Source organism: Halomonas alimentaria, assembly GCF_009902005.1.
Taxonomy (GTDB): Bacteria; Pseudomonadota; Gammaproteobacteria; order Pseudomonadales; family Halomonadaceae; genus Halomonas; species Halomonas alimentaria.
In genome coordinates, this window is the sequence record NZ_WUTT01000001.1 from 2,750,105 (window position 1) to 2,800,704 (window position 50,600).

Sequence of the window (50,600 nt, forward strand, 5' to 3'; positions counted from 1 at the left end):
CCGCGACCTGCTCGGCTATGAGCCGGATGAGCTGATCGGGGTCTCCGCCTACGACCTCTTCCACCCCGCCGACCTGGCCGACCTGCTCAACAAGTCGCCGCGGGTCTACTACCACGATGGCTTCTACCAGCAGACCTACCGCTTCCGCGCCCGGGACGGCCACTACGTCTGGTTCGAGACCACCAGCCGCACCCGGCGCGACCCGCAGAGCGGCGAACTGCTCGACATCCTCTGCGTCTCCCGGGACGTGGGCCGCCGCATCCATGCCGAGGCCAACCGCGAGCGCCTGGCGCGGGTGGTGGAGTCGACCACCGAGTTCGTGCTGTTCATGGATGACGACGAGCGGCTCTTCTACGCCAACCAGGCCGCACGCCACCTCCTGCAGCTGCCGCGCACGGGCGGTACCGCGCACCTGGCCGATGCCTACGTCGAGGGCTCACTGACCGACCTGCGCGATATCGTGTTGCCTGCCGTGGCCCGCTACGGCTCCTGGAGCGGGGAGCTGGAGATGCGCGGCCCCGAGGGGCCGGTACCGGTACTCAGTGTGGTCATGGCGCACTCGGGGCCCGGCTCCGAGCCTGGCCATGTGTCGTTGCTCAATCGCGATATCCGCCTGCGCCAGGCCGCCGAGGAGCAGGCGCGCCAGCATCAGGCGCAGATCGCCCATGCCAATCGGCTGGCGACCACCGGCGAGCTGGCCTCCAATATCGCCCACGAGCTCAACCAGCCACTGGGCACCATCGCCAACTACGCCAGCGGCGCCCTGCTCAAGCTCGATGCAGGCCAGCCCGCCGAGGCATTGCGCCTGCCTCTCGAGCGGATCCAGGCACAGGTAGAGCGCCTCGCGGAGCGCCTGCGCCATATCCGCAGTTTCGTGCGCAAGGGACAGGTCCGGTCGCGCCCCGTGACGCTGGCCGAGGTGGTGGACGCCGCCTGCCGGCTCTGTGAATGGCAGTACCAGCAAGCCCGGGTCGACCTCGAACTGATCCTCGCGGACCCATTGCCACGGGTGGTCGCCGACCCGGTGGCGCTGGAACAGGTACTGGTCAACCTGCTGCTCAACGCCCTGGAGGCGTGTCGCGAGCAGCCCCGCGCCGGGCGGGTCGAAATCAGGGCCCGGCGCAGTGGGCGCCGCGAGGTGACCCTGACGGTCAACGACCAGGGCCCCGGGGTACCGGTCGACCAGGCAGAGAGCATCTTCGCCCCCTTCCATTCGGGCCGGGCCGAGGGCCTGGGCATGGGCCTGGCCATCAGCCGCTCGCTGATGGAGGCCATGGGCGGCAACCTGCGCCTGCTCTCGCCGGATGGTTCCGGCGGCGCCACCTTTGCCGCTACACTGCTCGCCGAACCCTCCCACGCCGACGCCATGACGCGCCCATGACCGACACAGCTCCACCCTGCATCGCCATCGTCGACGACGATGAGGCCCTGCGTGACTCCCTGGCCTGGCTGCTGGATTCCGTGGGCATCGCCAGCCGCCCCTTCGCCGATGGCGAGGCCTTCCTGGCCGCCGACCCTGCCGGCTTCGACACGGTGCTGCTGGACGTGCGCATGCCCGGTCTCTCGGGCCTCCAGGTGCAGCAGCGCCTCGCCGAGCGGGAGAACACCCCGCCGGTCGTCTTCATGACCGGCCACGGCGACGTGCCCATGGCCGTCGCCGCCCTCAAGGCCGGGGCCCGCGATTTCCTCGAGAAGCCCTTCAACCACCAGCAGCTGATCGATACCGTGCAGCAGGCCCTGCTGGCCCACCAGCAGGCGCGCCAGGCCCTCGCCCGCCTGGAGGCACTGCGTGAACGCTATGCGGCGCTGCGCCCCAAGGAGCGCCAGATCCTGGTCCACGTTGCCCGGGGCCTGACCAGCCGCGAGGTGGCCGACCATCTCGGGATCAGCCCCAAGACAGTGGAAGTCTACCGGCTGCGCGCCATGAAGGCGCTGGGTGCCGCCAACCTGGCCGAGCTGGTGCGTCTGTGCGTGGCGCTGGGCCTGGTGGAAGCGCTGCCGCAACATCCCGCCGACAGCGACTGATCCATCCGTGATTAGTGACAGGCAGCCCTTGACCATGGGGTAACCCATAGGTTTTAAGCTCATGGTAACCGCCAGTCGCGTCATCCCCACTAGCCTCATGATGACGCGCCTTGCCCCCGGCTGCTTGCCATCAGGCGCCGATCGGTCGCCGCAGCGTCACTTGCGCTGGATCATATACGACCGGAAGACGCACGGTGCACAATGGGGCATCCATAAGGCCGGCCGTCGCATGACCGGCAAGCCCCGGACGCCTTTCGCCACTCAGGAGAACCCTCATATGAAACGAACCCCTTCCTCCCTGCTCTTCTCCGCGTCGCTGTTGCTGGGTGCCGGTACCGCCCACGCCGCCCTGCCCGCCGAGGCGACCCTCTACAAGAACCCGCAGTGCGGCTGCTGCGACGAGTACGCCCGCCATCTCGAGGAGCATGGCGTCGAGGTGACCATCGTCGATGATGTCGAGCTGGGCAAGGTCAAGCAGGACGCCGGCCTGCCCTATGGCCTGGGCTCCTGCCACACCATCGAGATGGGCGAGTATGTCATCGAGGGGCACGTGCCCATGGAGGCGCTGGAGAGGCTCTTCGAGGAGCGCCCTGACACCGATGGCATCGGCCTTGCAGGCATGCCCATCGGCACTCCCGGGATGCCAGGGCCCAAGCAGGAGGCATGGAACGTCTACCAGTTCCGCGACGGCGAGCCCCAGCCCTTCATGACGCTGTAGAGCGTACCCACCACTGATCACGCGCCGCCACGGCCCTGGCCGGAGGCGGCGTCGCTGTAACGGGCACATACCCATGTCGAACGTGGCTCAGTGCAACGCCTGCCCTGAGTAGACCGGCGAGGGTACACGCGGGTAAGCCCGCATCACGTGCCGGAAGACCTCGCCTGTCTTCTCCAGCACCTCTTCCTCGCTGTAATGGTCCACCGGCAAACCGGTGCGGTCGTCCCACAGGAAGTCGCGGATGATGATCTGAACCGAATCGCGGCTGGACTCGCGCTCCTGCCAATGGTCGATCTCGGTGATCCTTACCTTCAGGTTCTCCAGCAGTTCCACCGACACCCGCTTGATGCGGCGAATCTCGGCGCCGCTGAGCTCCGGCTTGCGCAGCAGATCGAAGATCGCCAGCGACTCTTCATCCAGCCCCTCCCGCTTGGCCCGGGCCGCTTCTTCATCCAGTTCAGACAGCGTATCCAGCAGTCCCTCGAAGGTTTGCTCGACAGTCGCGCGATCCTTCTCGCGGTTGTAGTCGGCCACCAGCTTCTCGTAGTGGTTCTGGAAGTCGGTACGCAGCGGATTCTGCAGCAGCAGACGCTGCAGCTTCTGCTCGACCACCTGGCTCAACTCCTGCACCAGGGTGCGCTGCTGCTTGTGCCTTTCGAACTCCTTCTTGAGGCGCTCGAAGTCGATGGCGCTGATATCGTAGACGCCGGCTTCACGCACGCGATCGTTCGGCTCGCGAACCTCGATGGCTTCATCCACCACGCCATGCAGCTCGCGGATGATATGCGAGATATCAGCCTGCTCGCGGTCCTGTTGCAGGCTCTTGTAGACGATATCGATGGCATCCCGGTCGGCACGGCGGGCGTTGACGCCTTTGGCGTTCAGGCAGGCCTTGAACTTCTTGAACACCTCGCGGCACATCACCTCGAAGCGCTTGCGGCTCTCGTCGCTCTGGTTGGCCGCCTCCTTGCAAGCGACGATGGCCGCGTTACGCTCGAAGCCGCTGGTGGTTTGCACCGCCGCCAGCGAGGCCTCGCGCTCCTCAAGAAAGGTCCTGGTCATCGCCACCGCCTCATCCAGGTCGGCCAGCAGCTCTGCCTCTGGGCGTGCAGGATCGCGGCCATCCCCCGGGTCGCCGTTCCCGGTGGTGCCGGCGAAGGTCGCCAGTGCTTTGCGCAGATGGCGCAGGATGCCGCAGTAGTCGACGATCAGGCCGTTGTTCTTGCCCTCGCTGACCCGGTTGGCGCGGGCGATGGTCTGCATCAGGGTGTGGGCCTTGAGCGGCTTGTCGAGGTAGAGGGTGGCGAGGCTCGGCACGTCGAAGCCGGTCAGCCACATGGCGCAGACGATGGCGATACGAAACGGGTGCTGTTCGGCCTTGAAGGCGTCATCCAGGGCCATGCGCTGCATGTGGCGGAACTGGGGCAGCTCGCGCATCGATTCGGGGAGCGCCATGCCCTCCTTCATCAACCGTCGGTGGGGTGTGATATCCAGGTCCCAGCGGCGAAACTTCTCCTCCTCGCCCTGCTCCTCACTGACCACCACGGCCATCCGCGTCTCGCGCATCCAGGCGAGCTGCCGACTCTGGAACAGCTCCTCCTGCTCATCGGCGCACCTGGCCAGTGACCTCTCCAGCTCGTGGATCTTCGCGTCCCAGTAGAAGCCGATCAGCTTGTGCATGCGCACGCAGGTGATCTTGTCGATGCACACCAGCATCGCCTTGCCCGTCTCCCAGGCGTTGGCGTAGTGCTCGACGAAATCCTGGGCCACCCTGTCCAGCCGCTTGCCGGCGGTGATGATGTGATAGTCCCGCTTGAGATCCCGTTCGAGGCGCTGCTCCACGTCCACATCGTCGGTCTCGAACTGCTCCAGGCGCTCGGCGATGCGTTCGTTCATATCGCCGATGGCCACACCCAGCTTGTCGCCGCGGGCGTCGTAGTAAAGCGGCACCGTGGCCTGGTCTTCCACGGCCCGCTGGAAGTCATAGGTGGAAACGTAGTCGCCGAACATCCGCCGGGTGATCTCGTCGTCCTTGAACAGCGGCGTGCCGGTGAAACCGATCACGCTGGCCTGCGGTAGGGCGTTGCGCATGTTCAGTGCCAGGCTGCCGTACTGGGTACGGTGGGCCTCGTCGGAGATGACGATGATGTCGTCGCGCCGGTTGGGCGGCATCTCCGGGCGGAACTTCTGGATCAGCGAGAACAGGTAGGCCTTGTGCTGCCCCAGCAGCGCTTCCAGGTGATCGCCGCTGCCGGCACGGCAGGGGTCCCGATCGTTGTCCACCAGCCCACAGCCGGCATAGGTCTTGTAGATCTGGGTATCGAGGTCCTCGCGGTCGGTAAGCACCACGAAGGTGAAGTTGCCGCCCAGCTTGCGGTGCACCTTGCGGGTGAACATCACCATGGAGTAGCTCTTGCCGGAGCCCTGGGTGTGCCAGAACACCCCCAGCTTGCCCTGCCGCTGGCGGCGTTCACGCACCGCCTGCAACGCCCGGTTGACGCCCAGGAACTGGTGGTTGCGGGCGATGATCTTCTTCGGCTCGCCGGTGGAATCGTCGAAGAGGATGAAGTTCTCGACCAGGTCGAGGAAATTACGCCGCTCGCAGACACCCTTGAGCAGGGTTTCCATGTCCACCGAGCCCGGATCCTCCTCGGCCAGGCGCTTCCAGTCGGTGAAGTGTTCCCAGCGGCTGGTCAGCGACCCCAGCTTGGCCTTCTCACCGTTGCCGAACACCACCAGGGCATTGTGGTGGAAGAGGTGCGGCACCTCGCCCTTGTAGCTGGAGAAGTTCTGCTCGAAGGCAGCACGCAGGTGCTTGCCGATGTTCTTGCATTCCATGAACAGCAGCGGCAGGCCATTGACGAAGCCGATGATATCGGCACGGCGGCGGTAGAGGTCGCCCTGCACCCACAGCTCGCGCACGCAGAGGAAGTCGTTGTTGTCCGGCTCGTCGAAGTCGATGAGCCGCAGGCGCTCGCGGCAGCGCTCGCCCTTGGCGTCGCGGAAGGTGACCCAGACGCCGTCGCGCAGCTGAGCGTACTTGTCGCGGTTGGTGGCCGCCAGGGACTGGGCCACCGGCGAGGCCACCACCTGGCGCACGGCATCGTCATAGGCCTCGGCCGGCAGCCCGGGGTTCAGCCGAACCAGTCGCTCGCGCAGCGTGCGAGTGAGCACCACCTCGCGCTCGGAGCTTCGCCCCAGCAGGCTATCCGGCCCGAAGTCCTCCTGGTTCCAGGCCAGCACCGAGCGCCAGCCGAGCCGCTGTTCCAGATAGTCGGCGGTGGTCTGCTGGACCAGGGTATCTTCGCTGTAGGGGCTCGGGCTCATCACGCATCCTTGTCGTTCTGCTCCGGGGCGTGTTCCTCAAGATAGCGGCGACCGCGCTCGGTCAGCCGGTAGCGCTGCTTACTGCTGCGGGGCTTGTCGGGCAGAGTCATCTCTATCAGCCCCTTTTCCAAGGCAGGCACTAAATAAGCTTTACGGAAATACTCGGCATCCTTCAAGGAAAGCTTCTCCTGAAGCGCCTGCCGCGACATTTCCCCATCCAAGACCCCACACAGGCGAACTTCCGGGGTGACTTCCGGGGTGACTTCCGGGGTGACTTCCGGGGTGACTTTCGCAGCATCGGGACCCAGTCGCTCCTGGCCCGCCTCTTCGGCAATACTCGGCCGCGGAAAACGCAGCACGAACCAGTGCGGCGACACCTCGATCTCGGGCTCGGCCACGCCATACTCGGCGCACAGCCGGCGGATGCGCCGGATGCCGGAGCCGATATGCTCCACGGCCTCCATGCGGTGCAGCATGCCGAACAGCAGCGGGTTGCGCGGAATGCTCTTGACGCCCAGGTCCGCCTCGCTCATGCCGGCGGGCAGGCCGCCGGGGCTGACCACCTCGACCCGATCCTTGAACACGTAGACATGCACGTTGGCGGTGGATCGGTAGTCGCGGTGCACCAGGGCGTTGACCACCGCCTCGCGCAGCGCCTCCTCGGGCAGCTCGGGGCGCTCCTCGCGCTTCACGTGCTGGATGATGTAGGCGACGTTGAGCTTGGAGAGCAGCCAGGCAATGACTTCGTCGATCATCGAGTAGACGTCGCCGTGGAAGCCGCGGCGGTCAAGGATATGCACCTTGTCGCTGCCCATGAACAGGGCGCAGGCCACGTCGGCGCTGATGGAGAACTTCTGGATGTCGCGGGCCAGCAGCCAGGCGCCGGCGTGGGTCATCCTGCCGTCGTCGGTGAGCAGGTGAAGGTTCCTGAGCGCGGTAAGCGGCGGCATGTCGGCGGGAATGCGCGCCCGGCGCCGGAAGGTGTCCCAGGCCGCGTCGGTCAGGTCCTCCTCCAGGGAGAAGCGCTCACAGGGGGTCTCGTCGAAGTGGATCAGCCCCTCGCGGTAGAAGAATTCGCGGATCTCCTGGCGCGACATCTGCTGAGAGGAGGCGCCCTCGCGCAGGTAGAACTTGCCGCCGAAAGAGTAGGGTTTGCTGTGCTGGGCCGGCACGGTCACGCACAGCACCTCGCCGGTGCTCTCCACCTCCACGGCGATGGGCGGCTCAGCGGAGCGCGCCGTGGCCTGCACGTAGGACTTCAACTTGTTGTGGTCGGCCACCCCGACCACCTCGCCGGCATCGGTGACGCCGATCAGGATCACCCCGCCGGTGGCGTTGGCGAAGGCGCAGATCTCCCGCCCCAGGCCGGAGGTGCCGGCCTTCTTGAACTCGGTGGTAAAGCCCTCTCCGAGCGCGAGCAGGTCATTCAGCGCCTGGCGATTCATGCGGCCAGCTCTCCGCTCATCAGCTTGGGCAGCAGCAGATCGCGGGCCTTGGCAAGGCGTTCATTAGTCTTGGTTAACACGTCGACCTGACGGTAGAGGTCCAGTGCCTGCTCTTCGAATAACGAAAGCAGCATGGAAGGCGGAAAAAGCGCTTGGATGCGATGCACATCGTTACGATTCAGAGTCGGCACTGCTGCACCACCGTTGTACTGTTCAAGGTGCAGGTTAGCCAATAGGTGGCGAGCAAAATGCGGCTTAATTTTCTTGAAATCTTTGATCCAAAGCGTGGTATTCAGTGGCCAATAGTCATCACTAACATACATCACATGCCCAAGTGATCCGGAGCGCCCGGTTACCACACCAGGCCCAGAAACTTTCGCCTCTGCGTGATACCCCGTTATACCTGTTGAAGCATAGATAGGCACTTCGCCTTCTACCCGCTTCGACACTGGAAGATCAAAACCACGCTGAAGAGTGATCAAATCCCCAAGCGGAAGTGGCTCCCACCCCTCCGGCACGCCATTGGTGACCTTGACGTGTTCATGGCCGGGAAAGCGGAGATGGACGAACCACTCCTTGTAAAGCAGGCGGGCTGACTCCTCAAGGAGCTGGATACGGCGCTGATTATTTTCTATCAGATCATCATAACCCGCCAACATCTCTCCCACTTTCACTTGAACATCAAGGTGGGGAAGGTTAACTAGTGGCAACCGCCGAATATCTTTCATGTTTACATGCTTAGCAGTTGCGCCCGTTTCACCAGCCAATAAGGCAGCCTGCTGCGATGGGGAGAGCAGGTAATAGCAAAGAAAGGCTGGATCCACTTTTTTCTTATCTAGACGTAAATGCACAGTCCGTTGGCCTAAGCATACCTCTTGTCCCGGTTGGACCAAAGCAATATTCCCTGCCGGTGCTTCACGAGCGAGTATCAGGTCGCCAGGCTCAGGGACAGCTCTTCGAGTCCATTTCTGATATGTTTCATCAGATACACGATACGCTTTTTCTAGACTAAGCCTTCCCTTTCCAATATTTGGTGTTCTGATCAGCGGATAACCTGTCTCCTGCGTCGGCGCAGTCGCATGGAGGCAATCAACTATGAACTCGCAAACCTCATCAAGAGTTGCTGTGAGATGAGTCATACCCCCAACTCCTCGAAGTTGCGGCGGATCTTCGCGGCCAACTTGCTCGCCTCGGCATCGAGGTCGGCGAGCTCCACATGGATCCCTCGCAGGGCCTCCTCGAAGTCGAAATCCTCGTCCTCCTCTTCCGGGGCGACGCCCACATAGCGCCCGGGGGTCAGGCTCCAGTCGTTGGCGGCGATCTCCTCGATGCTGACCAGCTTGACCAGCCCCTCCACGTCGCGCAGCGTCGCCTCCGGGAAGCGCTCGGTGAGCCAGTGGGCCTGCTTCCAGACGTAGCGCACGGCCTTGAGCTGCTCGACCACCTCATGGCGCGCCGCGTCGGCGGCCTTGCGGGCACGGTTGATCTCACGGCTGGGCCACAGGCGGCTCTTCTTGGCGGCGTACTCCTGCTCGCAGCTGTCGATGACCCGGCAGGCCAGCTTGTAGAGCAGGTCCGTCTGCCTGACCAGGTCGCGGCTCGCCTCGGCCAGGGGCGTCAGGCGGTCGACGGCCTGCTTGAGGGCGCCGTTGGTCAATGATTGCCCGCGCCATTCTGCCTGCTCGGCGGTCAGGGTCTCGCGGAAGGCGGCGACATCGGTGGCAAAGGCGTGGCGGGCCTGGGCCAGCTCCTCGCGGGCCTCCGCGAGCGGCGCCAGCGAGGGAGAGGCGTCGTTGAGGCTATCGAGGAAAGGTGCGGCGCTCTCGCCCAGGGCATCCAGGGTCGTGTCGAAGTCAGCCAAGGGAGCGTCGGTGCTTCCCTCCTCATCCTGCCGCTCGAAGCAGGCGGCGGCATCACACAGGGTGCGCCGGCCATAGCCCTCCACCAGCATCAGGTAGCGCTCAGTCTCGCCGCGGTAGAGCCAGACGATGGCCTGGAGGTTCTGCTGCTGTTCGGGGCTGAAGTCGTAGATCTTGCGCGTCACCTGGCGATAGATCTGGCGGGCATCGATCATCAGCACCTTGTCGCGATGCTCGGCGGGCTTGGCACGGTTCAGGAACCACAGCTCGCAGGGCACGCTGCGCGTATAGAAGAAGTTGCCGCGGATGCCGATCATGGCGTCGACGTCGCCGGTCTCCACCAGCGCCTGGCGCAGCCGCGCCTCGTCGCGCCCGGCGCTGGAGGCCTGGGAGGACATCACGAAGCCCGCCCTGCCGCGCTCGCTGAGGTAACTGTAGAAGTAGCTGATCCAGACGTAGTTGCCGTTGGAGACCTTACCCTTCTTGTTCACCCCCGGCAGGCCGAAGGGCAGGCGCGGGTCGGCCTTGATCTTTTCGGCGTCGATCTCGTCGACGTTGAACGGCGGGTTGGCCATCACGTAGTCGGCCTTGCCGACCAGCTCGTGGGGGTCCTCGTAGTAGGTGATGGCGCGCTGGATATCGCCCTCCAGGCCATGAACCGCCAGGTTCATCTTGGCCAGTCGCACGGTGGTGGCGTTCTTCTCCAGGCCGCGGAAAGTGAGCCGCTCGCTAGGGTTGTCGCCATGCTCCTCCACGGTACGCGCGCTCTGCACGAACATGCCGCCGGAGCCGCAGGCCGGATCCAGTACGGTGCCGCGTTCTGGGTCGAGCACATGGGCGATCAGTGAGACCAGCGACACCGGGGTGAAGAACTCGCCGCCGTCGTGGGCGCCCTGGTCGGCGAACTGGGTGAGGAAGTACTCGTAGATGCGGCCGAAGACGTCGCCCTTCACCCGCTTGAGCTCGTCGGGGTTGAGGGTACGCAGCAGCTGGCCCAGCACCTCGTTGTCGAGCTCCTGGTATTCGCTCTTGGGCAGCACACCCTTGAGCGAGGTGTAGTCGTTCTCGATCGCCTCCATGGCGTCGATGATGGCGCGGGCGCGATCGGCGCTGTCCGGCAGGCTCACCAGGTGGTCGAACTGCGCCTCCGGGCGCAGGTAGATGGCGCTGCGCTGGGAGAAATCCTCTTTGGTGACCTCGCGGGTCTTGCCACCCCGCGACGGCAGGCTGGCCTGGATATCGTCCTTCACCGCCAGGTAGCGGCTGTAGGCGTGGCGCAGGAAGACCAGGCCCATCACCGGCAGGAAGTATTCATTGCTGGCGTAGTTCGAGTTGGCGCGCAAGTTGTCCGCGGCGCTCCACAGGCGCTTCTCCAGCGCCTGGATATGTTCGAGTTGAGCCAAGGCCCGCTCCGTTGCTGTTCCCTGTTGCCCCGGGCGGCCTAACGCCGCCCGAGCCTGAGTTCATTCGAATGAGGGAACAGTACCACCGAACGCGCTGGGCATCAGCCGCCTACACTAAGGGCAGCCGCCTAGCCATGCTGACAGGTGCGCCAGGATCACGGGATGAGGAGACCAAAACATGAACAAGACCGCCGTTCGTACCCTCCAACGGTTCCTTTCTGACCAGAAGACCTACAATGGCAGCATCGACGGCATTCGCGGACCGAAGACCCTTGCCGCCATCAATGCCACGTTAAGGAACCATGCCAGCCAATTGCCCGACGGGGCAGAGCGCTGGAGCGACCGACGACGCGCCGTCGCGTGCCTGCAGCTGGCCTGCCAACTGAGCAAGATCGAGGCCGGCCCCATCGACGGTCTCTGGGGTCCCCAGACCGAGTATGCGGCGAGCGTTCTGGCCACGCTGCAGACAACCGGCAGCAAGCCAGATCCCTGGCGCGACCGGCAGCCAACGGATGCCAACCCCAATAACTGGTATCGAGAGGCCGAGCTTGAACAGGCGCTGGGCTCGCCGACACGCAAGCCGCCGCTGACGGTAGTACCCTGCCCCTGGAAACTCGCGCTGGCTTGGGACCTCAACACCTGCCCCAGCGGCATCGGCTGCCACGAACTGGTAGCCGACAGCCTGGCTCGCATCCTGAGTCGGGCGCATGACCACTACGGGCCGCAACGCCTCAGGGAACTGGGTCTTCACCGGTATGGCGGCTGCTACAACAAGCGTCGCAAGCGCGGCGGCACCCATTGGTCGACCCATGCCTGGGGCCTGGCCATCGACTGGGACCCGGCCCACAACAAGCTCAAGTGGGGACGCGACCGGGCACGGCTGGCCCGGTTAGAATACGACACCTGGTGGCGCCTCTGGGAAGAGGAGGGCTGGGTCAGTCTGGGACGCACGCGCAACTTCGACTGGATGCACGTGCAGGCGGTCAAGCTATGACGCCAGGCACCTCAGCCCCGCAGGATGGTCATGCGGCGTGTCTCGTCTTCGGGGAAGACACGGCCACTCTCCAGGGCAACAAACAGATGCTGGAATACCACACCGGGCTCGCCGAACACCTCGCCGGAACGGAAGTATGAGTGCCCCTTGGGGTAGTCATAGCGGGTGTTGACGTCGTCGCAGTCGACCGCAAACACATTGCGTGCCACCCGGGCCATGTCTTCCGGCCCGGTGTGGCCAAGCCGCCGGGAAGCGATGCGGTTCTTCAGGTTGGAAGCCTTGCTGGCACGCAGCGCCAGGTCATCGGAGGCAAAGTAGACGGTCACGTTGCGAGAGCTGTGCACGATGAGCTCTCCGCTGCGCCCCTCCTCCAACGACTCGTTGACGATATCCGCGGCGACCAGGAAGGTATTGCGGAACAGCAGCGGCACCCCGCCCGGTAGTGAGTACTTGCGCCAGACGCGCAGCGTCTCGCGCAGCACGCGGTTACCCATGGAGTGGGCCAGCACGTTGATGCGCTTGAGGCAGGGGGTGGGGTCTTGCTCGAACTGCTCGCCCTCGCGCCAGTCCAGGAAACGCTGCAGCACCCGGGCGAAGGAGAAGGCGCTCAAGTCGGCAGATTCCTGATCGTCCCAGTAATCCTTGACCACGCCCAGGTCGTTGTCGCAGGGCCAGACCAAAGGGACCACCAGCACCTCGCCGGGCCTGGCGGCATCACAGAGCCCCTGAAACTCCCGAACCGCAGTGAATACGTCTTCGGGCAGGTTGGAGAAGCCATGAATATAGATCAGCACCTGGCGAGCCTCGGTCTCCTTGAGCCGCTGGAGGAAAGCTGAGCTGCCGATTTCCTGATAACTCCCCTCTGCCTGGCGCTCGCAGTAGAACACCGAGTTGCTGGAGGCGTTGTTGTTGAGATCGAAGGTGAAGTTGCGGTCGATTCGGGTACGGATGCTCTGGGTAGGAAAACGGTTGGTGATGAACAGCATGACGGCCACCTCGCAGGATGGCGGCAAGACACCGCCTTAACCTTGAAGTTAGCAGTTGCTGCGGATTTGGCGGCCTTGTCCCGTTAACGACTATCAGGTACCTAGCGCGGCTTGAGCATGGCCAGATACTGGGCGAGCACCACGGCGTTGTTGTGGTGCTCATCCTTGGCGGCGAACACCAGGGTCACGGGCTCCCGGGCGGCGCGCTCGGCCAGCGGTCGCAGGGTCTCGCGGTGCGCCTTGAGCTCGCGCAGGTAGCGGCGCCGGAACTCGCCCCAGCCGAGCTCACCAGCGTGGAAGGCCTTGCGCAGGGCGTCGCTGGGAGCGACCTCCTTCGGCCAGTCATCGATACGGGCGTCGGCCTTGGCCACGCCGCGTGGCCATAGCCGGTCGACCAGCACACGGTGTCCATCCTCGGGGGCAGGCGCCTCGAAGGCGCGCTTGAGGGCCAGGCTCATGGGCGTCCTCCTGTGATGGGTGACGCCCCCAGTGTAGCCGACCGACCTCAGGCCTTGAGCACGTAGCGCAGGATCTCGACCACCTGGTCGGTGGTGGTGCACCAGGCCTGGGCCTCGGCATCGACCTCCTTGAGCGGGTGGACGATCTCCTCGCCATGCAGGGTCACGTAGGGCTTGCCGAGTGCCGCGCAGTAGCCGGCGTCGAAGGCCGCGTTCCACTGCTTGTACTTGTCGCCGAAACGCACCACCACCATGTCGCTCTGCTCGATCAGGGTGCGGGTACGGATGGCGTTGACCTTGGAGGACTGGTGGTCGCGCCAGAACTGGCTGGGGGTCTCGCCGAGGTGGTCGCCGGCGGCATCGCTGGCGTCGTGGTCTGTCACCGGAGCGGTGAACACCACGTCGAGGCCGGCCGCCTCGGCGCCACGCCGGATCTCGTCGCGCCAGTCGGTATGGATCTCGCCGGATAGATAGACGTGAAAGCTCATGCAGGGCTCCTGAATGTCGAGGCTGGAGCCCCATGATAACGCGGCGAACAGTTATTGGAAAATAGTTCCACTATACGCCATCAGACGCTCAGGAAGGAGCGATGGATCTCGCTTCCATAGCGCCGGACGATCGCCCGTTTGGTGGCGTGAAAGTCGGCGACACTGCCCTGGCGCCCCGATTTCTCCAGGGTGCGCGTGGCCAGTTCCTCGGCGATCACCTCCAGGAAGAGCTCGGCCAACAGCAGCCTGGCGGAGTCACGGAAGTGCCCACGGCCATCCACGTAGAGCTGTACCGTCGGGGCCCCGGTGTTGATCAGGATCTTGCGCTCCTCGGGGCTGTAGACGGCACGGTCCAGGGTCTCCTCGAGGTTGCGGAATTCGTAGCCCAGGAACATCGCCTCGCCGTGATCCCGCGATGGACCGCGACGCGGCGCATGGGGCACGCCGCCATGGCCGTGGTGGGAGGCGTGGCGGGCCAGCACGATCTCGCACCAGGCCCAGTAGGCGCCGGCACGCACGTTGATCTCGCCCCGGGCCCCCTCCTCCTCGCCGCTCAGGGTCCAGGTGAGGCGCCCCTCCTCGCCGAGCTCCTCCACCCTCACCTGCGTGGGAGTGGCGTCGATGGCGAGCGAGTCGGGCAGCGCATAGTCGATGGCAAGCTCCGCCCCCTGGGGAAGCTGCGCGCGGTCCACCAGCAGCGTGACATGGAAGGAGTGGCCCGGCCGGCGGTAGTAAAAGGGAGTGGTAAAGCGCAGGGCGGTGTCGAGCGCAGGCGCCTCGGCGGGCTCGCTCGCCAGCGGTGGCGTGAGCCCCAGGTCCTGCACCGCCGCGCGGCTCATGCGCTGCAGCAGGTGCTCGATCATATGGGCGGTGCGCTGCGAGGTGGTCGCCCGGGCCAGGTGCTTGAGCTTCTCCTGCTCGGCGAGCACGTGAGGCGCAACCAGACGGCTGACGGCGCGGGAGAAGGCCTTGACGAAGGCGTTGCGGGGATTGAGCCCCTCGCGCTCGTCGCTGATGATCGCCTCGCCCTCGGCGAGTTTCTCGAGCAGCGCCGGGCAGCGCACGCTGCCGAACAGGTACTCGGTGCCCACCTGGTTCTCGAACTCGAACAGCTGGCAGTCCAGGGCCGCCATGCCGGAGAACACCACCAGGCCGTTGGTGCGGTCGTCGCCATGCTGGGTCAGTTCGGCCTCGCGGGAGCGCTTGAGTGTCAGGGTGAAGGGGAACTCCTGCTGCTGGAAGACGAAACTGCTCGCCTGCTCCGGCCCGACCAGCAGCAGCGACGGCGGCTGCTGAAAGCGGATCCGTCCACTCTCCTCCACCACCCGGCCGCGCCTCAGGTGCGCCAGACTCACTTCGCGCCGCTCGAGGATATCGCGCAGGTAGACGTTGTCGGCCAGGGCCTGCACCAGGGTATGGAACTGGGTGATGGCGACCTGGGGGTTCTCCACCACGATGGTCACCCGGGTGCCGTTGCGACGGATACCGAGCCGACGCTGGTCGCCTTCGGTGGCTTCCCGGTCGCCTTCACCGTCATCGAAGAGGTAGCCGCCATTGGCGTCGCGGAACAGCTCGATGCGGGTGTGGCGGCCCTCATGGAGGGTCTCCAGCCAGCCGTGGCCGAGGCCGTAGATCGCCTGCTTGAGGCCCCGGCCGAAGAAGCCGCGCCCCTCCCCCTCGCCGCGGGAGAGCAGCTGTGGGCACCGCCGTAGGTGAGGATGCTGGCGGCACACTCGAACGACATGCCCTCCGCCTGGTCGGTGACCTTGAGCAGAGCGCCGTTCTGATGGCGCTCGTACTCGATACGGATCTCGCCGCTCGGGTCCTCTTCCCTCCCCCTCTCGCCGGCGCGCTCGAGGCGCCCGTAGCTGTCGTCGCTGTTGGTGATCAGCTCCACCAGGGCCTTCTCGATGGAGGCGAAGCGGCGCGAGTCGATGCCGATGACCCGCTGGTCGACGGGAATGGCGCCAATGGTCATGAGCGAGTCCTCATGGTGATGTCATCGCCTACCGAAAGCCTCGCCCCTTCACCCTCGAGGACGATGGCGTTCTGGCCGAAGTAGCCGCCCGGAGCGGCGCGGGTATTCATCTCCACCAGGGTGCGCAGCGGCTCGCCGGGTACGGCGATCTCGCCGCTGTGCTGGTCCACGGTGGTGATCTTGCAGCGCTGGCAGGGCTTGCGCAGCCCGAGACGCCAGGCGCCGTCGGCGGCGGCCAGGGTGTCCCAGCCATCCTCGGCGAAGGGAGTCGCGTGATCGACCACCAGGCTCGGCCGGAAGCGGCTCATGGGCACCGGATCGAGCCCCTTGGCGGCAAGGCGGCGATTCATCTCGTCAAGCGAGCCCTCGCTCACCACCAGCAGGGGGTAGCCGTCGGCGAATCCGGTATGGGCCCGCTCGCCGGGCGCCAGGTAGTGGGGCTCGACGGCGCGACGCTGTTCGGGGGCGAAGCGCACCAGGCGCAGGCCGCTGCCGCGCCAGTCGCCCAGCACGTCGCTCAACCAGTCGCGTGCCTCGACGCCCTCGTCCAGGGCCTCGCAGCGGTCCTCCCACACGTACACCGGGATCCGGGGAAGCGCCCCCACCGCCAGCGGCACGCGCAGCGGCGCCACCTCGGGGTGGCTTAGCACCAGGGCATCGGCTTCGAGATGCACGCGGATGCGTGCCATGGTCGGCAGCTGACGCTGGGTCACGAAACGCCCCACGTCGTCCACCACCATCCAGCGGCGATCCCAGGCGAGACCCTCGGCGGTCAGCTCGGCTGTGTCCAGGGCGATGCCGCCCAGCGACTTGACCGGATAGATGTTGAGCTGGGTGATCTTCACGGCGGGCTCCTGGCAGGGCGATGCCCAAAGCCTATCCCAGCCGAGGGGGGATTACAGCCGGCTGGTTTCGATCACATAACCGATGATGGGATAGCCGGCCTTGCGCGCGGCCTTCTCGGCTTCCAACTGGGCCTCGACCTTGGAGATGCTGGAGGAGACATGCTCGAACACGGTGTCCATCTCGAGCTGCTTGGTGCGTACGGCCAGCTTCACCAGATGGCCGGTCTTGGGTGCGCCTTCGGGCTTGCTGCGCGGCGCCTTGGCCTTGGGCTCTTCACCGGCTTCCCTGGGCCACTCGGGGGGCGCGGTAGCCGCCTTGCGGCGTGTTTCCTGCGCGTTGTCCATGAAGGCGTTGATGTCGCGGCGCATCTGCCGCTCGAACTCGCTCAATTCCGTTTCCATCGTGTCTCCGTCTACTTCAGGGATGGCGGGAGTGTACCAGAAGTTGCGCCGAAGCCATCACTATCGTCCGCATCCCGCATGACGCGGGGCTGGTGTCGCTGTTGACCAACATGTCGGAGGACCGGTTTCGGCCAGAAGCGGCCATTGAGATTTTCCTGATATTTAACGCCGCCTTAAGCGGTGAGCAACAGTTGGCTAAAGCGCAAAGCAAAGCGAAATTTAGCCAATTTAAGGACCCGGCCTAAAGGATTTTTTATATTTTATCTCTCTTTATTCAAATTTATACCAAACATGCTTTGCAATGCCCTAAAATATTCTTTGCTTTATTTAGTATCAGGACTTGGCACACCTGCATCCTTGGAGATTTTCTTGATCTCCTCCCCAAGCCTTGAAAGTAATTTTTTGAATTTACTTAAATTTTCTTCATCGATCATGTTGTGTCGAATACAACAATACGTAACGGCTTCCACAAAAGAGCTAGTTACAATTCTAGACATCATAACCGAGTAAGAGCATGCCTCAAATGCTATTAACTTCCGTGCTTCCAAAGGGTGTTGAAGCGTCATCATATGAAGAATTGTATCTTCTGCAGTCATATGACTAGAACCACTCAAACGGTGATAAATTGAAAAATAATCACCAGTTTTCCCCAACTGTTCAAATCGCTTAAACAATGAATTCCACCAAAGATCATTGTATTCACTAGGCTTCACTGAAAAATTGGTTTTAGCAAGCTCTACATAGTTTTCATAAAATGAAATAGCACTTATACGCTCATCGATCAAAGGCGTGACCTGGGACGCATATTCTTTTTTAGAAGCTTCTACCTTCCACTCTTTTAGCTTTCGAACATGTTCGTCATACCACTTCGCCATGTAAGCGGTAATTGTGCGTTCATCTCCATGCAAAGCCATGAACATCAGGTTGATAGAAGACTCTTGAACAACTCTAGCCAGCGCTTCCGAACTGGTAAAGCACTGAGCTGCAATACAACAAAGCATACCTTCTATTTGTTCATAGATTCTACCAATAAAATTGAGATGAGCATGTACAATAAAGCCATCTTTTTCGGTTTTATTGTCAATATTTGCTATATAGTCATAAGATATCTTATTCGCATCTGCTGCACACTCTAGGGCAACTTTAATGTTTGATAAATTTAGCTTTTCATCGAACCCTTTCTTTTTCCTAAACTCTTCCAAATGATTCACTGAAGCCTCTTAAAAATAATGACCAGAGTAACCGGAGCCCAACGTAGCGCAGAGCCAAAAAATGAGTGGGAGCCGACCGAAGGCGAGGATGACGCTTCCGGTACGACATTTAGAAACCGGCGGCACGCATTCGCTGCTCCAGTTCATTCAGAAATGGCGAGCGCCCACGATACATCGGACCATATCGCCCCTCAACGTACCCTGAATACAACATATGAACCTCGTCGCGTGCACGTGTGAGCCCCACGTAGAAGAGTCGGCGGCTCTCGCGTAACTTCTCTGGGCTCTCGTTTAGCCATGGCAAATTTCCGAGGTCGAGACCAACCATAATAACCACGTCGTACTCGCATCCCTTAGCGGAGTGGAGTGTCAGTAGATTCAAGTGATCCGGCGAGCCGTCTCGCCCACCCAGACTGGTGATGTCGAGCTTAGCCAGTACTCCGCCTTCGGCGAGCGCTTCAGTCATGCGGTCCAGTTGCTCTTTCTGATCGGCAAGCACTAACTCCGCAGCCAAGAGACGATCTACGATGCCGTCACGCAACGAAGCAACGAAATCACGTGCGGGCTGCTGGTCGTTCCTCAATCTCCATAGCAAAGCGGTCAGCTCTTGCCCCTCGCGTCGAGCCTGAGCATCATCCAGATTCGCCCGATAAAATGCGAGATAACGGTCGATCAACCCGCGCAGTTGTGGGCGCCCGATACGCCAGCCACCAGCGCACCAGCTCGCACAGTCTTCCACCCAGCTTGTCAGGGCAACCTTGCGATAAGGAGCGGAGTTGTCCACGCGGATGTAATCGAAACCACCGGCTGCCACCGCTTCGGTCATAACATCCCCTGCGCGATAGTCCTTATAAAGGATTGCGATATCGCCCAGCGTTCGACCCGGCTTAGAGGCTAAGGCAGCTGGTATGATCTGTGCGACAGCATGCGCGGCCTGGTCTGACAGACCACCGGGGCGTGGCACGAACTCTATGGTCGCCTGACGGGTCGGGTCGTTCGCTCGATAGCCACGAATCTCACCTAATGCCATCTCTGAAGCGCTGACGATACCTGCGCATGAGCGGTAGTTCATTTGAAGCCTGACCGGTTCGATATCCTCACGAGCAGCTAGCTCCATGAGCAATGAGCCATCAGCCCCCGTAAAACCGTATATTGACTGGTCCGCATCGCCAACTGCGAACAAGCGTACGCCACCCTCGAAAACCAGGCGCTTGACGATGCAATGGAGCGCGACTCCTAGATCTTGGTATTCATCTATCGCCAGCACCGGAAATTTAGCCTGTACTAAGGGGAGCACCCAATCATGCTCGGCGATTAGACGATGACCAAAGATAACCATGTCATCGTAGTCGATTAGCCCCTCTTGGCGTAATGCCGCTTCGTAAGCTTCGGCCCAGGCGGCGAGTTCCTCCTCGCTACGCCAATCGACGCTGTTTCGATTCAGCACGGATCGGCGATGCCGCCCTAGATCGATTTCCTTGTAAGGATGGTTAGGCCCAAAGAGTCTGTCTCCGGATTGCCTGATCAAACGGTTCCTTACGCGCTGGGATGCTACCGAAAGCGGAAACTGAATCGGTAGATCAGCTAAGCGCCCATATGGCATTAGCAGATGGCGCAGACAGAACCCATGGACTGTACCAATGAACAGGTTCGGCGTCTCTCGCAACCCCAACACTTCGAGCCGACGGTTCAGTTCGCGCGCGCACTCGTGACTATAGGTGATGCACGCAGCACCACGCGGGGCCTGAACGTCCTCAGCCAGGATGCGAGCCAGCTTCAGCACGAGCGTCTTGGTTTTTCCACTTCCCGGACCGGCAAGCACCACGCAGTGCCCTTGAGAGTTATACGCTGCTAACTGGCCTGGATTTCCAGCCAACTCAGCAGCCTGAGCCAAGTAGGCTGTACTGACACTACGCGACCACATCGCGGATATGCTCCAGTGCTGAACGGATGTAGTCAGGACAAACGTCTTCCGACACTGAGGATGCAAGTGACTGGGCGAACCGTCCTTTTCCGATTCTTTCGATCCACTTCAGTAGTTTTTCTTTATTGACATGGTCTGGATCATCTACCCACTGCTGTAATGTTATTTGGGCGTTTTTCGCCAACCTCAGTTCCCGTCCGATCACCTCTTGCATCGCGTCGGCCAGTCCGCTGGCGAATAGTTCCGGTTCCAAAGTGTCCTCGTTCACGAAATATCCGTAACTTTCGGCAAGTTCAATCACCTCGTCCGTATCCATGTTCCCGTGGTCTAACTCATCCCCAACCACATCAAGAAGGTTGATCAGTCGCCTGCGGACCAGCGGGACCCTGCCGTCGATAGGATCACGATCCGTGAGGATCACGTGGGGAATATCCAACCCTCCAGGGCCTAGGAGCTTCACATACGGAGTAAAGTTGGTCCCACCGACCGAACATACGGTGATCCCAAGCATGTCGAGTGAAATATCGAGCGCCTCGGCGAATGCGGGGACTAGAAACCGCTCCGCGTCGCCTTCGACCAGGATGACGCCTCGTGAAAAGAAAATCTCGCCGCGGGTAACATCAATGTAACGTTGGAGATCGTCTTCATCCCTCTGTGTAAAAGGAGCTTTTGCCGTCGAGACTGCGACAGTCTTGCCGTCAGCCGCATTATGGCGTAACAAGACTATAGATCTGATCGGTGCAACGCTTGAGATATGAGGGGAATGAGTGGTGAGTACTGTCGTCATCGGAAGTTTTACCTCCCCCACTTCTTCGGAGCCGAGGAAGTAGCGATAGATAAGACGCTGAACGTGCGGATGCAGGTGCGCTTCGGGCTCCTCAACTACAAAAAATGTATGGTCACGTTCTCCGTCGAAGACGAGACGATCAAGTTCAAGGCTCTTCAGGGCCAAGAAGATGAGGTTTGCCGTTCCTAGACTGGCATCGCCAACGCCGCGAACTCCATTATCGATCAGCAACCGCAGGCTACGCAGCAGTGCATCCACGCGAGTTGGAGCAAGCCCGAGCGACAAGGGAACGGCATGCTGCTTACCAGCAATGGCCATCAACCGCTCGCTTATTCGTTCTGATGTCGCCACTACTTCATCGTGATCAGCTAGTTCTCGATGTGCTTCGTCGATCTGATCTTGGATTTCCTCACGGGCCTCGTCATCCAGTGACGCGGCTAGATCTTCAATAAGCGGCCTCAACGGCGAATTGCGCCAGCTTGCAAGATCCTTCTCAGCATCACGCAGCGCCACCTGAACATCTATCGGCAACATACGGCGAAGTAGGCCACCGACGCGCATTTCAGGATCATTACCGCCAAAGATTACATACTCATAGTCTTTTAGTGATTCAGGGGCGCGTCCCAGTCCGGCTTTTGGCTGAAAGCGATAGGTGAGACGGGCAACCATAGGGGGGCCTGGGTCAATCACGCAATCGTTAAGATGGGCCATCAAGCGGGGATCGTCGGTGAAATTCATCAAATCCACTGAAATCTCAACTGTCTCACCGACCTTGTTCGCGCTCAGTCCATCCCAGAAGTGTTCTAGCCCTAGGTGCCGGTCGCGTTCGGACAAACCCGGATCAAGGATCAGTTGCAGGCCACGGATAAAGTTGCTCTTGCCGACCTTATTCTCTCCAACTATGACGATGCTCTCATCTGTTTCGATATCTATATTGGAAAAATTCGCGAAGTTAATCAGCCTGACCCGGGAAATCCTCATCAGCCTACCCCGTTGGTTATTTGTTGAATTTTGATAGTGGTAGGGCTTAGGCTTAATCCACTACCCTCGAAATTACCCTTTTTCATAAAGCTCGGAAAAATGAAGTCTCGCCAAGTTTATCTTGGGCAGTGTAAAAGCTTAATCGCCCTGTGTTCTGTAAACCGCAAAATGTCTGCTTTGGGTCGATAGCGGCTCTTCGCCCGATAAATCGAGCTCCTACAGGCAACATGACGACGACGCGAGGGAAGACGCTGACTGCGGCATAAGCCCCTGCACCTCATTACCCAAAGGACCATTAGCCAGCAGCCTAACCGATAATGCCCCTGTTTGCGGCCTCATCCGTCAACGTTGGCGCGAATTACGTAATCGGCGGATGACCCTGTCAGCGATTCGCCATATGGCGTGCGAGACATTGCCGACAGGGAATAAAGGATTACCGGGCGGAGCATTCCGCCCGGCTGGGGAGTAGCGAACCTCAAGAGACCTCCAGGGCGATCTTGAGCACGCCGTCGCGCTGGTGGGAGAAGAGGTCGTAGGCATCGACGATCTTCTCCAGCGGGTAGCGGTGGGTGACCATGGGGCCGAGGTCCAGGCGGCCGCTGTCGATGACTTGCATCAGCCGGCGCATGCGCTCCTTGCCGCCGGGGCAGAGCGAAGTGACGATGCGGTGATCGCCCAGGCCCGCGCAGAAGGCGTCCAGCGGGATGCTCAGGTTCTCGGAGTAGACCCCGAGGCTCGACAGGGTGCCGCCGGGCTTGATGACCCGCAGCGCCTGCGCGAAGGTCTGCTGCAGCCCCAGCGCCTCGATGGAGGCGTCCACCCCGCGCCCGCCGGTAAGCTTGCGGATCTCGTCCACCACGTCCACCTGACGGAAGTTGAGGGTGACGTCGGCACCCATCTTTCTGGCCATCTCGAGGCGCTCGTCGACGCCATCCACGGCGATGATCAACCCCGCGCCGCGCAGCCTGGCGCCGGCGGTGGCGCACAGGCCGATGGGGCCCTGGGCAAAGACCGCCACGCTGTCGCCGATCTTGATGTTGGCGGACTCCGCCCCGGCGAAGCCGGTGGACATGATGTCCGGGCACATCAGCACCTGGTCGTCGGTGAGACCGTCGGGCACCGGCGAGAGGTTGGCCTGGGCATCCGGCACCCGCAGGTACTCGGCCTGGGCGCCGTCGATGGTGTTGCCGAAGCGCCAGCCACCCATGGGCTTGTAGCCGTGGGCGTGGTGGCCGCCGTCCTGGGAACTGCAGCCGTCCTGGCAGGCGTAGGAGGTGAAGCTCGGGCATATGGCGCCGGCGATTACCCGCTGGCCCTCCCGGTAGCCCTGGACGTTGGCGCCGAGCTTCTCGATCACGCCCACCGGCTCGTGGCCCACGATCAGCCCCTTCTCCACCGGGTACTCGCCCTTGAGGATATGCACGTCGGTGCCGCAGATGGTGGTGGTGGTAACCCGGATCAGGGCGTCGTTGGGGCCGATGTCGGGGATCGGGCGGTCATCGATCTCGATGCAGCCGGGCTCGACGAAGACGGCGGCTTTCATCATGGCGGGCATGGCGGACTCCTGGATGGCGAGGAAGGGTGACCCCTACAGCTATAGCAGGCAAACGCGATTCCACCATGACAGACATCAAGGAGTGGCCGGCCAAGCGTGAAAGGCGGTGTTTGGTGTTCTCCGCCTGGTCGAGGCAGACTGGCGAGTCGCGGTATCCCACCCTTTCATCAAAAGAAGGACCTGCCCCATGACGATTGCCACCGGCGAGCGGTTCCCCGACGTCACCATCAAGACCAACGGCCCGGAAGGCCCCCAGGACCTCAGCACCGGCGACTTCCTCACCGGCAGGAAGGTGGTGCTGTTCGCGGTGCCCGGTGCCTTCACCCCCGGCTGCTCCAACACCCATATGCCGGGCTTCGTGGTCAACGCCGACAAGATCCTCGCCAAGGGGGTCGATGCCATCGCCTGCCTGGCGGTCAACGACGCCTTCGTGATGGCTGCCTGGCAGCGCGACCAGAATGCCGAGGCCATCACCATGCTGGCCGACGGCAACGCCGAGCTGACCCGCGCCCTGGGGCTCGAGAAGGACGCCAGCGGCGCCGGCATGGGCGTACGCTGCCAGCGCTTCGCCATGATCGTCGACGACGGCGTGGTGAAGTACCTGGGCATCGATGCCAAGGGTGTCGAGCAGAGCAGCGCCGAGACGGTGTTGGCCCAGTTGTAAGCGTTCCCCCTGCTTGAGGAGAGTTTCATGAGCCTTTCCCCCTTTCATCTGGCGATTCCTGTCCATGACCTGCCCGCGGCCCGCGCCTTCTACGGCGAGGTGTTCGGCCTGGAGGAGGGTCGTTCCAGCGAGCAGTGGGTCGACTTCGACTTCTTCGGTCACCAGCTGGTGATCCACGAGCACCCGAAGATGCCCTACCAGGACAACGCCCACACCAACGCCGTGGACGGCCACGACGTGCCGGTGCCCCACTTCGGTGTGGTGCTCGGCTGGGACGACTGGGAGGCGCTCGCCAAGCGGCTGCGCGAGCGCGGCACCGAATTCGTGATTGAACCCTATGTGCGTTTTCAGGGTCAGGTGGGCGAGCAGGCCACCATGTTCCTGCTCGACCCCTGCGGCAACGCCCTGGAGTTCAAGGCGTTCAAGGACATGGGCCAGCTGTTCGCCAAGTGAGGCGGGCGACCCGCCAGCCTCACGAATCCGACGACCCGAGGAGAATCACTGACATGAGCCAGACCCGCGCCTATGCGGCCTTCGCCGAAGACAAGCCCCTGGCACCCTTCTCCTTCGAGCGCCGCCAGCCGCGCCCGGATGATGTATCCATCGAGATCCTCTACTGCGGCGTCTGCCACAGCGACCTGCACTTCGCCTACAACGACTGGGGCATGACCCGCTACCCCATCGTGCCCGGCCACGAGATCGTCGGTCGCGTCACCGCCGTGGGCGACGCGGTGAGCCACTTCAAGGAGGGCGACCTGGTGGGGGTCGGCTGCATGGTCGACTCCTGCCGCGACTGCCAGCCCTGCCGCGAAGGCGTCGAGCAGTACTGCGAGAACGGCTTCACCATGACCTACGGCAGCGACGATCGCCACACGACGGCAGCCTGACCCAGGGCGGCTACTCCGACCGCATCGTGGTCAGCGAGCACTTCGTGCTGCGCATGCCGGAGGGCATCGACCTCCCCTCCGCCGCGCCCATCCTGTGCGCCGGCATCACCACCTACTCGCCGCTCAAGCACTACGGCGTGAAGGCCGGCCACAAGGTCGGGGTGATCGGCATGGGCGGCCTCGGTCACATGGGGGTCAAGCTGGCCAAGGCGCTGGGCGCCGAGGTGACGGTGTTCACCCGCTCAGAGGCCAAGGTGGAAGAGGCCAAGCGCCACGGCGCCGACCATGTGGTCGTCTCCAGCGACGAGGCGCAGATGGAGGCCGTGGCCGAGACCTTCGACTTCATGCTCGACACCGTGCCGGTGCAGCATGACCTCAATCCCTACCTGGCCACGCTGCGTTACGACGGCACCCATATCCTGGTGGGCCTGATGGACCCCATCGAGCCGGCGGTGGAAGGCTTCAACCTGATCTTCAAGCGTCGCGTGCTGGCCGGTTCGCTGATCGGTGGCATCCCCGAGACCCAGGAGCTGCTCGACCTGTGCGCCGAGCAGGGCATCACCTGCGACGTGGAGATGATCAACATCGACGAGATCAACACCGCCTTCGAGCGCATGCAGAAGGGTGACGTCCGCTACCGCTTCGTCATCGACATGCAGTCGCTGAAGCAGGGCGACGCGGCCTGACCGCCGCCGCTCCCCCAACACGCTGAGGTGACAACGGCGCGGCCGTGGCATTCCTGCCACGGCCGCACTGTTTAGGGCGAGTCGATGCTGCCTTAGAAGTTCGGCTTGCGCTTCTCGACGAAGGCGCTCATGCCCTCGGTCTGCTCGTCGCCCGCGAAGCAGAAGGCGAACAGGGCGTTCTCCAGCGCCAGGGCGCTATCGAGGTCCTGGTCCATGCCGTCGTGGATCGCCTGCTTGGCGGCGCGCACCGACTGCGGGCCGTTGCCGCCCAGCTGCTTGGTGAGCTCCTCAACGTAGCTCTCGAGCTCGGCCTGGGGCATCACCCGGTTGACCAGGCCGATGCGCAGGGCCTCATTGGCATCGATCTTGCGCCCGGTGGTGCACAAGTCGATGGCCATGGCCGGGCCCACGCGGCGCGGCAGGCGCTGGGTGCCGCCGAAGCCGGGAATCACGCCGAGCAGCACTTCGGGCTGGCCGAAGATGGCGTTGTCGCTGGCCACCGCCCAGTCGCAGGCCAGCGCCAGCTCGCAGCCGCCGCCCAGGCAGAAACCGTTGACCAGCGCTACGGTGGGCACCGGCAGGGTCTCCAGGCGCTTGAAGGTGTCCAGCGCCTGGCGGGCGAAGTCGCGGGCCTGCTCGGCGGTCTTCTCGCGCATCTCGGCGATATCGGCACCGGCCACGAAGGACTTCTCTCCGGCGCCGGTAATCACCACCGCGCGCAGGTCGGCACGACCCTCGAGCCCGGCCAGCACGCGCTCCAGCTCCGCCAGTACGGCCGTGTTCAGGGCGTTCAGGGCCTTGGGACGGCTGATGGTCAGGCGCACGATGCCGGCGTTGTCGACCACCTCGATCAGGTTCTCGCTCATGGGGGCACTCCTCGGGTTGTTGTTGAATCGGTGTTGGGACGGTATTGGACGATACCGCCCAACCCTAGCGAACGCTTGGTTGGGCGGCAATGCTTCCTTGGTGGATCCAGTCCGGGTATGAGGCTCCCCGGGGGCGCCTGGCGCCGCCTTCGCCCGGTGGAGCCGGCCTCCCACAGGAGAGACCGGCCCGCCAGGTGAGTGATCAGGAGTAGACGTGGAAGCCGCGGCCGCTCTTCCGCCCGAGATAGCCGGCGTCGACCATGCGCTTGAGCAGCGGACAGGGGCGGTACTTGGGATCGCCGAAGCCCTCCTGCAGCACCTCCATGATGGAGAGGCAGACGTCCAGCCCGATCAGGTCGGCGAGCGCCAGCGGGCCCAGCGGGTGGGCGGCGCCGAGCTTCATGGCCGCATCGATGTCCTCGGCGCTGGCCACGCCCTCCTGAAGCAGGAAGGCGGCCTCGTTGATCATCGGTACCAGCAGGCGGTTGACGGCGAAGCCGGGGGAGTCACCGATGGCCACGGCGGTCTTGCCCAGGGACTCGGTGAGCGCCTCGATGCGCGCCACGGTGGCATCACTGGTCTGCTCGGCACGGATCACCTCGACCAGCTTGAGCACCGGCACCGGGTTGAAGAAGTGCATGCCCACCACCCGCTCTGGGCGCTCGCAGACGGCGGCCAGGCGGGTCAGCGACAGCGACGAGGTGTTGGAGGCCAGTATCGCTTCGTGGGTCAGGCGGCTCAGGTCGCGGAACAGCTTTTCCTTGAGGGCCGGCTGCTCGGGCGCGGCCTCGATGATCACCTCGCAGTCGCGCAGGGCATCCAGGGCCGTGGAAGTATCCAGGCGCTGCATGGCGGCGTCCTTGTCGGCCTCACCCAGCTTCTCCTTGGCCACCAGCTTGCCCAGCCCCTTGTCGATGGCAGCCCTTGCGCGCTGCAGCTGCTCGTCGGCGACGTCGTAGAGCTTGACGGCGAAGCCGCTTTGAACCAGCACCTGGGCGATGCCCTGCCCCATGGTGCCGGCGCCCACCACGCCGATCACTTGCTCACTCATTGCACTCTCCTGATCTGTTCTTGTGGGTGATGCCTCGGTGGCCCGCCCCCTTGGGGTCAGACCCCAGCCAAGCCACCAAGCCTGTCACCTTGTGCTTGTCGAACCGAGTTGCCCACCGCCGGGGTCTGACCCCAAGGGGACTCCCGCACGGCAGATGTCTACTGCTTGCGCGCTTCGTCGCGCAGCACGAATTTCTGGATCTTGCCGGTGGAGGTCTTGGGCAGCTCGGTAAAGACCACCGTCTTCGGCGCCTTGAAGTGGGCCAGGTGTTCACGGCAGTGCTTGATGATGTCCTGCTCGGTGACCTCGCCGTAGCCGATCTTCAACTTGACGAAGGCACAGGGGGTCTCGCCCCACTTCTCGTCGGGCTTGGCCACTACCGCGGCCTCCTCCACCGCCGGGTGCGAGTAGATGCAATCCTCCACCTCGATGGTGGAGATGTTCTCGCCGCCGGAGATGATGATGTCCTTGGAGCGGTCCTTGATCTCGATGTAGCCGTCCGGGTGCCAAACGGCCAGGTCGCCGGTATGGTACCAACCGCCTTCGAGCGCCTGTTCGGTGGCCGCCTCATTCTTGAGATAGCCCTTCATCACGTTGTTGCCGCGCATCAGGATCTCGCCGATGGTCTGGCCATCCTTGGGCACCGGCTCCAGGGTGTTGGGATCGGCCACGCAGAGCGCCTCCAGCATGTGGTAGCGCACCCCCTGACGAGACTTGAGCTTGGCTCGCTCCTCCATGGGCAGCTCGTTCCATGCCTCGCGCCAGGCGCAGGAGGTGACCGGACCATAGACCTCGGTAAGGCCGTAGACGTGGGTCACGTCGATGCCGAGCTTCTCGACGCCGGCGATCACCGAGGCGGGCGGTGCCGCACCCGCGGTGGTGACCTTCACCGGGTGATCGAAGTCGCGCTTCTCCTCGGCGGGCAGGTTGACCAGGCCGTTGAGAACGATAGGCGCGCCGCTGAAGTGGGTCACACCCTCGTCGGCGATCAGGTCCATCACCCGCTTCGGCTCCACCTTGCGCAGGCAGACATTGGTGCCGGCAGCGGCGGCGATGGTCCAGGGGAAGCACCAGCCATTGCAGTGGAACATCGGCAGGGTCCACAGGTAGACCGGATGATGGGGCATCGCCCACACCAGGATGTTGCTGGTGGCGTTCAGGTAGGCGCCACGGTGATGGTAGACCACCCCCTTGGGCTTGCCGGTGGTCCCGGAGGTGTAGTTCAGCGAGATCGCCTGCCACTCGTCCTCGGGCAGCCGGTAAGGGTAGGCCGGGTCACCCTCGGCAAGCAGCGCCTCGTACTCCAGCTCGCCGATGGCACGCCCCTCGGGCATGAATTCGGGGTCCGCCACATCGATGATCAGCGGCTTGTCGTCGAGCTTCGCCACCGCCTCCTCGATGACATCACTGAACTCGGGGTCAACCAGGATTGCCTTCGCCTCGCCGTGCTCCAGCATGTAGGCAATCGCCTCGGCATCCAGGCGGATATTCAGGGTGTTGAGCACGCAGCCGGCCAGCGGCACGCCGAAGTGGGCCTCGAACATCGCCGGTACGTTGGGCAGCATGGCGGCCACCGTCTCGCCCGGCTGGATACCGCGCTTCCCAAGCGCCGAGGCGAGCCGGCGGCAGCGCTCCCAGGTGGTACCCCAGTCGCGGCGGATCTCGCCGTGGACCACCGCCGGGTAGTCCGGATAGACCGAGGCGGTACGCTCGATAAAGGTCAGCGGCGAGAGCGCCACGTGATTGGCCGGCGTCTGCGGCAGGCCCTGTTCGAAGATGCTCTGGCTCATGGGAGGCTCCGTGATCTGGCGCTTGGCCATGGAAGAATTCGTGGACCGAAAGGAGGCCGCCGGCGCAGGGCCGGCGGCGAATCGAAGCGGGAATCAGTGGGGGTTGGCGTCGAAGGCTGCCAGGCTCGCCATGCCGGCCTCGATCACCGCACGCTGGGCGCGGCCCACCGGCAGCCACTGACGGATAGCATAGTCGGCACTCTGGCGCTTGGCCGAGTAGAACGGTTCCTCACTGCCGCTGGCCTGGGCGGCACTGGCCTTGAGGGCCGCCCGGCCCATCTGCCAGGCGCACAGCACGTGGCCGGCGAGATTCAGGAAGGGAGTCGCGTAGGCCTGGACGGCATCGGCGCCACTCTCGGGGTCGGCACCCGCCTCCAGCACCGCCGCCATGGCGGCACGCAGGTCGGCGGCACCCCCGGCCAGGCTCCTGCCGAGCTCGACGTGTTCGGCGCTCGCCTCGAGCTCCGCGGCGGTGGCTTCCACTTCGCCGATCAGGCCCTCGAGGGCCGCACCGCCGTCGCGCTGCAGTTTCCGCCCCGCCAGGTCCAGCGCCTGAATGCCGTTGGTGCCCTCGTAGATCGGCGCGATTCGCGCATCGCGCAGCAGCTGGGCGGCGCCGGTCTCCTCGATGAAGCCCATGCCGCCGTGGACCTGAACCCCCAGCGAGGCGATCTCCACCGCCTGGTCTGTGGAGAAGGCCTTGACCACCGGGATCAGCACGTCGACCCTCGCCTGGGCCGCCTTGCGCTCGCCTTCATCGGCGGCGTGGCGGGCCACGTCGAGTTGGGCGGCGCAGTAGAGGGCGAGCGCCCGCAGGGCATCGGTGCGAGCCCGCATGGAGAGCAGCATGCGGCGCACATCCAGGTGGTCGCTGATGGTGCAGTCGCTGCGACCGGAGCGCGGGCTGCGCCCCTGGGTACGGTCCAGGGCGTAGGCGAAGGCGTGCTGGCAGGCGCGCTCGGCCACGCCGATGCCCTGGATCCCCACCTTGTGGCGGGCCTCGTTCATCATGGTGAACATGTGGTTGAGGCCGCGCCCCTCCTCGCCCACCAGATAGCCGATGGCGCCGTCGTTCTCGCCGAAGGCGAGGGTACAGGTGGGCGAGCCGTGGATGCCCAGCTTGTGCTCGATGGAGGCGCAGGTGACGTCATTGCGGCTGCCCAGCGAGCCGTCCTCGTTGACCAGGAACTTGGGTACCAGGAACAGCGAGATGCCCTTGTTGCCCTCGGGGGCATCGGGCTTGCGCGCCAGCACCAGGTGGATGATGTTCTCGGCGGCGTCGTGCTCGCCCCAGGTGATGAAGATCTTCTGGCCGAAGAGCCGGTAGCTGCCATCCTCCTGGGGCACGGCGCGGGTGCGCACCTTGGAGAGGTCCGAGCCGGCCTGGGGCTCGGTGAGGTTCATGGTGCCGGTCCAGGTGCCCTCGACCAGCTTCGGCAGGTAGGTCGCCTGCTGCTCGTCGCTACCGTGGTGGGCCAGCGCCTCGATGGCACCGGCGGTCAGCATGGGGCACAGCCCCAGCGCCATGTTGGCGCCGTGGAGCATCTCCTGGACCGAGCTTGCCACCACCTCGGGCAGCCCCTGGCCACCCAGCGCCTCGGAGACGCCGATACCGTTCCAGCCCCCCTCGGCGTAGGCCTGATAGGCCTCGATAAAGCCGTCGGGTACGCTGACGCCACCATCGTCGCGCCGGGCGCACCCCTGGCGGTCGCCGCTGGCATTGAGCGGCGCCCACACCTCACCGGCAAGCCTCGCCGCCTCCTCCAGCACGGCCTCCACCAAATCGGGGCTGGCCTCCTCGAAGCCAGGCAGCGCGAGCGAGCCGTGCTCGAGGAGCTCCTCCAGCACGAAGCGGAGGTCACGGACGGGGGCAGCAAAGGGGATCATCGAGGCACCTCTCGGGAAAATGATAACAGCGATAGTAGATTCACTACTTTTCGTCGACCATTATCCCAAGGTCTTAACCGCTGCTGCGCCCCTCCCGCGTCAGGTGCGACCCACCGCGGGCTCGATGCCGGGCAGCTCCGCCTGGGCGGGCTCGTCACCTTCCACGCTTGGGGTGTCGTCGAAGTAGGCAACACGCGATTCATCGGCAGGCGGCGGGCCGACCAGCGGCTCGGCCACCTCCACCTCGGGCACCACGTCGGAGAGGTCCTCCATGTGCTCGTGCTCGATGGCCCCCTGCACCAGCTCCTCGGTTACCGCCAGCTCGGCACCGGCGGCCGACATCGGCGTGCTGGGCGAGAACGGCGCCACGGGAACCGGCGCCGGACGCACGCTGCGCCGCCAGCCGAAGAAGAGCACCAGGAAGACGCCCATGCCACCGAAGCTCCAGAACAGGCCAGCATCGCCCAGTACCGCCATCACCGGCGAGATCAGCGGCGGGCTGAGTGCCGAACCGATGGCGTTGATCAGCAGCAGGCCCTGGCTCATGCGCACCAGGGCGCCCGCCGGTGCGCGGTCGGCGGAATGGCCCACCGCCACCGGGTAGAGCGAGAAGACCCCGCCCCCCAGCAGGAACAGCAGCCCGGCCAGCGTCCAGGTCGTCATCGGCAGCCACAGCACGGCCGCGGAGATCAGGGTGCAGAAGGCCCCGATCAGGATCAGCACCAGCTGGCGGTCATGGCGATCGGACCAGCGCCCCACCGGGTACTGCAGCAGCAGCGCACCGAGCACCACCACCGCCATCATCTGGCCGATGCGATCCACCGGCAGACCGGTGCGCTGCAGGTAGAGCGGCAGCAGGGAGTAGACCGCTGCCACGGCGAGTCCCGAACCAAAACTGCCCATCACCCCGGTGGGGGTCAGGGTGATCAGGCGCAGCGGCGAGAGCGGTTCGGCCTTGTCGATCAACGGCGAGACCCGCGGGATCATCGCCATGGGCAGCACCGAGAGCGAGGCCAGCATGCCGATCACCATGAACGACGCCGCCCCGCCCATGGCCTCGGTGACACCCAGCAGCAGCTGGCCCAGCACCCCGGCGGCGTAGAGCGCGATCATGTAGAGCGCCAGCAGGCGGCCGCGGACCCCGGCATCGCCGGAGGCCAGCAGCCAGCTCTCGATCACCAGGTAGACTCCCACCGTGGCCCAGCCCCCGACCAGGCGCAGGGCGAACCAGGCCCAGGGGTGCTCCACCAGGCCCTGCAGCAGCACGGTGACCGCCACCAGCGAGGCGAAGCTGCCGTAGGCGCGGATATGACCGATGCGCAGCAGCAGCCGGTCGTTGAGCATGGCACCCAGCGCCAGGCCGATGAAGTAGGCCGAGGAGACCCAGCCGATCACCACCGCCGACTCGCCGGCGGCGTCCAGGCGCAGGGTGATCAGCGTGGCCAGGAAGCCGTTGCCGATACCGAGGATGAAGAGCCCCAGCAGGGGAGCGAGGGCCATGGCCAGCAGTTGCCGCGACATTGCATGCCTCACACGGGAAGGAGGTAGAAGAGAAGAGTGGCAGATGCGCCGCAAAGGCGCCTGGCAGGCGGCATCGAGACGCCCTCGCCCGCCATGCTGAGCGCGCGAATCATACGCCCGATCATCCGCCAGTCAATCGCTTTTCCGGAGCCGGGGACGATGCCAGCATTTTCTTCCGGCAACGGAGGGCATTTCGGCAATATCCTCCGCCATCAGCTCGGCCTCTTGTGCAGCAGCACCACGTCGGCGGCGGGAAACTCGATGCTCATCCCGAGTTCATCGGCCAACCAGCGGAAGGTCGCCTCGCCGAAGAAACTCACATGGGTGGGATCGAGAATATAGTGCCAGCGGGTGAAGGTGGCGTGGTCGGTGACCCGCTTGGTCATCAACCCGAGCCAGCCACCGGGACGCAGCAGGCTCGCCAGCCTCGCCAGCTCCTTGCCGGGCGCGAAGAGATGCTCGACCACCTCGGTGGCGGTGATGAAATCGTAGGACTGTTCGAGTACCGAGGCGTCGGGGGCATAGAAGGGGTCATAGATCGCCATGCGGTGACCGGCCTCCTCGAACATCACCGACAGCGTCGGCCCCGGCCCGGCGCCGAAGTCGAGCCCACGGGCACCGGGCTCGAGCCTGGCCTTAAGCGGTTCGAAGAGCCGCGACAGGAAGCGCCGGTAGCCGGGGTCGTCCGGTGAGTTCTCGTGCTGGTCGTAGACCGCCCGCTCCGCTTGGGGGTCGAGCCGGAAGGCCGGCGGCACGAAGACCAGCGTGCAGCGTCGGCAGCGGTGGTACTCGCGCCGCGCATCGCGGTGGTAGAACGCCGTATCGGCGGATGCGCATAGCGGGCAGGTCGGCATCATCGTATCCTCTGTGGCAGAGCCATTTACGCCTGAACAATCCTGCAAGGAGAGACGAATGCTGTCAGGTCTGGACCATCTGGTCATCACCGTGACCGACATTTCCCGCGCCGTGGACTTCTACTCCCGGGTGCTGGGGCTGGAGGTACGCTACCGCGATCGCGAACGTGTCGACCTGATCCTCGGCGACCTGGCCCTGCGCCTGCACTGGACCGCCACCGATATCGAGCCCCGGGCCGCCACGCCGACTCCCGGCAGCCTGGACCTCTGCCTGCGCAGCCTGCTGCCGCTGGATGAGGTGGCCCGCCACCTCGAGGCACTGGACGTGGAGATCGAGCTGGGGCCGGTACAGCGCCAGGGCGCCACCGGGGCCATCGAGTCCCTCTATCTGCGCGACCCGGACGGCAACCTGCTCGAGATCAGCCGACCGCTGCGCAGCGCACCCGACGCCGACTGAGACCTCCGACACTGGCATTGCCGCCCTCGCCGGGTATCATGGGCGGCCAGCTTTCCATACCGAACCAGGACGTTAGCCCACGCCATGAGCGACAACCTGCAGAACGACAATGTGGTCATCGAGAGTCCCGAGCCGGTCGACACGACGCTCCCCATGGTCATCTACGCCCTCTACCTGGCGAGCATCGTCACCGGGGGACTCACCGCCCTGGTTGGCGTGGTGATCGCCTATGTCTACCGCGGCAAGGGGCCGGAGTGGCTCGACCAGCACTATCGCTACCAGGTACGCACCTTCTGGATCGGCCTGCTCTACTTCTGCCTGTCCGGCGTGCTGATGTTCGTGCTGATCGGCTTCGTGCTGTGGCTGGTGGCCGTGGTGTGGCTGGTGATCCGCTGCGTCAAGGGCTTCAAGGGGCTGCAGGAGAAGCGTTCTCCCGAGAACGTGGACACCTGGCTGGTGTAACGGCATGGCCAAGGCTTCTTCCCGCACGAGCGCACTGCAGGCCCGCGCCATCGAGACCCTGTGGCGATCGCTGGCCGGTCGCCGGCTCGCCACCCTGTGGCGCCTGGCGCGCCTGATCGGTCCGCTGGTGCGGCGTTTCAGCCGCCGCGAGCGCGAGGTTACCGAGGCCAACCTGGCCCAGGTCTACCCGGAGCAGGGCGCTGCCGATCGTCGCCGCCTCACCGGCGAGAGCCTGACCCACTCCGCCGCCACCATGCTCGAGATCGGCTTCGCCTGGATGGGCGAGCCCGACCGGGTCGAGGCCTCGATCGTCGCCGTGCACGGCCGCGAACTGCTCGACGAGGCACGCGCCGAGGGGCGCGGGGTCATCGTGCTGGCCCCCCACTTCGGCAACTGGGAGGTGCTCAACTTCTGGCTCTCCAGCCACTTCCCCTTCACCGCCATGTACGAGCCGCCCAAGATCGCCGAACTCGACGCCGTGACCCGCGCCGGCCGCGAGCGCATGGGAGCGAGCCTGGTGCCCACCAACCCGCGTGGCGTGGCCGCCCTGCTCAAGGCGCTCAAGCGCAGCGAGGCGATCGGCATCCTGCCCGACCAGGAACCGAACTGGGGCAGCGGCGTCTTCGCCCCCTTCTTCGGCCGCCTCGCCTACACCGCCACCCTGCTGCCCAAACTCGTCGCCCGCACCGAGGCCCGGGTGGTCACCGGGGTCGCCAGGCGCCTCCCCGGCCGGGGCTTCGAGATCCACTTCCTGCCCGCCGACGAGCGCGTCTATCAAGCAGACGAGGTCGAGTCGGCCACCGGGGTCAACGCCTGCGTGGAGGCCGCCATCGCCCTGGATCCCGCCCAGTACCAGTGGGAGTACAAGCGCTACCGCAAGGTGATCCAGGAGCAGGAAGGAGATCCTCAGCACCGGCGCTTCCGGATTTACTAACGCTGCTACCGCGGCCTGTACCCGGGAGGAGCCATGTCACTACGATGTCACTACGACGTACGCCATCCATGACCCGCGCCAGGCCACTCAAGGCACTACTATGGCTCGGGTTGACGCTGGTTATGCTCTACGGCGCCTACCTGATCGCCGCCAACGTACTGCTCGCCAGTGCCTGGGCGCGCGCCCAGCTCGACCGTGAACCGCAACTGACAGTGGAGTGGCGGCATGCCTGGACGCTGGTTCCCGGCCGAGTCGAGGTCACCGGGCTACGCCTGTCCGGCAGCGCCGACGAGCGTGACGTGACCCTGGCCGCCGAGCGCGTCACCCTGCGCCTTGGGCTCGTCCCCCTGCTCAATCGAGAGATCTGGATTCGCGCCCTGGAAGCCGAGGGGGTCCGCCACGCCAGCCTCGACGACTACCGCCTGGAGGGCAGGGGCACGCTACGGCTGGCAGGCTTCCACTGGCACACCGGCGAAACAGGCGCCGAGAGCCTCACGCTGGAGCTGGAAGATGGCATCATCCGCCACGGCGACAGGGTACTGGCGCAAGCCGTGGCGCTGAGTGCCGAGCTTGGCCTGGCACCACTGACCCTGGCCGAGCATCCCGGCAGCGGGGCGACACGCTTTATATCCGGCACCCTGGCCCTGGCCGGGCGCAGCGACGCCTACGATGTCTTCAACCCCTACCTCTCCGCACTGGACTGGCTGGCGATCGGCGGCAGCGGCGACCTGACGGCGAAGATCACCATTGAGCGCGGCGAGGTGCTGCCGGGCAGTCGGCTGCGCCTGGACTCGTCTCGCCTGAGCGTGCGGATCGACGAGCGCCACTGGCTGGAAGGCGGATCCCGCTATCGGATCGAAGGCAGTGGGGCCATCGAGGCCGAGGTGGCACAACGGGCCCGCCTGACTCTCGAGCTCGACCAGGTGACGATGTCCGAGGCGATGACCGAGGCGATATCCGACACCACCTCACAACGGCCCGTGATCGGCGGTGATGGATTCCGCCTGACCCTGGATACCCCCGTGCTGCGCCTGGATGCGCCGCCGGACGAGCTGCAGCGCGCCGAACTGCAGTGGCGCAACGTCGAGGCGCATGATGTTGCCAGCTTCGATCACTACCTTCCCGCGCCGGTGCCGCTGACGCTGCTGGGGGGCTCGGCACGGCTTCAGGGTGGGCTTACCTATGCCGACGAACGCCTCACCGGCGAATTCGACCTGGCGGGCGACGCCATCTCGGCCCGCCTCGGCGAGCAGCCCCTGCGTGGTCGGCTAAGCTTGCACCTGCCCATCGTCGAGCTCGATCTCGAAGGTGGCGCCGTGGACATCTCCGGCACGCGCCTTCATCTCGAGGCCTCAGCCCCGGGCGAGGAGGCGCCACTCTCCACCCTTATCGAGCTACCTGTCGCCCGCTTCCGGTCGCCGCTGACCTGGCGACAACTCGATAACGGCACCCTGGCAGAGGCCGGGACCGAGCTTCCCACCCACGTCGAGATCGCGTGGCGTGACGCGCGCCTCCCCGACGTGGCGGTACTCGATGGCTATCTGCCATCGTCGTCTCCGCTGCGGCTGCACGGTGGCGAGGCCAGCAGCAACGGCCGACTCCTGATCGCCGGGGAGCATGCTCAAGGACGAATCACCCTGACCGGGGATGCCATCGACGGCCGCCTGCTTCAGGAGCGCTTCGATGGCGAGCTGGATCTGACCCTGGAGCTGCGCGACCTCCACCCCGCCAGCCAACGCCTGGACCTCTCCGGCAGTCGCCTGTCCGTCAAGGCGTCGACGCACGCTGCCGCCCCCCTGGTGACCCGGCTGGTGGTCCGCCAGGCAAGGCTCCAGGGCGGCTTCGACTGGCCCGGCAGCGATGCGCCGGCCAGGCCCCTTTCCGGCACGCTACGCCTGGACGGCCTGCTCGACCGCCTCGGCTTTATCAACGCCTTTCTGCCCGCGGAGCACGCATTGGCCATCCAGGGCGGTGGACGCCTCGGCGCCGACCTGCGCTTCGCCGGAGGCGATATCGTCGCCGGCAGCGAGCTCAGGCTTCACTCCGACAAACTGGCGGCTCGCTTTCTGCACTACGAGGCTATCGGTGACGGCTCGCTGATCCTTACCACCACTGATCCCGGAGCGGAGCTTCATCTGTCGCTACCTCGCTTCGGCCTGCGCCGCCAGGCGGATGCGGGTGCCCTGATCGAGGGACGGCTGCTGGAGATTCACAGCCAGGCACGTCATACCGATATCTCCCAGGGGCTGCGCGAGCTGAGCACGCGCATCGAGATCCCCTATCTGGTGGCGCCGGATCTGGCCGCCTTCAACGACTATCTGCCCTCGGGCAGCACCCTCGAGCTGCTCGCCGGCCAGACGCGCCTCGCCCTCCAGCTACAGCTCGAGGGCATGCGAGCCCGAGGCAGACTGGAGCTGCATGCACCGGACGCTCGACTCGCCGTGCATCAGCAGACCCTGGAGGGCGCCCTGCATCTGGATACCCAACTCACCGATGGCCATCTGGAGACTCTCGACTTCGACATCTCCGGCTCACGGCTCAGCCTGGACGGCGTGCGCCTGGCCGACGCCGCCGGCAATCTCAGCCGCGGCTGGTGGGCACGGCTCGCCCTGCCCGAGGGCCGCCTGCGCTGGGAGACGCCACTGACCCTCGACGCCCGGCTGGAACTGGCCATGCGCGACAGCGGCCTGCTGGTAAATCTGCTGATCGATGCCGCCCGTGAGCGACGCTGGCTGCGCAAACGTCTCACCCTCGGCGAGGTGCACGGCGAGACCCGCGTGCTCCTCGACGACAACAGCGTGCGGCTGGAGAACCTCGCCGTGCAGGGCGGCGAGCGTCTGGAGCTACTGGCCAACCTGGCCCTGCGCGATTCGCGGCTCGTCGGCCGTGCCTTCGCCCGCTACGGACCACTGCGACTGGGCATCGAGATCGACGACGGCAGGCGTCGCTGGCAGCTGCTCAATGCCCGGGCGTGGTACACCAGCGGCCAGCCAGCCAGCGAGCTGGTACTGCCCGAGAGCGAGACCTGGTTCGATCGGCTAAGCCTCGAGACCGACTGAGCCCTGCGACTGGAAAGCGCCCGGCGACCTGCTAGACTGGGCCTTCGCTTGACGGGGTGCCGGTGGTACCGGCTGAGATCGTCCCATGACAGTGAATGTCATCACGGCGAGGCCCGTTGAACCTGATCCGGCTAGTACCGGCGTAGGAATCAAGCGGTAGCCAGGCCACCTCTCTGCCCTGCCCTACCCTCCGCCTATGCCCTCTACCACCTGCCGGATTGCTTAGCTTGACTGGAGGCATGATGGGCTATCGATTCAGTGACCTTACGCAGGCCTGCCATGATGACTGGCGCGCCTATATCGAGCACGACTTCGTGCGTCAACTGGCCGCCGGCACCCTGGCGGACGAGGCGTTTCGTCACTATCTGAAGCAGGACTACCTGTTTCTGATCCACTTCGGGCGTGCCTATGCGCTGGCGACCTACAAGAGTCGCGACATCACCGAGCTGCGCCATAGTCTGGAAGGGCTGAAGACCATCATCGATGTCGAGCTCGGCCTGCATATCGACTACTGCCGCGAATGGGGCATCTCGGAGGCCGACCTGGCCGGTCTGCCGGAAGCCCGCGCCACCATGGCCTATACCCGCTATGTGCTGGATACCGGCAACCGCGGCGACCTTCTCGATATGCATGTGGCCCTGGCCCCCTGCCTGGTCGGCTATGGAGTCATCTCCCAGTGGCAGGCCGAGCAGCCCTTCACCATTCGCGGTGATGCCAACCCCTTCGAGAAGTGGCTGCAGATGTATGCAAGCGACGCGTTCCAGGCCGCCATGCGCGACGAGATCGCCTGGCTCGACGCCCGCCTGGCCGATATCACACCCGAGCGTTTCGAACAGCTGACCACCATCTTCCGCGACGCCACTCGTCTTGAGATCGACTTCTGGCAGATGGGGCTGGACCTCGCCGACTGACTCCTCCCTGAGCATGACGCCGTCTCATCCGGTGCCATGAAACGATCACGCCGGCCCAGGGGCCGGCGTGATCGTTGTTACTCATCCCGTAATGTATCGGGTAGTGCCCGTAGCCTTGCGACCGGGGGCAGCGAATTAAAGGCTTACCAGGCCTGTCTGGATAAATACCAGCACCAGCAGCAGCAGGAACAGTGTCTCGGCCACCATCAGGATCACCGGCTTCCAGCCCACCACGGCCAGCTTCTGGAAGGATGTCTTGATACCCAGGGCGGCGATGGCAGTGACCAGGCACCAGCGCGACATCTCGGTGAAGCCATCGACCACCACCGGAGGAATCCACCCGAGGCTGTTAACGATCACCAGGGCGACGAAGGCCACCAGGAAGCTCGGCAGCATCGGCACCTTTTGATCGCCCCCCTCTTCCTGACGCTCACGGCGAAATAGGAACATGAACACCATCACCGCCGGTACCAGCATGGCCACGCGCAGCAGCTTGACGAAGGTCGAGACATCGCCGGTATCCTGGGAAATCATGTAACCGGCACCCACCACCTGGGCCACATCATGGATGGTGCCACCGAGGAAGATCCCCGCTTCGGTATCACTGAGTCCCAATACCCCTACAATCAGCGGATAGGTGACCATCGCCAGGGTGGAGAGCGTGGTCACGCCGGCCACCGTCATGATGGTGTTGCGTTCATGGGTAGCGTTACGCGGCATCACCGCCGACAGTGCCAGCGCGGCCGAGGCCCCACAGATCGCCACCGAACCACCGGTGAGCAGCCCCATATCGCGATCGAGCCTCAGCAGGCGTGCCATGACCGCACCAAAGGCGATGGTGAAGGCCACCCCGCAGATGACGGTCAGCACCGGGCCGATCCCGAGCTCGGCGACTTCCTCGATGGTGATTCTCACCCCCAGCAACGCCACACCGAGGCGCAGGATAGTCCGCGCCGAGAACTCAACGCCGGCCAGGCAGCGCCCCTCCTCGGAGAGGAAGTGCAGGGTCATGCCGAACAGCAGGGCGTAAAGCAGGGTTGGACCACCATAGTGGTCGGCGATGAACGTCGTTGCCAAGGCGATGGTGATGCAGATCAGTACACCCGGCATTCTGTGCTGAAAGGCATCCATCAGACGCGACGGGGAAAACCTGGAGGCTTCGAGACTGGACATGACAGTGACTCCCACGGCGGGTCTGGGCCAGACCAGATTGCCGCCTTTGTCGACAGGGGGCGCCCAACAGGGCAAGCGTCCCGCTTATTATTGGAACCATCGGCTCGAGTCGGCCTGATATCGCGGCCGCACCGGCTAGGTATGGGGCTCGTGCGCGGACGGAATGCACATGGTGGCCCTCATGGCGCATGGTGCCTCGACCACCCCGTCAGAGTTAGCGCCAGTTGATGGGCATGCTTGAGACCAACCGTTGACTCGGACCACGCGATCACCCTGTAGCGATCGCAGGTCCCTCTCGGTCAGTCAGCCGCTGGATATCAGCCCTCTCCGGCCGCCAGGATCAGGCGGTCGAGCTTATGCTTGGGCATCTGGTGGATATGCAGGCGACGCGCGGCATAGAGGGCTGCTCCCAGCGCGCCCCAGGCCACCAGGGCAATCCAGGACGGCAGGCTCAAGGCACCCGGCGAGCCAGGAATCAGCAGCAGCGACAGGAAACACAGGCTGCTCAGGCCCCCCATCAGTGACAGCACCTTCTTGAAGGGCGAGACGCAGCCCTCATAATGCTGCCCAACGCAGGCTGGAGACCATTTGAAGCACTTGTAGGCCACCGCACAGCAGTAGAAGTAGGCGATCGCCACACCGGTGGCGGCCATATCGACGATCCACAGCAGCACCTCACGCCCGAACCAGGGGGCCAGCAGGCAGATCCCGCAGGTGAACAGAATGCCGGTGGAGGGAGTGCCGTGAACGGGGTGAAGCCGAGCAAACATCTCGGGCAGGAACTTCGCTCGCCCTTGAGCGAACAGCAGACGACTGGTGGAAATATAGAAGCCGTTGAGACCGGTGGCGACCCCCATCAGCAGCGCCACGGACAGAACCGCGAGACCCAGGTTGCCCAGCACGCCCTGCACCACCTCACCGGTACCCCAGACCGGAGAGCCAGCCACCAGCTCGGCCCAGGGCATGGCGATCGAAGTGGCGACGATCAGAACCGAGTAGTGCACAGCCGCCATCAGCAACGCGAGAACGATCAACAAGAATGCCTTCGCCGGAGAGAAGTCGAACTCCTCCGCCGCCTGGGGCACGCTGTCGAATCCCACATAGGCCCAGGGCGCAATCGCGACGATGGCGAAAATCGCCGACCAGGTGGCCTTCTCCGGCTGAAACAGCGGCACCATGTTGTCAAACGACGTGGTAGGCGAAACCAGCATCCCGGCAACCACCAGGAAGGCACCACCAACCAGCAGCATGCAGAAGATAAACTGACTCTTTCCAGAGAGACTTCCACCACGAATATTGATCCAGGCAAACAGCATCAATGCCAGGCTGGCGATGGCCACTTCTCCGAAATAGACCTCCCAGCCGGCAATGGTGTACATTTTTCCGAAGGTCGCAACCTCGGGCATCAGGAACTTCGCCAGCAGAGCCAGTGCGGAAGCATTCAATGCCACGATTGAGACATATCCTAGTGTCAGGAACCATCCACAGAAGAAGGCATGCCGGCGTCCAAACCCCAGGTAGGCGTAGGAGAAGCCTCCACCTGCCACGGGAAAGATTTTTATCAGAAATCCATAGCTTACGCCGATAATAATCATCAGCAAGGCGCCGATTGCCAGCCCGATGATGGCCCCCATTGGGCCTGCCGTGGCGATCCAGTCGGCGGGCAGTACAAAGCTTCCCCACCCGACGGCGGAACCGAATGCAATGGCCCATACCCAATGCGGTTTCAGACACTTCTTTAGCTGACTGGTTTGTTCCATTAAATTTCTCCTTCGTTCCAAAGATGCAACGATATTGTCAGAAAAACTATTTTTTCCGGCATCCTATGGAAGTCTTTAGGTTACGTTTTTTTCTTGTCCCACCTTGGGCTTCTTGCGAAGCCTGGAACCAGCGAGAAAGCATAAGGCCCTTGGAAGAAGCGGCTCTCATTGCTTTAAATAGCCACAAGCAATATGGCTAAAGGGGTTTTGCCAACCTCATATCAACACTCGATATTAGGACGTCACCCAAAGAGCCGATAGGTCCAGAAATGACTTCCACATCGGACCACCTAGACCAACATCCAATTGACGTTACCTTTTACCACATAACAAAATTCAAAATTTAACACTGAAAATAAAAAAAACGCCACCCCCTTTCGGAAGGTGACGCCTGAAAATTCCAGCACATGATTTACTTGAGCTGATCTATCTTCCTATACCATCAACCAACGACTAATACATTTGCGCTTCAAGAACTCTTGGGCACCACCACTACCGGGATTTTGGATCTCTTGATCACACCCTTGGTTACCTTGCCTGCGTAGCTGGCAGAAAAGCTCCGCTTGTTGGCAGCCACCACGATCATGTCAAACTTTCCCCGGCTGGCGAAATGGGAAATCACCGACGATGGATAGCCCTCCAGCACGGTGCAGCTTATCTTCCGGTCGCCAAAGACCTCATGCAGTTGCGAGTGGCGTTGCCAGAAGGCGTCGAGCTTCGCTTCCAGCTCCACTCTAGCCTGCTCGATGCGCTGCTCCATTAACGTATTCAGTACGTCACGATCACGTATGTTGACCTTCAGTGTGTTCGCCATTTCATCGGGAAGCGCCTTGACCGCATGCAGAACATGCAGCTCGGCCTGCGTGGCCAGTGCCAGGGAGACTGCCCGGTGCAACACGTAGTCGCTATCGGCACGTAGGCCCACGCAGCACAGGATGCGTTCGATACCATGACTCATGTTTCCTCCTCGACCGCCACCGGCATCATGGCCTGGTGGCGGTTCATCGTGGGCCGATCAGTAGCCCAGCAGGCTGGGTAACCACAGCGAGATCTGCGGGAAATAGGCGATGATAAAGAGTGCCACGATCGAAGCACCGGCAAAAGGCAGTGCCTTGAGCGAGATCTCCTCGATCGATGCTCCTCCAATGCCCGAAGCGACGAACAGGTTCTCACCCAGTGGCGGCGTCTGGAAGCCGATCGCCAGGGCGCAGACCACCACGATCCCCACATGCACCGGGTCCATCCCCAGCATGTACATGATGGGCAGCAGCACCGGCGTCAGAATCATGATTGCCGCCAGAGTCTCCATGAACATACCCACAAACAGCAGGAAGAAGATCACCATGCCCCAGATCAGGTAGATGTTGTCGGTGAAGCTCAACATCCCCTCGGCAATATAGGCCGGAACGCGCTGCTCCACCAACAGGCGCCCAAAGACCGTGGCCGTGAACAGTATCAGCAGCACGCGCCCGGTGATCCAGGTGGTGGTCTCTAGCGTTCGCATGGCAGGCTTCCAGGCAAGCTCCTTGTGCAGGAAGATACCGACGATCAAGGTATAGACGATAGCCACGACAGCGGACTCGGTAGGCGTGAATAGGCCGCTATAGATGCCTCCCAGAATGATGATGGGCGCCAGCATCGACCAGATACCCTTGCGCAGGGTCCCGCGGATCTGCGGCCACGACCAGTGATCGGTCAAGCCACGGTAGCCGCGCTTGCGTGAAATAATGTAGTTGATGCTCAAGAGACAGCTGGCGATCACCACGCCCGGCAGGATCCCGGCAATAAACAGCTTGGGAATGGATAGTGTCTGAAAGGCGCCATGCTCGGCGACGGCTTCCGCCGGTGGTTGCAGCCCCATACCCGATATGCCGAAGATCACCATGGGAATCGACGGTGGTATCACAACACCCAAGCCACCCGAGGAGGCGGTGATGGCCGAGCCATAGCCTCGATCATAGCCACGGTTGGCCATGGCCGGAATCATCAACATGCCCACCGCCGCGGTAGTGGCGGGGCCGGAGCCGGAGATCGCACCGAAGAACATGCAGGCGAACACCGTAGCCGCTGCCAGTCCACCGGTCACCGGCCCGGCGAAGGCCTCGGCGATATCCACCAGCCGCTTTGAGATACCCGCCGCTTCCATCAGTGCACCGGCAAGAATGAATGCCGGCAATGCCATCAGCGGAAAGGAGCCCACCGAGGTGAAGGCGATCTGCACGAACGCCATGGGGTTTTCCCCCAGGCTTAGGTAGGTCGCCAGCGCCGCCACACCCAGGGAGACAGTGATCGGGGCTCCGAGAACCAGCAGCAGGAAGAAGACCCCAAACAGGACGTAAATAATCGTCGTATCCATGCCTATTTCTCCCGACCTTTCGGCGTATCTTGCTCTTCATCGCCGGTATTCTTGAGTTTTTCGACTTCCTGGGATTCGGGGTCGACGATATCCACCTTCTTGACGAACCTTAGATAGTTATTCTGAAGGATACGGATCGTCATGGCAGTAAAGGCAATCGGAAGAATAAGATAAAAATACTTCATCGGAACGCCCAGTGTCTGGGATTTCCAGAACAGGTTCATCTTGCTGAAGACAAAGTCATAACTCATATAGATAAATACGGCATTGAAGCCAATCCAGATCAGGTCGGTTAGAAGACCACAAACTTTCTCCACCCACCGAGGAAGAAACTTGAACTGGAACGTCACTCGGTTATGTGCCGACATCTTGGTGGCATACACCGCCCCGAGATAGGCAAACCAGACGAAGGCATATGTCGCCAGCTCATCGCCCCATGGCAACGAGTAGCTGAACATGTTGCGCAGCAGGATCTGTGCGAAAAGCAGCGCTACGAAGGTAACCAGGAGAAACTGGCAGAGATAGTTCTCCAGATTATCGATTAGCTTGAAGAAGTGTTTCATTAAGCCGACCCCTGAGGCGAGAACCTTCTAGGAACAGCCCTACCCCGGCCAACGACCGGAGCAGGGGGCGTTTCACGCCATCATGACAAAACCGGGATCACTGCTCCGGAGCGGGCTCACGACCCAGCGTGGCGAGAACCTCGTCCAGCTTTTCCTTGCCGCCAATGCTGTCGTAGAAGTCCGGCCAGATGCCGGTGGCAAGCTCGATCCACTTCTGCTCGTCGTTGGCAGGCTCGACGATCTCCATGCCATGCTCTTCCACCAGGCGCTGCTTGATGGCTTCCTCGCTTTCCAGCAGGTAGCTGTAACTGTGTTCGGTGGCTTCCTGGCCAGCCTCAAGCACGGCTGCTTGAAGCTCCGGACTCAGGCTCTGGAACTGCCCCTCGCCGATGATCAGCGGCTCCAGCGAGAAGACATAACAGCTGTCGGTCACATAGTCCTGAACCTCATAGAACTTCATGGCATCGATGGTGATGTAGGGGTTATCCTGGCCATCGACAACGCCCTGCTGCAGGGCGGTGAAGGTTTCCGACCACGCCAGCGGGTTGGGGTTGACGCCCCAGGACTGGTAGGCAGAAATCATGATCTCGTTCTTGGGTACTCGAATAACCAGGCCGTCGAGATCGCCGGGCTCCGCCACCGGACGCGCGGAGTTGGTCAAACGGCGGCAGCCGGAATAAGCCCAGCCGAGAAGACGCACACCTGCATCTCGAATGGTGTTCTCGGCCAGCTCCTCACCGATCTCCCCCTGGGTCAGCAGCTTGGCATCTTCGGCGCCCTGGATGACATAGGGCAGTGTCAGCACCCCCACAGTCGGCGAGAACGGGGTGATATTATTGATGGCGACAATGGAGAGGTCCACCAAACCCATGCTGGCATTGTTGACGGTGTCCTGTTCGCTACCGAGCTGACCATTGGGAAAAAGGTCCACGGTGACGTCGCCACCGGTCTTCTCCTCGATCAGCTCGGCAAAGGTCTTGCCAAGCTCATACTGGGTACCGCCGGCGGCGTCACCGATTGCCATTTTCCAGGTCTCGGCCAGCACGTTACCACTCAGCGCAAGGCTCACCGCGGATACCGCCATGGGAAGGACAATCTTCTGAATACGCATAGGAACTCCAAGGGTTGTTGTTGTCGTTGACGACAGGTAAATGGCAAATGAGCACCAATAGTGATCATCGAAGAGTGGCTCTGCCGGATCGTCGACACACGGGGAGTCATGCCAAGTTGGTGTCGCGTCCCTTCAGGCCCTACTCTCCTCCATTTCCTTGCATGGAACAGGAGTTATTACCTTTCCATACTTCGGTTTCTACGCACTTGCCAGATCACCGACTAGTACCAGTCCGGCATTACCCTTTGGTCCAGCTGTAACAAATGGATTTATAAAGGAAAATGACCAAGTACAATGGACAGCACCACCAACGCGAACTGCCATCGAGTCATGGCAGCACAGCCCACTCCACCGTTGGCAAGATGAGGACTGCGCACCCATGAGCGAGCTACTTTTCCATCTCGATCCCAGTCTGCCTGATAGCCTGCAGCGCCAGCTCAGGGAACAGATCGCTCGCGCCATCCTCAACGGTCACCTGCCGCTGGAGCAGGCCCTCCCCTCGAGCCGCAAGCTGGCCAGGGACCTGAACGTGGCCCGCAATACCGTGATGCTGGCCTATGAACAGTTGCTGGACGACGGCTATCTGATCGCCAGGGAGCGCAGCGGCTACTTCGTCAACCCCGAGATCCTAAAGGGCCATGCCGAAAAGCCGGTACGGCTCAATGATATCGAAGCGGACCGGCTGCCCTGGGAGGAGCTCCTGACCATGCATCCATCCCGGCAGAAGACCATCAACAAGCCCAATGACTGGCCCAACTACGATTACCCATTCCTGTACGGCCAGATCGACCCTGAGCTGTTCCCCACCCAGCGCTGGCGCGAATGTAGCCGCGATTCGATGAGCGTACCGGCCATCCGCAGCTGGGCCGTGGATCACCTCAACAACGATGACCCGATGCTGATCGAGCAAATCCACCAGCGCCTGCTCCCACGCCGCGGGGTCTGGGCCAAACCCGAGGAAATCCTGGTTACGGTGGGTGCCCAACAGGCGCTGTGGATCACCTGCATGCTGATGCTCAAGGCCGGGCGGCGATTCGGCATGGAAAACCCGGGCTACGTCGATGTTTACAACACCGCCCGTACCTTTACGGACGATATTCTGCTGCTACCGGTCGATGAGCAGGGGATGCGACTGGACGCCGATATCGCAAGTTGCGAGCTCGTCTATGCCACGCCCAGCCATCAATCACCCACCACGGTCACCATGCCTCTGGAGCGTCGGCGACAACTGCTGGACATGGCCGAGATCCATAACTTCCTGATCATCGAAGACGACTACGAGAGTGAAACCAATTATCTGGATACCCCCACGCCGGCACTCAAGAGCCTGGATCGTCACAAGCGGGTCATCTATGTAGGCAGTCTCTCCAAGACCCTGGCACCCGGGCTACGTCTGGGCTATATGGTCGGCCATCCTACCTTGATTCGCGAAGCTCGCGCGCTGAGACGCTTGATGCTGCGGCATCCGCCGACCAACAACCAGCGTGCCGTGGCGCTGTTTCTCGACCGCGGCTATCACGATGCCCTGCTGCGCCAGATGCATCAGGCCTATCACAGACGCTGGCAGCTGATGAGAGATGCCCTTGCCCATCACATGCCTCACGCAGCGCTGCCTTCCACCTACGGTGGCTCCTGCTTCTGGATCAAGGGGCCTGAGGGCCTCGATTGCCAAAAGCTTAGGCGCCTGGCCGCCGAACAGAGCATTCTGATCGAGTGTGGCGACATCCACTTCTTCGACTCCCCACGTCGAGAGTACTTCCGACTCGGCTTTTCGGCGATTGCCGATGATCGTATCGAGGAGGGAATCGCACGCCTGGCGGCACTGATTCCATATGCAACTTCATCTGCGTGAGACCACACCAGAAGGCCGCCCTGGTGGGGCGGCCTCAAGCGAGCGAGAAGTGCGGCGGGACGACTGCTATCAGATCACCTCGTCCTTGAGGTGATACCAGCGGTACAGGAACCGCTGGCCAAAGCGCCGAAACGGTGCGAAGGCCTGGGCCTCGACCATCTCACGCAGGTTGGGAAACGGCAGCCTGGAGGTGAAGATCGGCAGTTCCAGCTCCTGGCCGTGACCGGCGATCCACTGCGCCAGGCGCCGGCCGGCCTGGGCGGAGTACATCACGCCGTTGCCCCCGTAGCCCAGGGCGTAGTAGACCGTCTCCCTGGCATCGGGCTGATGGATGCGCGGCATCATGTCGTGGCTGACATCCACCCAGCCCCACCAGGAGTAGTCGAGCTCGATGCCCTGGAGCGCCGGGAACTTGCGGTGCATGTCACCGACCAGCATATCCTCGTACTTCTGCTGCGGCGCATCGCGGCCGGTGATCGCGCTGCGGCTGCCGATCTGCAGGCGGTTGTCCGGCAACAGACGGTAGTAGTGACGCAGGATTCGGGTGTCGGTGATGATCTGGTGGGTGCGGAAATTGCACGCCGCCAGTTCCTCGTCGGTCAGCGGCCGGGTGACGATGGAGTTGGAGAGGATCGGCAACAGGCGATTCTTGAGCTCGCGATGCAGGCTCTGGGAGGTGTAACCGCCGGTGGCGATACCCACGGCCCGCGCCTTCACGACACCGCCCGGGGTCTGCAGATAGTGCACGCCGTTACGCGTCTCGAAGCCCTGCACGGGACTTGCCGGATGGATCTTCACGCCGAGCGCCCGGGCCTTGCGGTGATAGCCGAAGGCCAGCTTGCCGGCGTGGATACCGATCCCTTCCGGCTCGTGCATGGCGCCGGCCGCCTCCTTGTCGTCCAGCCACTCGCGCTTGACCGTGTCGGCGTCCAGGATCTGGGCATCGTAGTCGAAGGTCTCGCGCAGCAGCTTCGCTTCCTTCTCGAGGGTCGGCATCACCTTGTCCCGATGGGCCAGATAGAGATGGCCCCCCGGCTGCGGCTCGCAGTCGATGTCCTTGATCAGCTCCTTGAATGTCGCCATGCCATCGAGGCATTCACGATGCAGCTTGAGTGCCGTGTCCAGGCCGTAGCGCTGAATCCACTGGGAGCGCTTGAGTCGACCGGAAGCACACTGGGCCTGGCCGCCGTTGCGGGTCGAGCAGCCCCAGCTGGTGCGATTGGCTTCGAGTACGGTGGCCTTGATGCCGTACTCCTGAGCCAGGAAGATCGCCGCCGTGAGCCCCGTGAAGCCGGAACCGATGATGACCACATCGGCATCCGTATCCTGGGTGATGGGCCCATCATCGGCCGGCGGCTCGCCGGCGGTGCCGACCCAGTAGGTCGGCGCATAGTCACGACCCGCCCCCGGGGTGGCACTCTTCAGGGGGTCATAGGCCGGATCATATGGCTGGGAGGGTGAGGTCTTGGTCGCCTCGTTCTCCACCCCGCTTCTTGGCATTGTTGTCTCCATGATCGGACTCCTGGCAGTCTGGATGCTGTGCTCGAACCCGAAGCAATCAGGCGTTGACGGGCGGACGGTTCTTGCGGAAGGCGTTCTTCACGGCGATCTTGCCGTCGCGGAAGGTAAAGGCGTCGATCATGCGCGCCTCGGAGCGCACACCGTCGGTGGTGGTACCCTTGTAGGTCGACTCGGTGAAGCCCTTGTCACCGACGACATGATGCTCGGCATCGACCCAGCTGGCATCGGGGGCACTCTTCCAGGCGTTCTCGAGACCCTGGCGCACCTCCTCCTGGCCGACAAAGCTCTTGCCAAGCAGGTCGGGACCGCCGACAGCGTGGAAGACGCAGTCATCGGTCATCATCGACATGATCGCATCGATGTCGTGATTGTTGAGAGCATCGCTAAAGGCCTGAAGAAACTCGGTGGTCGGCTGACTCATGATGGACTCCTGGTGAGTTGTCGTTATCGGTACTGCCCTGCAGGGCAGCTGGCTGATCGTGGCGACACCTGGGCCGCGTACACCCCAAGACTACTGACAAAGCCCCCAGGGCATTAGCGCCAGATACATGCCAGCTGTTGGGCCAGAGAAACCAACATAAAAAAACCCCGACCCAACGGCGAAAGAGGCCGTTGAGCCGGGGCTTCGAGTCCCCCGGCGATGCCGGGGAATGCCCTTACATTAGAGCTTCAGGATCAGACGTAGTCCTGATACTTCTCGAGCATGCGCACCGGCTTCTTCAGGGCGTCACGGCGGAAGGGGTCGCCCAGCTCGCGGGTGCACATGACCTCGATGACGCAGGTCTTGCCTTCGTTCATCTGCATGTCCACCGCCTTCTTCAGCGCCGGCCCCACGTCTTCCAGACGGTC

The 50,600-nt window shown here is 63.2% G+C and carries 40 protein-coding genes, 1 pseudogene and 1 riboswitch (1 of these 42 cut by a window edge); of the genes and pseudogenes, 13 read left to right on the forward strand and 28 right to left on the reverse strand.

Annotation, left to right across the window (positions count from 1 at the left end):
• The 3 genes from GRB96_RS13015 to GRB96_RS13025 all read left to right on the forward strand — a co-directional run.
• A protein-coding gene (locus GRB96_RS13015) for a PAS domain-containing sensor histidine kinase (RefSeq protein ID WP_161432538.1) crosses the window boundary here: on the forward strand, positions 1-1,381 show its 3' portion. The gene continues 182 nt to the left of window position 1, outside the view; only the last 1,381 of its 1,563 coding nucleotides appear in the window; its start codon lies beyond the left edge, outside the window; the stop codon is at positions 1,379-1,381.
• Entirely contained in the window at positions 1,378-2,025 is a 648-nt protein-coding gene (locus GRB96_RS13020) for a response regulator transcription factor (protein WP_161432539.1), read from the forward strand. Before GRB96_RS13015 ends, GRB96_RS13020 begins: the two co-directional genes overlap by 4 nt.
• 277 nt (positions 2,026-2,302) lie before the next feature.
• Positions 2,303-2,743 (forward strand): DUF411 domain-containing protein, encoded by a 441-nt coding sequence (locus GRB96_RS13025; protein WP_161432540.1) that lies wholly within the window; start codon positions 2,303-2,305, stop codon positions 2,741-2,743.
• An 87-nt stretch (positions 2,744-2,830) separates the two neighbouring features.
• On the opposite strand, the gene GRB96_RS13030 is transcribed toward GRB96_RS13025, so the two are convergent.
• From GRB96_RS13030 to GRB96_RS13045, 4 genes are read right to left on the reverse strand one after another with little or no spacing between them, the layout of a single operon-like run.
• On the reverse strand, positions 2,831-6,070 hold the full coding sequence (locus tag GRB96_RS13030) for a type I restriction endonuclease subunit R (protein ID WP_161432541.1): 3,240 nt from the start codon (positions 6,068-6,070) through the stop codon (positions 2,831-2,833).
• Complete coding sequence (locus tag GRB96_RS13035) at positions 6,070-7,515, reverse strand: Fic family protein (protein ID WP_161432542.1); 1,446 nt, start codon at positions 7,513-7,515, stop codon at positions 6,070-6,072. The genes GRB96_RS13030 and GRB96_RS13035 overlap by 1 nt, the downstream gene beginning before the upstream one ends.
• Positions 7,512-8,654, reverse strand: coding sequence for a restriction endonuclease subunit S (locus GRB96_RS13040; RefSeq protein WP_161432543.1), 1,143 nt, complete (start codon positions 8,652-8,654; stop codon positions 7,512-7,514). The genes GRB96_RS13035 and GRB96_RS13040 overlap by 4 nt, the downstream gene beginning before the upstream one ends.
• Positions 8,651-10,777: a class I SAM-dependent DNA methyltransferase gene (locus tag GRB96_RS13045; RefSeq protein WP_161432544.1), complete on the reverse strand. Its 2,127-nt coding sequence runs from the start codon at positions 10,775-10,777 to the stop codon at positions 8,651-8,653. Before GRB96_RS13045 ends, GRB96_RS13040 begins: the two co-directional genes overlap by 4 nt.
• Positions 10,778-10,955: 178 nt before the next feature.
• Between GRB96_RS13045 and GRB96_RS13050 the strand changes: the two genes are divergently transcribed.
• On the forward strand, positions 10,956-11,771 hold the full coding sequence (locus tag GRB96_RS13050) for a M15 family metallopeptidase domain-containing protein (RefSeq protein ID WP_161432545.1): 816 nt from the start codon (positions 10,956-10,958) through the stop codon (positions 11,769-11,771).
• An 11-nt stretch (positions 11,772-11,782) separates the two neighbouring features.
• Here the strand turns inward: GRB96_RS13050 and GRB96_RS13055 are convergent, their stop codons facing one another.
• The 10 genes from GRB96_RS13055 to GRB96_RS13100 form a co-directional block, all read right to left on the reverse strand.
• Complete coding sequence (locus GRB96_RS13055; protein WP_161432546.1) at positions 11,783-12,757, reverse strand: alpha/beta hydrolase; 975 nt, start codon at positions 12,755-12,757, stop codon at positions 11,783-11,785.
• Between the two features lie 101 nt (positions 12,758-12,858).
• A complete protein-coding gene (locus GRB96_RS13060) occupies positions 12,859-13,215 on the reverse strand; it encodes a DUF488 domain-containing protein (protein WP_161432547.1) in 357 nt (118 codons plus the stop codon).
• 47 nt (positions 13,216-13,262) lie between these two features.
• Positions 13,263-13,703: a YtoQ family protein gene (locus GRB96_RS13065; RefSeq protein ID WP_023005146.1), complete on the reverse strand. Its 441-nt coding sequence runs from the start codon at positions 13,701-13,703 to the stop codon at positions 13,263-13,265.
• An 80-nt stretch (positions 13,704-13,783) separates the two neighbouring features.
• Positions 13,784-15,436 (reverse strand): hypothetical protein, encoded by a 1,653-nt coding sequence (locus tag GRB96_RS13070; protein ID WP_205743536.1) that lies wholly within the window; start codon positions 15,434-15,436, stop codon positions 13,784-13,786.
• Between the two features lie 241 nt (positions 15,437-15,677).
• Positions 15,678-16,526, reverse strand: a complete 849-nt coding sequence (locus GRB96_RS13075; RefSeq protein ID WP_161432548.1) for an MOSC N-terminal beta barrel domain-containing protein — start codon at positions 16,524-16,526, stop codon at positions 15,678-15,680.
• Between the two features lie 51 nt (positions 16,527-16,577).
• Positions 16,578-16,928, reverse strand: a complete 351-nt coding sequence (locus GRB96_RS13080) for a hypothetical protein (RefSeq protein ID WP_161432549.1) — start codon at positions 16,926-16,928, stop codon at positions 16,578-16,580.
• A 323-nt stretch (positions 16,929-17,251) separates the two neighbouring features.
• Positions 17,252-18,139 (reverse strand): DUF5677 domain-containing protein, encoded by an 888-nt coding sequence (locus tag GRB96_RS13085; RefSeq protein ID WP_161432550.1) that lies wholly within the window; start codon positions 18,137-18,139, stop codon positions 17,252-17,254.
• A 109-nt stretch (positions 18,140-18,248) separates the two neighbouring features.
• Complete coding sequence (locus GRB96_RS13090; RefSeq protein ID WP_161432551.1) at positions 18,249-20,063, reverse strand: ATP-dependent helicase; 1,815 nt, start codon at positions 20,061-20,063, stop codon at positions 18,249-18,251.
• Positions 20,050-21,831 (reverse strand): ATP-dependent nuclease, encoded by a 1,782-nt coding sequence (locus GRB96_RS13095; protein WP_161432552.1) that lies wholly within the window; start codon positions 21,829-21,831, stop codon positions 20,050-20,052. The genes GRB96_RS13090 and GRB96_RS13095 overlap by 14 nt, the downstream gene beginning before the upstream one ends.
• Before the next feature lie 475 nt (positions 21,832-22,306).
• Positions 22,307-23,386, reverse strand: a complete 1,080-nt coding sequence (locus GRB96_RS13100; protein ID WP_161432553.1) for an NAD(P)-dependent alcohol dehydrogenase — start codon at positions 23,384-23,386, stop codon at positions 22,307-22,309.
• Between the two features lie 187 nt (positions 23,387-23,573).
• Here GRB96_RS13100 and GRB96_RS13105 point away from each other — a divergent pair, with 187 nt between their 5' ends.
• From GRB96_RS13105 to GRB96_RS13115, 3 genes and pseudogenes are all read left to right on the forward strand, one after another.
• Positions 23,574-24,050, forward strand: coding sequence for a peroxiredoxin (locus tag GRB96_RS13105; protein ID WP_161432554.1), 477 nt, complete (start codon positions 23,574-23,576; stop codon positions 24,048-24,050).
• 27 nt (positions 24,051-24,077) lie between these two features.
• Positions 24,078-24,503 (forward strand): VOC family protein, encoded by a 426-nt coding sequence (locus tag GRB96_RS13110; protein ID WP_161432555.1) that lies wholly within the window; start codon positions 24,078-24,080, stop codon positions 24,501-24,503.
• 53 nt (positions 24,504-24,556) lie between these two features.
• Positions 24,557-25,623, forward strand: a pseudogene (locus GRB96_RS13115) (NAD(P)-dependent alcohol dehydrogenase).
• A 92-nt stretch (positions 25,624-25,715) separates the two neighbouring features.
• Here the strand turns inward: GRB96_RS13115 and GRB96_RS13120 are convergent.
• From GRB96_RS13120 to GRB96_RS13145, 6 genes are all read right to left on the reverse strand, one after another.
• On the reverse strand, positions 25,716-26,489 hold the full coding sequence (locus tag GRB96_RS13120; protein WP_161432556.1) for an enoyl-CoA hydratase-related protein: 774 nt from the start codon (positions 26,487-26,489) through the stop codon (positions 25,716-25,718).
• Positions 26,490-26,691: 202 nt separating this feature from the next.
• The gene (locus tag GRB96_RS13125) at positions 26,692-27,540 is read right to left on the reverse strand and encodes a 3-hydroxybutyryl-CoA dehydrogenase (RefSeq protein WP_161432557.1); all 849 of its coding nucleotides are present in this window, start codon (positions 27,538-27,540) and stop codon (positions 26,692-26,694) included.
• Between the two features lie 158 nt (positions 27,541-27,698).
• Positions 27,699-29,330, reverse strand: coding sequence for an acyl-CoA synthetase (locus GRB96_RS13130; RefSeq protein WP_161432558.1), 1,632 nt, complete (start codon positions 29,328-29,330; stop codon positions 27,699-27,701).
• 93 nt (positions 29,331-29,423) lie between these two features.
• Positions 29,424-31,217: an acyl-CoA dehydrogenase gene (locus GRB96_RS13135; RefSeq protein WP_161432559.1), complete on the reverse strand. Its 1,794-nt coding sequence runs from the start codon at positions 31,215-31,217 to the stop codon at positions 29,424-29,426.
• Between the two features lie 99 nt (positions 31,218-31,316).
• A complete protein-coding gene (locus tag GRB96_RS13140; protein ID WP_161432560.1) occupies positions 31,317-32,738 on the reverse strand; it encodes an MFS transporter in 1,422 nt (473 codons plus the stop codon).
• A gap of 212 nt (positions 32,739-32,950) precedes the next feature.
• Entirely contained in the window at positions 32,951-33,595 is a 645-nt protein-coding gene (locus GRB96_RS13145; protein ID WP_161432561.1) for a class I SAM-dependent methyltransferase, read from the reverse strand.
• A 55-nt stretch (positions 33,596-33,650) separates the two neighbouring features.
• On the opposite strand from GRB96_RS13145, the gene GRB96_RS13150 reads away from it, so the two are divergent.
• The 5 genes from GRB96_RS13150 to tenA all read left to right on the forward strand — a co-directional run bounded on the left by GRB96_RS13150 (position 33,651) and on the right by tenA (position 39,415).
• Positions 33,651-34,049, forward strand: a complete 399-nt coding sequence (locus GRB96_RS13150) for a VOC family protein (RefSeq protein WP_161432562.1) — start codon at positions 33,651-33,653, stop codon at positions 34,047-34,049.
• An 84-nt stretch (positions 34,050-34,133) separates the two neighbouring features.
• Positions 34,134-34,511, forward strand: a complete 378-nt coding sequence (locus tag GRB96_RS13155) for a DUF4870 family protein (protein ID WP_161432563.1) — start codon at positions 34,134-34,136, stop codon at positions 34,509-34,511.
• A gap of 4 nt (positions 34,512-34,515) precedes the next feature.
• On the forward strand, positions 34,516-35,445 hold the full coding sequence (locus tag GRB96_RS13160) for a lysophospholipid acyltransferase family protein (RefSeq protein WP_161432564.1): 930 nt from the start codon (positions 34,516-34,518) through the stop codon (positions 35,443-35,445).
• Between the two features lie 44 nt (positions 35,446-35,489).
• Positions 35,490-38,504, forward strand: a complete 3,015-nt coding sequence (locus GRB96_RS13165) for a hypothetical protein (protein ID WP_161432565.1) — start codon at positions 35,490-35,492, stop codon at positions 38,502-38,504.
• A gap of 42 nt (positions 38,505-38,546) precedes the next feature.
• A riboswitch (TPP riboswitch) is annotated at positions 38,547-38,670 on the forward strand.
• A gap of 76 nt (positions 38,671-38,746) precedes the next feature.
• Positions 38,747-39,415, forward strand: a complete 669-nt coding sequence (gene tenA, locus GRB96_RS13170; RefSeq protein ID WP_161432566.1) for a thiaminase II — start codon at positions 38,747-38,749, stop codon at positions 39,413-39,415.
• A gap of 135 nt (positions 39,416-39,550) precedes the next feature.
• Here the strand turns inward: tenA and GRB96_RS13175 are convergent, their stop codons facing one another.
• The 6 genes from GRB96_RS13175 to GRB96_RS13200 all read right to left on the reverse strand — a co-directional run bounded on the left by GRB96_RS13175 (position 39,551) and on the right by GRB96_RS13200 (position 46,378).
• Complete coding sequence (locus tag GRB96_RS13175; RefSeq protein WP_240894167.1) at positions 39,551-40,588, reverse strand: YeiH family protein; 1,038 nt, start codon at positions 40,586-40,588, stop codon at positions 39,551-39,553.
• Positions 40,589-40,905: 317 nt separating this feature from the next.
• Complete coding sequence (locus tag GRB96_RS13180; protein WP_161432567.1) at positions 40,906-42,348, reverse strand: APC family permease; 1,443 nt, start codon at positions 42,346-42,348, stop codon at positions 40,906-40,908.
• A 469-nt stretch (positions 42,349-42,817) separates the two neighbouring features.
• A complete protein-coding gene (locus GRB96_RS13185) occupies positions 42,818-43,306 on the reverse strand; it encodes a universal stress protein (protein WP_161432568.1) in 489 nt (162 codons plus the stop codon).
• Between the two features lie 57 nt (positions 43,307-43,363).
• On the reverse strand, positions 43,364-44,704 hold the full coding sequence (locus GRB96_RS13190; RefSeq protein ID WP_161432569.1) for a TRAP transporter large permease: 1,341 nt from the start codon (positions 44,702-44,704) through the stop codon (positions 43,364-43,366).
• A 2-nt stretch (positions 44,705-44,706) separates the two neighbouring features.
• A complete protein-coding gene (locus GRB96_RS13195) occupies positions 44,707-45,267 on the reverse strand; it encodes a TRAP transporter small permease (protein ID WP_161432570.1) in 561 nt (186 codons plus the stop codon).
• Positions 45,268-45,364: 97 nt separating this feature from the next.
• Positions 45,365-46,378 (reverse strand): TRAP transporter substrate-binding protein, encoded by a 1,014-nt coding sequence (locus GRB96_RS13200; RefSeq protein ID WP_161432571.1) that lies wholly within the window; start codon positions 46,376-46,378, stop codon positions 45,365-45,367.
• Between the two features lie 379 nt (positions 46,379-46,757).
• Between GRB96_RS13200 and pdxR the strand changes: the two genes are divergently transcribed.
• Entirely contained in the window at positions 46,758-48,230 is a 1,473-nt protein-coding gene (gene pdxR, locus GRB96_RS13205) for a MocR-like pyridoxine biosynthesis transcription factor PdxR (RefSeq protein WP_161432572.1), read from the forward strand.
• Positions 48,231-48,299: 69 nt separating this feature from the next.
• Here the strand turns inward: pdxR and GRB96_RS13210 are convergent, their stop codons facing one another.
• Positions 48,300-49,742, reverse strand: coding sequence for an NAD(P)/FAD-dependent oxidoreductase (locus GRB96_RS13210; RefSeq protein WP_240894168.1), 1,443 nt, complete (start codon positions 49,740-49,742; stop codon positions 48,300-48,302).
• A 46-nt stretch (positions 49,743-49,788) separates the two neighbouring features.
• A complete protein-coding gene (locus tag GRB96_RS13215; RefSeq protein ID WP_161432573.1) occupies positions 49,789-50,172 on the reverse strand; it encodes a nuclear transport factor 2 family protein in 384 nt (127 codons plus the stop codon).
• Positions 50,173-50,600 lie beyond the last annotated feature (428 nt).

Bases quoted from the DNA above. Each gene is read 5' to 3' on its own strand.
- GRB96_RS13025 (WP_161432540.1), top strand. From the start codon at position 2,303: ATGAAACGAACCCCTTCCTCCCTGCTCTTCTCCGCGTCGCTGTTGCTG.
- GRB96_RS13150 (WP_161432562.1), top strand. From the start codon at position 33,651: ATGCTGTCAGGTCTGGACCATCTGGTCATCACCGTGACCGACATTTCC.
- GRB96_RS13080 (WP_161432549.1), bottom strand. From the start codon at position 16,928: ATGGAAACGGAATTGAGCGAGTTCGAGCGGCAGATGCGCCGCGACATC.
- GRB96_RS13125 (WP_161432557.1), bottom strand. From the start codon at position 27,540: ATGAGTGAGCAAGTGATCGGCGTGGTGGGCGCCGGCACCATGGGGCAG.
- GRB96_RS13145 (WP_161432561.1), bottom strand. From the start codon at position 33,595: ATGATGCCGACCTGCCCGCTATGCGCATCCGCCGATACGGCGTTCTAC.
- GRB96_RS13040 (WP_161432543.1), bottom strand. From the start codon at position 8,654: ATGACTCATCTCACAGCAACTCTTGATGAGGTTTGCGAGTTCATAGTT.
- GRB96_RS13060 (WP_161432547.1), bottom strand. From the start codon at position 13,215: ATGAGCCTGGCCCTCAAGCGCGCCTTCGAGGCGCCTGCCCCCGAGGAT.
- GRB96_RS13020 (WP_161432539.1), top strand. From the start codon at position 1,378: ATGACCGACACAGCTCCACCCTGCATCGCCATCGTCGACGACGATGAG.
- GRB96_RS13160 (WP_161432564.1), top strand. From the start codon at position 34,516: ATGGCCAAGGCTTCTTCCCGCACGAGCGCACTGCAGGCCCGCGCCATC.
- GRB96_RS13200 (WP_161432571.1), bottom strand. From the start codon at position 46,378: ATGCGTATTCAGAAGATTGTCCTTCCCATGGCGGTATCCGCGGTGAGC.
- GRB96_RS13180 (WP_161432567.1), bottom strand. From the start codon at position 42,348: ATGGAACAAACCAGTCAGCTAAAGAAGTGTCTGAAACCGCATTGGGTA.
- GRB96_RS13050 (WP_161432545.1), top strand. From the start codon at position 10,956: ATGAACAAGACCGCCGTTCGTACCCTCCAACGGTTCCTTTCTGACCAG.
- GRB96_RS13055 (WP_161432546.1), bottom strand. From the start codon at position 12,757: ATGCTGTTCATCACCAACCGTTTTCCTACCCAGAGCATCCGTACCCGA.
- GRB96_RS13195 (WP_161432570.1), bottom strand. From the start codon at position 45,267: ATGAAACACTTCTTCAAGCTAATCGATAATCTGGAGAACTATCTCTGC.
- GRB96_RS13120 (WP_161432556.1), bottom strand. From the start codon at position 26,489: ATGAGCGAGAACCTGATCGAGGTGGTCGACAACGCCGGCATCGTGCGC.
- GRB96_RS13065 (WP_023005146.1), bottom strand. From the start codon at position 13,703: ATGAGCTTTCACGTCTATCTATCCGGCGAGATCCATACCGACTGGCGC.
- GRB96_RS13030 (WP_161432541.1), bottom strand. From the start codon at position 6,070: ATGAGCCCGAGCCCCTACAGCGAAGATACCCTGGTCCAGCAGACCACC.
- GRB96_RS13140 (WP_161432560.1), bottom strand. From the start codon at position 32,738: ATGTCGCGGCAACTGCTGGCCATGGCCCTCGCTCCCCTGCTGGGGCTC.
- GRB96_RS13110 (WP_161432555.1), top strand. From the start codon at position 24,078: ATGAGCCTTTCCCCCTTTCATCTGGCGATTCCTGTCCATGACCTGCCC.
- GRB96_RS13190 (WP_161432569.1), bottom strand. From the start codon at position 44,704: ATGGATACGACGATTATTTACGTCCTGTTTGGGGTCTTCTTCCTGCTG.
- tenA (WP_161432566.1), top strand. From the start codon at position 38,747: ATGGGCTATCGATTCAGTGACCTTACGCAGGCCTGCCATGATGACTGG.
- GRB96_RS13135 (WP_161432559.1), bottom strand. From the start codon at position 31,217: ATGATCCCCTTTGCTGCCCCCGTCCGTGACCTCCGCTTCGTGCTGGAG.
- GRB96_RS13185 (WP_161432568.1), bottom strand. From the start codon at position 43,306: ATGAGTCATGGTATCGAACGCATCCTGTGCTGCGTGGGCCTACGTGCC.
- GRB96_RS13095 (WP_161432552.1), bottom strand. From the start codon at position 21,831: ATGAGGATTTCCCGGGTCAGGCTGATTAACTTCGCGAATTTTTCCAAT.
- GRB96_RS13090 (WP_161432551.1), bottom strand. From the start codon at position 20,063: ATGTGGTCGCGTAGTGTCAGTACAGCCTACTTGGCTCAGGCTGCTGAG.
- GRB96_RS13155 (WP_161432563.1), top strand. From the start codon at position 34,134: ATGAGCGACAACCTGCAGAACGACAATGTGGTCATCGAGAGTCCCGAG.
- GRB96_RS13215 (WP_161432573.1), bottom strand. From the start codon at position 50,172: ATGAGTCAGCCGACCACCGAGTTTCTTCAGGCCTTTAGCGATGCTCTC.
- GRB96_RS13130 (WP_161432558.1), bottom strand. From the start codon at position 29,330: ATGAGCCAGAGCATCTTCGAACAGGGCCTGCCGCAGACGCCGGCCAAT.
- GRB96_RS13175 (WP_240894167.1), bottom strand. From the start codon at position 40,588: ATGTCCAGTCTCGAAGCCTCCAGGTTTTCCCCGTCGCGTCTGATGGAT.
- GRB96_RS13035 (WP_161432542.1), bottom strand. From the start codon at position 7,515: ATGAATCGCCAGGCGCTGAATGACCTGCTCGCGCTCGGAGAGGGCTTT.
- GRB96_RS13105 (WP_161432554.1), top strand. From the start codon at position 23,574: ATGACGATTGCCACCGGCGAGCGGTTCCCCGACGTCACCATCAAGACC.
- GRB96_RS13165 (WP_161432565.1), top strand. From the start codon at position 35,490: ATGTCACTACGACGTACGCCATCCATGACCCGCGCCAGGCCACTCAAG.
- GRB96_RS13100 (WP_161432553.1), bottom strand. From the start codon at position 23,386: ATGCCCGCCATGATGAAAGCCGCCGTCTTCGTCGAGCCCGGCTGCATC.
- GRB96_RS13210 (WP_240894168.1), bottom strand. From the start codon at position 49,742: ATGGAGACAACAATGCCAAGAAGCGGGGTGGAGAACGAGGCGACCAAG.
- pdxR (WP_161432572.1), top strand. From the start codon at position 46,758: ATGAGCGAGCTACTTTTCCATCTCGATCCCAGTCTGCCTGATAGCCTG.